We start from the raw sequence: 47,365 nt of genomic DNA on the forward strand, positions 1-47,365 counted from the left end.
AAATGCCTGTTCCACAAGAAAATTCACTCTTTGTGGAACAGGCCGAAAAGCCTGTTCATAAAAGACTTATTAACAATGATGCAACATCTCATATCTTATTCGACTACCTGAGATTCCACACGCCTGTATTTACCCGCCAAACGTTCTCGACGCTGGCGGCGGTTGTCAGCTTCAAATATGGCGATTAATTCATCCAGGTTTAGAGTCAAAGCGTCAAGCTGTTGGCAGACTTCACGCATCTTTTCAACGTGTCGCTTTCTGGTTTCAGCGTCGGGGATTCTAGGTTGTTGATTCATGGCAAATTCCAATCCATTTTGATTTCTCGGATAGTTGCTTCTGAGGCATCGACAGCCGCCTCTGTTTGTTCTATCGTTCTATACAGAAAGTTTAACGTATCCGCAGTCGCAGCGGGTTGAGATTCTGCTACCTGCTGCAAAAGCCTGTACAAACGATTGTAAGGGTTTCTCAACCTTTCCTTAACATTATCCAGGGATTCTAGTTCGGGGAGTGTCGCTTCTGTCTCGCCAAACTGCTGCATTAAAATGTATTCTGTAGCGGTTGTCTCGTTGAGGAGTTCCACTAGCCGCCGCTGCAATGTGAAAATTGTGTTCAGGATGTCATCAGGTAGCTTTGCCATTGTCCTTAATTTTTAGGGATAACAACTTAACACAATATATTAGAATGTTTACTTCCTCTCATTTTAGTTTTAATCGATAGCGATATCAGTCCAAATTTACTACCTTTAAATTTGCATTCCATGCTTCGCCAATAACGCACTTCCATAAGCAGCCGCAGTATGAATTGGCGTTACTACAGGCACTTTTAAATAACGCTTTCTAATCGCAGTCCAAACCGCATTTTTTGCACCGCCGCCAGCAGTATAAACTTTTGTCAAAGGAGTTGCACCCAATTCTTGCAATAATTGATATCCCCGCGCTTCAATCCGCGCTATGCTTTCTAGCAAACCGTGCAGAAATTCCACTGAATCAGTGGGACGCGGTTCGAGTCGGGGCGGCAAATTCGGGTCATTAATCGGAAAGCGATCGCCCTTTTTCAACAATGGGTAATAATCCAGCAAACTCTCTTGTTCTGGATCAATTTGTGTGCTATAATTATCCAACTCAACATCAGTAAAAAAGTGTCGCAGCACCGCACCTCCGGTATTAGAAGCACCTCCAACCAACCACAAATCGCCTGCCAGGGCGGGCACGGGGGCACCGCCCCTACAAAAGGGGGGGAAACGATGACTGTAAATCCCGTATCTAGAATCATCTACGCGGGTATGACTTAAGAGTTTGACTGCTAGTGTAGAACCGAGAGAAGTTACTGCTTCCCCTGGTAAATTGACACCGCTTGCTAAAAATGCTGCAATGCTATCGGTTGTACCAGCACAAATCATACAATCGCGGGGAAAACCGAAGCGATCGCCCACTTGAGCTCTCACTTCCCCCACAGGCGTACCCGGTGCGACAACTTGTGGCAATTCAGGAGTTGCAGCGCCCGCAATTCCCTCTATCAGCCAATTCGGATAGCACAAAGTATCAACATCGAAACCGAGTTTCAAAGCATTGTGATAGTCGCTAATGCCTAATTTCCCGTGCAGCAGAAAGGCCAGCCAGTCAGCTTGATGCAGGAAATAAAGCTTCTCAACCACAGGCAAGATGCCTGTGCCACAAAGGCTCAATTGTTTTGTGGGGAGTAGGGGTTGGGCTTCTAGCCCGCCCTCCTGCCACCACAGGAGTTTTGCCAGACTGGATGTAGCGCTCAATACTGTGTGGTTATCCGGCGCGATCGCCCGCAACCTCTCTGTCACCGCTGCACCGCGCGCATCATTGTATAAAATCGGCTCGCATACGGGTATACCGTTGGTATCGCACAGCATGACAGTGGAAGATGTGCCGTCAAGGGCGATCGCCCTTACCTGATTGCGGATTGTTGGGGGAATTTGCTCGATCGAATCCCACAGCGCATTTTGCCACACCGAGGGCAATTCAGGCTGTTGTTGCCCGTTGTTGGCAAAAGTATATTCAGTCTCACAATGTATTGTACCCTGGGAGTCTATGACAGTCGATCGCGCGCCCGTGGTGCCGAAATCTATTCCCAAATAAAGATTCATTTATAGCAGTTGACAGTTGTTGTAGGGTGTGTCAGCAAGAAACCGGGTTTCTGAGATTATCGTGCTTCGACATATTCACAAAGCGTAGTTGGTTCGGAAATCGGTAAACCTTCCTCTCGCAATCCTTCTAAGTGAAATTCGATCGCTTCTTTAATTTGCTGCTGTACTTCCGCAAGGGTTGCGCCTGTGGCTGCACATCCGGGTAAATCGGGCGCGTAAGCTGAATAGTTATTCGGTGTTTTTTCAATCACAATGGCATAACGCATTAGTTGATACCCACGGGTGGTCAGAAACCGGGTTTGATGGACGAAAATCTTTCGTTGTCACCCACAAATTAGGTAAAAAACCCGGTTTCTTTGGCTTTAGTGGGTAAGTCCTATTTTTGTAAAACTCACCGGCGTAGCAGGTAAAGAAATGACGAAAAGCCGATAAATTCGTAAAAAAAGGTTCGATAAAAAAACTTGACAAGGGGCTGAAATCGTTAGAGATTACAGCTTACAACTCTCGATGCGAGAGAAGAAATCCCCGCCACCGTCCAAAGCTTCCCAGAACGCCGACGAACCACCCCCGGCAGGTGGCCCACTGGTACTTGCTTATTAAAGGTCAGGTCATCGTAGTTCAACCATATGCCTCCTTTTCGCCAACCGACACGATCGCCCAGCTTTTTTTCAGTCTCCAAATCAACTTTACCGCCCACTTCTAACCAGATTTCTTTCTGAACGCTAAAGCCAAAACAACCCTGACTGTATTTTACCCACAAATGGTCGATCGTCCGCAAATCATCGCAAGGAAAATTCTCGATAGACTTCACATCTAACCAACCTTTATTCTCCCGTCCAGCAGCTTTCAGCATCACATTTTTTGTTTCCCCATCCGCCTCTTTCCACTTCTGGGCCGCCAATAAATCCTGCAGGCGAGTATAGTCAACACCCCGCGCTGATTTAAGCGAATCTGGTGGCGGTAGAGGTGTTTCAGGTGGTGGTTGAAATGGTGTTTTAGGGGGTAATTGAGGAGATCGATCGCCAATAGCTTGTAAAACTTCGGTAGCAGATTGATAGCGTTTTTTACTGGCAGGTTGTACCATTTTATCTAAAATCTGACTGAGTTCCGAACTAATCGAGTTTTTCAATTGTTTTTGCCACACCCACTCCATTTCACTTGTATCGAATAACTCCATTGGCTCAACCTGAGTTAATAAATTCAGACAAGTGACACCTAAACTATAAATATCACTCGCATAAATGGCTTTGCCCGCTGCTTGTTCCGGCGATGTATAACCAGAAGTTCCTATTACCGTTCCCGTTACAGATAAAACACTTTGTGTCGCATATTTCGCGGCTCCAAAGTCAACTAAAACCAGTTGCCCATCTTGCCTAAGAATAATATTTTCTGGCTTGATATCTCGGTGAATTACTTGGCGGGAATGAATGAACTCAAATACTGGCAATAAATTATTAAGCAAGTCGCGAATCTGCGTTTCGCTAAAATATCCTTTAGATTCTCGTGCTTCGGCTAAATTTTCACCGTCGATGAATTCTTGGACTAAATACTGCCGTCCATCTTGACTAAAATATGCTAATAATTCGGGAATTTGAGAATGTTTACCCAACTGTTCTAGGCGTACTGCTTCAAGCTCAAATAACTCAGCAGCTTTCTGGATACTAGAAGGGTCTTGAAATTGGGGGTAGAATTGTTTAATAACGCAGGGAGGTTTTGAGGGTTTATACTCGTCAATAGCTAGAAAAGTGCGCCCAAATCCCCCTTGTCCAATAATTTTTTGGGCTCCGTAGCGATCGCCCAATAGCAGTTTATTCCCACATTTTTGACAGAATTTTGTATAGCCAGACGGGTTTTGGAATAGGCAATCAGGGTTTAGACACTGGCTCATAAAATATGCTTAGAGATTACACATTAAAGCTCTCGATGCGATGCCAGCGGAGATGGTGTTAAATGTGAAAAAGCAGAGCCTGGTAAGGACATCCCATTGCCTTTCATCGTGTCAACTTAAGTCTGAAACCTTTGTATCTCTCGCTTTTATCCGAGGCCAGATCCCCCTAAATCCCCCTTAAGAAGGGGGACTTTGAGATCGCTTGTATCTCTCGCTTTTATCCGAGGCCAGATCCCCCTAAATCCCCCTTAAGAAGGGGGACTTTGATCGGACTCTTGTCCCCCCCTTCTTAAGGGGGGCTAGGGGGGATCTAGCCTCGACGATAAACAGCAGTCCATGACTACGTTTGACCTTAAGTTGAGACTAATAGGCACTGCCTAAGTCCCCACTCAAAACTCGTTAAACTTTTGTCCCGCACTCAGGACAAAAGTTATTCGTCGAAACATTCTTAGCGCCGCAACTCGGACAATAAACCAACTCCGCAGATTGCAACTTGCTACGATCGGGCAAACCAACCATTTGAGCGTTGCTCTTACCTGGAACTACCATCGGATAGCAGTTTTCATCCCTCGTCACCTTGACGTTCATCAGCACCGGGCCGTCGTGAGCGAGCATTTGAGCGATCGCATCTTTGAGTTCCTCCGGTTGCGAAACCAGCATCCCCTTCACGCCATAAGCTTCAGCCAGCATCACAAAATCCGGCATCCCCACAGTCATATTCGACGAGGAATAACGCTCCCCGTAGAACGCCTGCTGCCACTGCCGCACCATTCCCTGCCAGCCGTTATTTACAATAACAATCTTGACATTAATGCCGTATTGTGTTAGTGTTCCCAGCTCTTGAATATTCATTTGCACGCTAGCATCGCCAGCAATACAAATCACTTGCTCATCGGGTAGGGCCATTTTCGCCCCCATCGCCGCTGGCACCCCGAAACCCATCGTTCCCAAACCAGCGCTAGAAATCCAGCGGCGCGGCCCGTTGTTCAAGAATTGAGCCGACCACATTTGATGTTGACCGACATCTGTTGTGTAGTAAGCATCCGGCGCTTGAGTAGCCAACTCGGAAATCACCTCTTGCGGAGCCAAAATGTCTGGGTAATGAGGCACAACTAACGGATAGTCCTGTTTCCAGCGATCGATCCTGTGCAGCCATTCTGCAGTCTGTCCGGTCTTCCCCGAAACTCCAGTTTCCCGACAGCGGCGCAGCAAATCGAGCAAAACTTGGCGGACATCTCCGACAATTGGCACATCAGGGCCGCGATTTTTGCCTACTTCCGCCGGATCGATATCGATGTGAATCACCTTAGCGCGGGCGGCAAACTCGTCTAATTTGCCGGTCACGCGATCGTCAAACCTCGCCCCCACAGCAATCAGCAAATCGCACTCGGTAACGGCAAAATTAGCGTAAGCAGTGCCGTGCATCCCCAACATTTTCACAGACAAAGGATGGTTTTCGTCAAAGGAACCTTTGCCCATCAGCGTTGTCGTGACCGGCAATTGGAAAAGTTCGGCGAGTTCCTTAATTTCCTCGTGGGCCCCCGCCGCGATCGCCCCGCCGCCCACATAAAGCAAAGGACGCTTTGCTTCCTGCAGCAAATAGATTGCTTGATTAATTTGCCGGGGATTTCCCTTCACCGTGGGCCTGTAGCCCGGAATTCTCACCGATCCGGGTTCCACGGGCAGATAGTCAAATTCTTCTAAACCCACATCCTTGGGCACGTCAATCAACACCGGCCCCGGCCTTCCTGTACTCGCGATGTGGAAAGCTTCTGCCACAATTCGCGCCATATCTCTGGGATCGCGCACTACATAGGAATGCTTGACAATTGGCAGGGTAATCCCGTAAATATCTGTTTCCTGAAACGCATCAGTGCCGATCGCCGGACGGGGCACCTGACCGGTAATAATTACCATCGGGATCGAATCCATGTGGGCCGTCGCAATCCCCGTTACCAAATTAGTGGCGCCGGGCCCGGAAGTAGCGAAACACACCCCAACTTTTCCGGTAGCGCGGGCGTATCCGTCAGCCGCGTGAGCCGCGCCTTGCTCGTGCCGCACCAGAATATGTTTGATAGCGCCAGTTTCTTCAGCGCGGTAGAGTTCGTCGTAAAGCGGCAGAATTGCGCCGCCGGGATAACCAAAAATATGCTTGACGCCGTGGCGGATCAAGCTGTCAATCAGAGCAAATCCACCAGTTGCACGTCTGATGGTCACTTTAGTTTTTAGTTGCACAGAATTTCCTTCCTTAAACTAATTATAATTTACGATTAATGCTTTCATTTTACTTCTTTCTCAATATTGAAGCTTTAAAAGTTGCAGTGTTGATATTTTTCTCAACACTTGAGAATAAGACATCGGCTAGGGGCATGGAAGTTTTAGAACCCGAGAGGGGGACAGGGGAGATTCCGATCGCGGGAGAACCCCATAGGGCTGAGCTGGAAATACGCTACCGTCACGCATCTAACCCGCATTCCGCATCCTCAACAGTCACATCGACAGTTATAGCTGCTCAATCTTACTTCGTAACTCCCTGAGATCGAGATGTCGATCGATGTCCAATTTATTGGCAGCCCAATTAAAAAAATTTTTTAGAGAGATATATTGAGATTCTTGCTTTTGCATTTGTTTTTGAATATCTTTCCCGTGAAACCAGATTACATACTGTTTCTGCGACCAAAATTCTGATTGACTAAATTGCTGGTGATAACTAGCTAGGCTTGCTTCAAATCCATCTAGTGTAACTGTTTCGACAGCTTGTCTAAATTGGTTAATTAGTCCTATAGCTTCAGTTCGACAATCTACTAGCGCTAAAGACGGGGGAAGCTGACCGCTACCATCAGTCCAAGTTGTCTTGAGCTGCGTTCTCGTTGAACTTGAGACCAACAGCTCGCCTAAAGCCCAGCGTACAGCTTGGTAGTCTTGCAAGCTCTTTGCAGCATTTTCAATCCATTGTGCAATCCTATCGATACCTGGAGAGTCTTTATGTGCCCATTTTGTATTGGGATAGTTCTGTTTCTCGATATATTTTTCTCGCCAATAATCATGAATCAAGTCAGGATCTAGGAAATAGTTCTCAATGCAAGCTCGATGCGTTAACCAAACGGATTGACTGCCTAATTGAATCAGTCCTACCTCTTCTGAAGGCTTGGCATCGAAGTCTCGATCTCGGAAAACGAGATATTTTGGACTGCCAATTTCTTGACGGGAAAAATAACCCTGTGCAAATAAAGAAAAGCTAAATTTACTGCCACAGGGGACAATTGTAGGCCGCTCTGCTGGTAGTGTTTCTAAAACCCGCTGCAGCAGTTGGGTATCCAAACTTCTTTGCTTTCCTTCGCAGAAAATAATTTTGCTACTGACAACACTCACAATTACACCTCTAGCCTGATAATGTGTGCTTCAGGCACTAATTGCTCCACATAATCAGAGTGGGTTGTAATTATAAACTGATTATTATTGCCTAGCTTAGTCAAGGATCTAAGGAATGCCTGCTGCATTGGTGGGTGGAGGTGCAATTCAATTTCATCAATCAAGATGAGCGAATTATGAATGTTCCAATTGGCAAAATCCATGAGGATGGGAAAGACAGCTCGTTCGCCTCCAGACATCTCAGAAATTTCATACTGATTTCTGCCGTCGTAAAGATAAAACCAAGGTTCGCTCAGGATATCATCTATATTCTCGCGCGGGACGGGGCCTTCAAAGCTGCGTTCGGGAAAAACTGCTTTGTAAGCTCGTTCAATTTCAGCATACAAGTCTTTTTGTCCCGGTCGCAGTTGCTGAATTCTACCTGTTTCGACATCTTGATGAAACTGCCGCCATTTTGATAGCCGATCGCGCAAAATATCCTCAGTAATTTCTTGTCGGCTTTCGGGATCTTCTGTCGTTAGGCTGGTTGCAGTTCTTTGCTCGGTGTACCAAAGAACGCTGCCAACTCGCTGAAACGCCTGAAAGCCTTCAGAACGAAGCAGTCGTTTAGCGTATTCTCGTCCTTTAAATTGAAATAATACAGCAGCCGTATCCGCTACGACTAGCTCAGATGGCGATCGCCATCTGAGTTTCACACTATGTTTTTGTGCCGGAGGAACTCTTAAATTGTGTCCCATCCCTTGTAATTTTTGGTAAAACTCTGCAACTGCTTGAAGTTCTTGGGAGGAAAACTGTACCTGTAAAGTGACTTCAGGTTGAAATTTTCCCCAGTTGTTTCCTAGCAATTCATAGTTAAATCCTGCCCATTCTAAGTCAGGGATTTTTTGTAATCGTCCGGTAGCCGTACCTAATGTTGCTGCGATCGCTTGTAAAAGACTTGTTTTGCCAGAGCCGTTCATGCCAATTAGAACAATCAGATTTCGTGCCAACCCAGTTTCTGGATCGGTGAAATCAAATACCGGAGGAGTCCGAAATTTCTTGAAATACTTTAGCTCAACAGATTGAACTTTCATTTGGGAAGTCTCTAAAGATCGTTGACTGATGACCAATAACTGATGACTGATGACTGTTGACTAAATTCAGAGAACATCCTGCAAGACTTTGCGAGTATGTTTCCAAGCTGCCATGCCCATCACCGAGACCAAAAAGCCCAAACTCAGCAACACGATCCGCAAGCCCTTGTCATTCGAGCCGACGGCTTGGCTGACAGCATCAGTCAGCGGGCCAGTAATCGCTAAAGGCAGGCTCAGAGCAATATTAATCGCATTGTTTTCAAATCCAAAGACTTTGCCCCGCATAGATTCGGGAGTTTTTTCTTGAATCAGAGCTTGCATCGGGCCGTTAATTAAGGAAGCACCAAAACCGAACAGAGCGCTCAATCCGAATCCCACCCATAACTGTCGAGTAAAGGCAAACATTGCTAATACAAAACCCATCATCAAGAAACCAATTAAAGGCAGAGGTTTGTGGTGCATTCGATGACCCCAGTGTCCCAAAAAGGCTGCGCCGAAGACCATTCCAATTCCCGCAGCAGCGAGCAAAAAGCCAAATTGAGTTTCTTTGAGACCTATTTTGCCTGAAAGCGCGATCGCCAGCACCTGAAGCGCCGCAAACACGGAATACAAAATCGTCAACTGCACCATCGCGTTGCTGACAAGGTGATTGTGTTTCAAATACCGCAAACCTTCCTTAAGGTCTTGCCAAGGATGGACGTTTTTGCCACTGCTGCCGGCATGAGCTTCTTTGATCCGCATGGTATAGATCAAACCTGCTGATATCAGGTACAACCCGCCGAGCAAAAACTCTTGAGAAGCTGATCCGAAGCTGTGTTTTACCCAACTAAACAGCGGTTCGCCGATCGTCATCCCGACAATAATCCCGCCCATTGTGGACGAGGCGAACAGCGCATTTGCCGACATCAGTCCCTCTCGCCCTACGGTCAGGGGGACGGCTGCCGCTTCTGCGGGAGCAAAAAATTGCGTTACGGTAGAGACCAAAAACGTCATCGTCAACAAAACGACAAAAGCTTTGGGCAAAAACGGCAAAGCTACAATCAACGCGGCTCGAATCACGTTGCAGGCAATCAGCATTTGCTTTTTAGAAAAGCGGTCTACGACGATACCGGCTGCGGAACCAAAGACGATCGCCGGCACCGTGTAGGCGATCATCACCGCTGACAGCATAGAATTTTCCGAATGTTGCCAAGAAACAGGCCAGGGTCGGTAGTCGCCTGTTTTCAGCAGAATAATCAGCAATACGTAAAAGATTTTATCCGCCACTTGGGCCAATAACTGGCCCGTCCACAAGGCGAGGAAGGGGCGATTTCTCAGTAGGGCATCAAGCCCGCTGCGGTCAGGGGGAGGGCTGGCTGGGTGCATAGGAATAGTTTAACTGACCGCCTCTGGCAATTATAGTTTTCAGCAATACGTGCAAATCTCACATAGCAAAGCGGAAACTCGGAAAACTCCTGTCTCCTAGGTTCTTTTTCTGTTTTAGCAGATCGGCGGGGGACGGCTGCTGCAGTCTTCTTAACTCTACCGCGATCGGCCGGAGCCGAGATCCCGCGCCCCCGGCAAATCCGAGAATATTGTTAAAGGTTGGCGTGCATTTCATCGCGAGTACAAGATAGGGTAATATACTTGACAAAATACTTGCTGTTGGCCGTGATCTTAAAAGATGTCACGCCGCTTAAGTAATATAACGAAGGTACTAACTGTTAGGAGTGAGAAACTTGAAAAAGGTTGAAGCTATTATTCGCCCCTTTAAACTAGACGAAGTGAAAATCGCACTCGTCAATGCTGGTATTGTGGGGATGACTGTTTCTGAAGTTAGAGGTTTTGGCCGTCAGAAGGGCATGACAGAACGCTATCGCGGTTCTGAGTACACCGTTGAGTTCTTGCAAAAGCTCAAGGTCGAGATTGTTGTGGAAAACGATCAGGTTGACATGGTGGTTGATAAAATTATCGCGGCTTCCCGCACGGGCGAGATTGGCGACGGCAAGATTTTCATCTCTCCTGTAGAACAAATTATTCGGATTCGGACTGGGGAAAAGAACTTGGAGGCAATCTAAGATACTGGGGCATTGGGCATTGGGCATTGGGCATTGGGCATTGGTAATTGGTCATCGGTAACTAATCATTGCCAACGAAAAACCTCTTTCCTGTTTAGTTTGGATACCTAAGTGTCAATATCCAATGCCACAGTAACCCCATTTTTTAGCTTTTTTCCTCATTAGGGGTTGACAAGGTTGGCCATTTGTGGTATAAGAGCGTGGAAGGCTCGGCCGCGGTGAGAGTGCGATCGCTTGATATCCGGTGTCATTTCGGCAAAAGTCTGTTGCTGTGCAGGTACGTAGAAAATGGGGTCATATCCGAAACCTCCCGTACCGCGAGGAGTGTGGAGGATTTCGCCTCGGCAAATTCCTTCTACTTGCAAGGCAATTGTACCGTCGGGACGGGCGATCGCGATCGCGCAAACAAATTGTGCTTCCCGGTTTTGTTCGCTTCCCAATTCTTTGAGAAGTCGAGATATCCTGTCAGCATCGGTTTTCCCGTAGCGTGCCGAGTAAATCCCAGGTTGACCGTCGAGTGCATCTACCATTAAACCAGAATCATCGCCGATCGACCATTTGCCCGTTGCTTTTGCCACTTCAGAGGCCTTCAAGCAAGCATTAGCAATAAAAGTTTCGCCTGTTTCCTCGATTTCCAACTCTTCCGGTTTGATCTCCAATTCCCATCCCAAATCCTGAAGATAAACTTGCATTTCCTTGAGTTTACCCGGATTGCCCGTAGCTACAACTAGCAATTTGCGATCGGTCATTATTTCTCTTAAAACTTACGGCTCCATATTAACAAACATATTGGGGAAATGGTTGCAACAAAATTCCCAAAATCTTATCAACATCTTGAATATAGTATTCAATCGGATCGATATAAACAGTAGTTTCCTCCAAAATCAAGAATTTCCAGTTAGTACCCGTCGTCACCGCGCCGTAAATGCGATCGACCTCACTGTCTTGGTTTTGATTAAAACATTGAGCCGCTACCATTGCGGCTACGCATTGACCCAAACCGCCAATAATATCTTCCTTTTTTGCCTCAAAAATTGTTATAACCGGAGCACTGATGAACAATTGTTCTGAAGAACCGCTAATAATATAATCACAAAATCCTTGCAAACCTCTTTCTGGATCTACAGTAAAATCCTTACCGGAAAAAAGAGAAACTCGTTTGTTTGACAATCGCCGAACTTCTGCTAATATCGGGGCAATCAAAAATTCTGACCGCGCTTTTTCTGTGGAAATAAAAGTTGCTAGCGGTACATAATCAATCAGGATTGTTGTTAAAATTTCTGAGGGTGAAACTGGTTTTGTGTCTGCAAATAAATTGCAAGTTTCATCTAAGGTTAATCCAAAATCTTTTTTGACTCTCGCAAGGCTGAAATCGCTGTAAGCCATTTGCTTTTATCCTAAAATTAATCTCATCTAGGAATAGTATTTCATTGTGAGTAATATTTTTTTTACCGCAGAGGCCGCAGAGGCCGCAGAGAAAGAGAGATTTGAGATCGAGTCATCCGCGTTCATCTGCGTTTATCTGCGGTTGAAAAATCCGATTAATTATGCGCCCAATTTTTCGCCCAGTTTAAGTTTTGCATAACTTCTTTCAATGTCGCTGCTTCTGAATACAGCCGCAACACTGGTTCGGTTCCGCTAAACCGAATTAACAGCCAACTTCCGTCGGATAAACGGAATTTATATCCGTCAACTTTGTTGCAATCTACAACTGCTTTGCCGGCGATTTCTGTTAAGGGTTGATTTTGCAGCAGCGACAGCAAACGCGACCTTTCTTCCATGTTGGCTAGGTGTAAGTCGATTCTGTCATAAGCTGAGGTAAAGCTTGTTTCTTGTTGCAGTCGGCTGTAAATTTCGCTTAAGTCTTCCCCGGATTTGACCACGGCTTCTAATAAGTACAGCGCTGACAGTAAAGCATCTCGTTCGGGGATGTGTGTACCGTAGCCAATTCCTCCCGATTCTTCGCCGCCGACTAAGACTTGGGTGGTTAACATTCGATCGGCTATATACTTGTAACCGATCGGCGTTTCAAATAACTGCAAGTCGTACAGCTTGGCAATTTTGGGAATTATGTCTGAACCGCTGACTGTTTTGATGACTTCCCCGGTCAACCCGCGCCGTTTTGCTAAATGTTCGATTAAGATGGGAACTAGGATTTGTGAACTGAGGAAGTTGCCGCTAGAGTCAACGGCTGCAATTCGATCGCTATCTCCGTCAAATACAAATCCGATGGACAAACCAGAGCTTTTTCGCTGGTGAGTACGCATCACCCGAAATAACTGCGACAGGTAGCGCGGCAAAGGTTCCGGTGCACCGCCGCCAAACAGCGGATCTCGATCGCTGTTGACTTCGTGCACTGTTTCTTCTAAAATTTGAGCTAGTCCTCCGGCGGCGGCACCGTGCATTACATCTACAAATACTGTAATTTTACCGCTGGCGATCGCTTCTTTAATCGCCTCAATATCTACCATTTCCCGCAAGGTTTTGCAGTAAGCTGGCCAAGGATTGAAATTATCCAATTTGCCGGGAGTTGCTGAAATTGCCGCCGGATTTTCGAGTTTTGCTTCTATCTGTTGAGTAACTTCGGGGGAAACTGAACCGCCAAATCCGCCCTTGACTTTTAACCCTAAATATGCACCGGGATTATGGCTGGCGGTCAGGACGATCGCACCCAAAGCATTTAATTGTTTGGCAGCTAAACTGAAAGCTGGAGTGGGGGCGTAGGATTCGCTCAGCAGCACGTCAAATCCTGCGTTTTGGACGGCAACAGCCGCTGTGAAGGCAAATTCTTCAGCCAGAAATCGGCGGTCGTAACCGACAATTACGGTACCGCTGCTGCCATCGCTGCCGCCGGTTTGTGCAAGAACTTGTGCCGCTAGGGGGGCGACTAACGCTACGCGATCGAAGGTAAAATCGTCAGCAATGATGCCGCGCCAGCCATCTGTACCGAATTTGATAGGATTCATAGTCACAAGTCATGAGTCACCCGTCTATTTTATGGGTTTATCAGTCGATCGTCATCCGATTTTAGATTTTAGATTTTAGATTTTAGATTTTGGAATTGCTTCCACAGCCTTTACTCTGGCTATTGACCGAAAGCATCCAGGATACCCGCCACGTGATTCATTCCGAAAGCAGACTCAGGACCGGTGAAATAAAAAACCTGTATCCGATGAAACTTGCCGAACGTATTTATCTCGCGCAAGTCAATGCTTCAATTCTCAAATCTTTAATCTAAAATCTAAAATCTAAAATCTAAAATCGATTGACTGTTGACAGTTGGCTGCTGACTGTTGGCTGTCGTTAGCCTTGCTTGATAGATTATGTTGGGCGGCGTGAAACGGAAGGTTCGTCTCTCAACCCAACCTACTAATTACTGTTAACTGCCAAATGCCAAATGCCAACTGTCAACTGTCAACTGACTAAAAGAATGCCGGTTGGTGGCGGATCAAATTCAGGAATTCTTCGCGAGTTTTCTGTTCCTCTTGAAACACGCCCAACATGGCACTCGTAACCGTCCAAGCACCGGGTTTTTGCACACCCCGCATCGTCATGCACATATGACTGGCTTCCATGACTACAGCTACTCCCTTCGGTTCCAATATTGTCTGAACTGCTTCGGCAATTTGGCGCGTCAAACGTTCTTGCACCTGCAATCGGCGGCTGTACATCTCGGCAATTCGGGCTAATTTGCTCAATCCCACTACTTTTTGGTTGGGAATGTAAGCAATGTGAACTCGGCCCATAAACGGCAGCATATGGTGTTCGCACATACTGAATACGCTGATGTCTCGCACCAGTACCATTTCGTTGTGACCTTCGTCAAAGATAGCGCCGTTGAGGAGTTCTTCGAGGGATTGACTGTAACCACTGGTGAGAAACCGCATTGCTTCTGCTACCCGTTTTGGGGTTTTGAGCAATCCTTCGCGTTCGGGGTCTTCTCCTACTCCCAGCAGCATTGTCCGAACGGCCTCCATCATTTCTTCCAGGCCTACTTCTGAAGCTATGGGCACGCTGGATTCTTGGCCGTGGGAGGAATTGCGATCGGGTCGAGTGGGGATGCGCGGGGAGTTGTTCTCTGCGGTTTGTAACAGTTTCATGCTGTCAGTCGAGATTGAAATCGAGCCATTGGAATCGGCGGAAGATGCAATTGTCATAACAAGTTGGTGTGAGGGTGAATCGATTTTCGATTTTTGATTGGGGGATATAGCTAGAGATTCAAAGATTGTTGAATTCGAGAAAAATCCAGCAGTCTAAAATCTCAAGTTCACAAAACTCCTGCGTTGGACATGAGCGTGATTTCTTCAATTACTGCACTTGCTGGCAACTGAACTGCGTGCAGAATTGATTGGGCGACGATTTCTGGGGTTAACATGGCGGTGCGATCGAAGTCGGCGTCCACGGTGTCTGTGTCCCACATGGGAGTATTGACAGAACCCGGACAGATTGCTGTTACGCGAATTCCGTGAACCCGTTCTTCGGCGGCTAAGGTTTTAGACAATGCCATGAGACCGAATTTACTGACGCAATAGGCCCCCCAGTTGGGGAAGGTTTGGCTGCCGGCGATCGAGGAAACGTTGATGATGATTCCCGATCGGCGATCGCGCATGGAGGGCAAAACTCCTAGAATGCACTGCCAAACGCTAGTCAGATTGAGGTCTAGAACGTTCTGCCAGTCGGCTAGGGACGTTTCCGTCAAGGAGCCGGTGTAGCCCATCCCAGCGCTGTTGACCAGGATATCTACGGAACCCAATTGAGCTGCGATCGCGCTGATGCTGCTTTGCACTTGCTCAATTTTTGCCAAGTCTAAGGGATAAGCTTCTGCTTTCACTCCGACTTCTCGGGCTGCTGCGGCAACGGCTTCTAAGTTTTCTGACTCTCGGCTAACTAAGGCCAGATTTATGCCCTCGGCGGCGAACGCTAGAGCCGTCGCTTTGCCAATACCGCTGCTGGCTCCGGTAATCAGAGCCTGCTTTGTTGTGGGATGGTTCATTCAGTGTCCTAATACTTTCGCTCGGCAACTCCCTACAGCGTTGCAGCCTTCTGAGGCAAATTAGACAACTGTCTGCTGCGGGTGATAACAGTTAATTATGAGATGAACATTAAGAACTGTTAAGCCGGTGTCACCTGAGAAATTATAACACTGCTGACAGATCCGCAGAATAATGAGCTGTGAGTTATGAGTTTAAAGTTAAGAATTTTTAACTCATAACTGATCACTCTGAATCGATCGGCTCAAGCCGAAATTTCAGTGAATACACCTATGTGGCGAAACTTTTGATACCGCAGCTCGCGTCGCTGCTGACCGGTAAGCTGTGTTAGTTCTGCTAAGTTTTCTAACAAAGCTTGTTTGAGTATGGACGCAGCTTTGAGGGGATTCGAGTGAGCGCCGCCGATCGGCTCTGGTACTATTTGATCGAGAATGCCGAGGTTTTTCAAATCCCAGGAAGTGATTTTGAGAGCTTCTGCGGCCAAGTTAGCTTTACCAGAGTCTTTCCAGAGAATGGCCGCGCAAGCTTCGGGGGTGGCGACGGTGTAGACGGAATGTTCCAGCATCAACAGTCGCTCGCCGACACCGATACCCAATGCGCCGCCGGAACCACCTTCGCCAATGACGGTGCAAATAATGGGAACGTCGAGGCGAAACATTTCTCGGAGGTTACAGGCGATCGCCTCTCCCTGTCCGAGCTGTTCTGCTTCTAAGCCCGCCCAAGCCCCCGGAGTGTCGATAAATGTGAAAATTGGCATTCCGAAGCGATCGGCGTGTTCCATCAACCGCAGGGCTTTGCGGTAGCCGCCGGGAGCAGCCATGCCGAAGTTGCGGGCGATATTGTCTTTTGTGTCGCGCCCTTTTTGATGGCCGATGATGACTGTGGGACGCCCGTCTATGCGGGCAATTCCGCCGACGAGGGCCGGGTCGTCTCCGCCGCGCCGATCGCCGTGAAGCTCGATCCACTCGTCGCTAATTGCCTGAATGTAATCGAGGGTGCTGGGGCGGCGCGGGTGACGGGCGAGTTGCAGCCGCTGCATGGGGGACAAGCTGCTGAAAATTTCTTGTCGCAGTTGGGCTGAGCGAGCTTCTAGTTTGCGAATTTCGTCGGTGACATCGACGCTGTTTTCTGCGGCGAGTTCGCGAATCTGGTGAATTCGGGTTTCGAGTTCGGCCAGGGGCTTTTCAAAATCTAAGAGTAAGGGTTTACGGTCTGGGTTTGGCACGCGGATAATTTCTATAAGGTTTTGTCAGGTTTTGTCGATCGACTCTTTCGAGATCCTACCGTGTCAGGGTATGCTGTAAAATAGGGGAAATTTGGAAGTTTTGAATTATGAATTTTGCTTGGCTTCATACCGCGCTGGAAAACCAGGAGCTGGAGCTTCCTTTCAATTTTAAATATAATAGGTTAATCCGCATCCCTTCCGTCTGAATTCCCCCAACAGTGAACAGTCAACAGCCAACAGCCAACAATCAACTGTCAACTGTCAACTGTCAACTGTCAACATCAAACTGACATTAATAAAGGTCGGAAACCGTGTTTGACAGAAATAAGACCGATTTGCTCCATCTTCTCCACAGTAATTTGGTTCCGTCCCCAAGAAAAATTGGTATACAATTTTTCAAATTCCAGCAGCATTGATTCGGCAAAACAGGCAAACAACTGTCTGCCCGGTACATCCATATTGACAATCTTCATAATTTTCCACTCAATATCGAGGGAATGCTCCACAATGCCGCCATTGAGTACGTAAATTTCGGGATGCTGAACCTGAGTTGCCAGATTTTTCGGATAGCCACCGTCAATCAATAAACATGGTTGCTTCAATGTCTTAGGGTCAATTTCTACTCCCTTTGGCATACTGGCTACCCAGACTACAATATCGGCTTGGGGGAGGGCTTCTTCCAAGTCCATAATTTTGCCTCGGCCCAATTCCGATTGCAAATCTTGTAATCGTTCTTTGTCGCGGGCAATGAGCAACAATTCTGCTACATTTGTTTTAACATTGAGCCAGCGACACACAGCACTGCCAATATCGCCAGTAGCACCACAAACGGCTACAGTGGCTTTTGAAAGTTCAATCCCCAATTTAGGGGCTGCTTCTTCTACTTGGCGACACAGGATGTAAGCCGTGTGAGTGTTACCAGTGGTGAAGCGTTCAAACTCCAACTTGAGATTGCGAATTTGCTTAATTTGCTGCAAGTTGAAAGTCTCAAAAATGATCGAAGAAAAGCCGCCTAAAGCAGTGATGTTAATCCCGTTTTTTTGAGCGTGTGCCATCGCATTAAGGATTTTGCGAGTGGCTGCTTTAATCCGGCGAGTGGCTAGCATTTCTGGCAGAAAACAGGACTCCACATAGCGCCCTTCTATTTTTTGTCCAGTGATGCTTGTTACCGTGATCTGATCAACTATTTGAGGCGGTGCGCTGCACCAAAAATCGAGACCTTGATCGGCATATTCTGGATAGCCCAGCTCGTTAGCTACTGATTGGGCGTGTTCTAAGCTGGTTAAGTGACCGATTAGACCAAACATTAAGTTGTCAAATGAAGGAAGATGGAAGGTGGAAGATGGAAGATGGAAGATGGAAGATGGAAGATGGGAAGATTAAAAATTTATATTTTAAAATGAGTTATCCCATTTTTAATTTTTAATTTTTAATTTTTTTCCCATTCCTTATTTCCCAATTAACTAGGCTGCGAGGCCTTGTGCTGACATCCGCATGATATCGCGGTTGTTAAAGCCAATGTTACCTAGAGCTTCGCCGTAGGCAATCATAAAGTCTTCGATTAAAGCGTCTTTTTCCATTCCCAAGACGCGGGCATCGTCTGCGACAGCGTTTAGCAGCTTCCAGATGATGGGGAGGTTTTGGCGGTTGGCGGCTTCTAGTTCCGCTTTGGATTCCTCAAAGTGAGCTTGCAGCCAGACTTCCCCAAAGTTGAGGTGGCTGTATTCTTCTTTGACGACGCCTTCGGTGATTTTGCGAGCAAAGTCATCGGCGACGGGGATGTAGATGTTGTAAGCTGCGATCGCAAAACACTCGATAATTAGCGATTGAATCAACAAGCAAGTTACAATCTGACCTTGGGCCGCTGCCGTCTGGAAGTTTTTGTGCAATTCCGAAAAGAACTGCTTGGCAAATGCCATGTCGGGCGTGACTTTAAGATTCCGGCCACAAGCTTGGAAGCCTTTCATGTGGCGGTTCTCCATCTTGGACAAGCCAATTAACTCTGCTTTTTTGTCAGCCAACAGTTCGGCCAGTGTCAGGTAATTGTCGTGAGCTTCTTGTTCGCCTTCAATCACAATGGCGTTGATGCGGCTGTAAGCATCTTTGTAAGTTTCGGTTTGAAAGTCAATTGTTGGGCTGGCCTCAAGCTGGGGCATAGATATCTAGTCTCCTTATATAAGCTTGCGGGATGTTTGGAAACCCCTTTAAAATGGGGGGTCAGTGACAGTACACTTTACCTATTTTGAACGCACCCCATCTAAATCACAGATTATAGCTGAGGATTCTTTCGACAAAGAACTTTTCTTTGACTATCCGGGAAAAACTGGCGTCCTCAGCGTGTTGGTCGGACTTTTGCCCTCGAACACTCCAGAAAGACTATCGCTAGAATGCTATCTATTTACTAATTACTGGAATTAGTCGTTAGTCGATCTTTTGCCCGGAAATAGATGATAGAAATACGGTCTATGTCTCCACCTTTAAAGGTTTTACAGTACCAAATCTATCTCTAACATTATATCCTAACCACAACTTCCTCGCTGGGTACTCCTTCTTTCCCTCTACCACATATTATGTTGTATGGGAATCCTCTGGGAGGCGATCGGGTTGGAGAACCTCACAGGCTTATTATTTTAGGTTAATTCACAAATTTATGGGTAAATCCTTTGACAGGTCTCAAGCGCTGGAACTGCTGAGTTTTATTTGCTTGCTGGCGGGTGCTGCGCTGGTGCTGCTGCCGCTGGCTGCTGTATTTTTGGTTTCTTTATCACCCTCTGGTGTGGGTGTCAAGGCCACAGGCTTGACTTTTGCGAACTATCAGGAGGCTTGGCGACGGGGCAATTTTTTGTTGGCATTCCTTAATTCTACTCTAGTGGCGATCGCAGTGACGGGTTTTCAGGTTGTGACTTCTGCTTTGGCCGGTTATGCTTTGGCCAGACTGAAGTTTCGGGGGCGACAGGCCCTAGTTTTGGGGGTTTTGGCGACGCTGGTAATTCCGTTTCAGCTTTTGGTGATTCCGATTTTCTTGGTTTTGAAGTGGGGCCATCTGCTGAATACTTACGGGGCGCTGATTTTGCCGACGGCTGCTAACGGTTTTGGGATTTTTCTGCTGCGGCAGTATTTTATGACTGTTCCGGTGGAGTTGGAGGAGGCGGCAATGCTGGATGGGGCTAACCGCTGGCAGGTTTTGTGGCAGGTGATGTTACCTTTGGCCCGCCCTGCTTTGGTGACGCTGTTTTTGTTTACGTTTATCGGGGAGTGGAACGATTTGTTTAAGCCGCTGGTGTTTACGACGCGGCCGGAGTTGCGAACTGTGCAGTTAGCTTTGGCTGAGTTTCAGGAACAGTTTACTAGCAGTTGGCAGTTGTTGATGGCGGCGGTGGTAATTGGCACAGTGCCGGTGGTGTTGCTGTTTTTGGCCGGTCAGCGGCAGTTTATTCGGGGGATTGCGGCGACGGGGATTAAGAATTGAGTTAGAAATGCTTGGCAATTAAGTTTGTAGTCATTTGTTGAACCATTCTCAAGAACAGGCTTTCCGGCCTGTTCCACAAGAACATTTAGTATTTGTGGAACAGGCCGGAAAGCCTGTTGCTGATATTGGTGCAAGATGCGAGTTTGTCGTCACTCGGCGATTGAAATCGCTACTATACAAACGAAGTTCACTCCAAGCGGACTAAGAGATAAAGGGGATATCAAAGCTGTATTATGTGAATCTATGCAAAAGCTCGGTTTGTTTTTATTTGTTCTATCTTTTCTGCCGTGGTTGGCAATCTTTTTTGTTGTGCCATTCCTGCCGCTGGACATTCCTCAAAAAACTACTTTATCGGTCGTTCTGGCTGTTGGTGCAGAAGTTTGTTTTTGGATTAGCGTAGTGCTGTTGGGGAAAGAAATAGTTACCAAATATCGGCGTTATTTGCATCCCTGATATCTTTGGAAAAAACTTAGAAATTTTAACCGCAGATGAACAGGGTTCGACGCAGATAATGAGCCTGGATGTTGGCTTTTATCTGCGGTCAAGGTTGAGCTATTCGCTGAAAATTTGCAAGCGAATAGAGCGTTCTCCGTCTCCGAAATCCACTTCAATCTTTTCTCCCGAAAGACTGTCCAAGCATCCCAAAAGCAACCGCAAATTGGGGGTGCTTGCTCCTGTATCTACGTACAATCTATCTGCTAAACTGCCTAAACGCTTCCAAATTGTGTAGAGTTTGACTACTGTTTGTTCTAGCTGTGCGGCTTGTTTTACAACGTCGGCGGTGGTTCCCAAACAGCCTACTCGCAAAGATTCTTCTAAGGCCATTTCCATGTCTAAGTGAGACTGATTGAGAGCTTGCACTTGGGCGGCGGCGTCGAGATATTTTGATAAGTTCTTGGCGTCGGAAGTTAGCTGTTTTACAGTATCTACGTCGGGATTTTCTGCTACTTCTTTTTGAATTTCGCTTTGGTGAGATGGGGAGAGTTTCTCCATTTCTTTGACTAAAGGAGCGAGGTAGCGGGAAGGTAGAGAACCTGTAGATGCTTTTTCTTTGACTTCTTCTGGCAATAAATCTGAGTTCATTGCCATCCATTCGTCGGATAGTTGTTTGACTTCGCGGCGGGTGATGCGATCGCCATTGGCTGCTGCATCTGTTACCATTTGCTGGACTTCGGGAGATGCTTTGGCGGTTTCTACAAAGGCTCTTTTGCTGAAGTTTCTAATGGAATCTGGGTCTAAATCTCCTTGCTGGATCAGAGTATCGGCACTATTAGCTAATTCTATCAAAGAATAGGCTTGACTTTTGCCAATTTCTCTTTCTTTGAGCCAGTTCAAAAAGCCTGTACCCCGTCCTTCGCCGCCTTTTTTTTCTCTGTCTCGGACTGTTCGGAGAATGCGTCCCCGCCAAATGTCGGTTTGCAAGTCGAAGCGATCGCACACTTTCCAGGCATTGTCAACTTGATTTTCAAAGTCAAACTCTGGTATTTGTTCGTCTTCGGGGTCAGGCAATTGGAAATTGATATCGGTAAAGCCGTTGAGGGCTTCTGCAAGTTCTGCGGGATTTAGGGGGACTTCAGCCATTAGGAAAAATTTGTGTAGTGCAACAGCCGGTTTAATTGGGAACTTGCACGGGTTGACAGTTGAGACGCTATATGTAGCGGTAAGGTAGGCAAGATTTACCTACTAATAGAGTTTTTGTGCAAGTCATATCATTATTGCACGATGAGGTGCGATCGGCAAAAAGATACCCAAAATGGCTCCGGGCACGCCCCTGATGGGACTTGAGGGGAGTGGTGGCTGTGCGGGGATTGAATTAAAGTGAATTAGGATATTATAGGATGGGATTACCTACTGTACTCGATCGCCAAGTTTGGGAATATGCTTGTCAGCCTGACTATAATTTAAGTAGCTGAAAACTCAAGTTAATTTATGCCAGCTAAAGATTTTTTTCACAATACTGTTAAAACATCTCTCGAAAAAGATGGGTGGAGCATCACTGACGAAAATCTATTCATTGAAGTTGAGGATGTTGATTTTTACATAGACTTAACTGCAGAAAAAATCCTCGTCGCTGAAAAAACTGGTAAAAAGATTGCAGTAGAGGTAAAATCTTTTCTAGGAGCCTCAGACGTGACAGAGTTTCACAGTGCACTCGGTCAATGTCTCAACTACCGTTCAGCATTGAGATTGACCGAACCAGAGCGGACTTTGTATTTGGCTGTTCCTGAAGATGTTTACAATGAATTTTTTAGTCGTAGGTTTATTCAAAGAGTGATAGTAGAACATCAACTAAAATTATTAATTTTCAACCCAACTCAAGAGGAGATTGTGCAATGGAGGGATTGAATTACAGTGAAGTGGTACAAAGGATTCTTAAACACCACGTAGAAAATCGCTTAAATAGTAAGACAGAAGTGCATTTGATATTTGATACGGAACGATCTCGCTATCAATTATTGCATATCGGTTGGGAAGATTTGAGCCGAGTATTCGGTTGTATCATCTACGTGGAAATTAAAGATGGTAAAATTTGGATCGAACGGGATGGCACGGAAATCGGAGTTGCTAATGAATTGGTTGAAGCTGGAATTCCAAAGCAAGATATAGTTTTGGCTTTTAAAGCCCCATATAGACGGAAATTTACGGAGTTTGCTGTTGGTTGATGCTATAAGTGCGATCGGCTAACAGAGAATATAAGGGGCGATCGCGTTTTGCTTTCTCATCAGAAATCAATAGTTTCAGTTACTATTATGTTGATTGTACGAGAGCTAAGTGCTGCTTATTGTACTCTATTGCTTTGTTATAGTCTCCTAAAGCAGAGAAAGCTTTACATAAATTAAGTAACGTTCGCTCTTGAGCCGAGCGTTGTCCGATTTCCCGTACAATAGTTAAACTGTGTTGGTAATAGTTGATGGATTGAGGATATTTTCCTAGCGAATAGTAAGCAACTCCCAGATTTAACAGTGCGGTTCCCTCACCGTTGCGATCGCCGATTTCTCTTGCAATGGTTAAACTTTGTTGGAGGTAGTGGATGGCTGGGGAATAATCTCCTAACGAAAGGTAAGTATTTCCCAGATTTGTCAGTGCCTTCCCCTCACAGTTACGATCGCCGATTTCTCTTGCAATGGTTAAACTTTGTTGGAGATAGTGGATGGCTTGGGAATAATCTCCTAACAGACCGTAAGCAATTCCTAGATTTCCCAGGATAATTCCCTCACCGTTGCGATCGCAAATTTCCTGGATAATGGTTAAACTCTGCTGGAGATAGTCGATGGCTTGGGGATAATCTCCTAGCGAACGGTGAGCATTGCCCAAATTTCCCAGTGCGTTTCCCTCACCGCTGCGATTTCCGAGCTCCCGTGCTATGGTTAAATGCTGCTGGTGAAAGTCGATGGCTTGAGGATAATTTCCTAGCGAATCGTAAGCAACTCCCAGATTTCCCAATGCGCGTCCCTCACCGTTGCGATCGCCGATTTCCCGTGCAATAGTTAAACTCTGTTGGTGATAGTCAATTGCTTGCAGATAATTTCCTAGCGAATTGTAAGCATTACCCAGATTTCCCAGTGCGATTTCCTCCCCTTCGCGATTTCCCATCTCCCGTGCAATGGTTAAACTCTGTTGATGATAGTCAATTGCTGCGAGATATTTTCCTAGCCCATCGCAAGCATTACCCAAATTGCCCAGTGCGTTTCCCTCACCTTTGCGATCTGCAATTTCCTGGAAAATAGTTAAACCCTGTTGGTAATAGTCGATAGCTTGGAGATAATTTCCTAGCGAATTATAAGCATTGCCTAGATTTACTAGCGCGTTTCCCTCCCCTTCGCGATTTCCAATCTCCCGTGCAATGGTTAAACTCTGTTGATGATAGTCAATTGCTGCGAGATACTTTCCTAGCGAACGGTAAGAGCCTCCCAGATTGCCCAGTGCGCGGCCCTCACCTTTACGATCTGCAATTTTCCGAAAAATGGTTAAACCATGTTGGTAATAGTCAATAGCTTGGGTATAATTTCCTAGCGCATCGTAAGCATTGCCCAGATTTGCGAGAAAAACAGCATCCAGATTAGAGCTTAATTTGCCCACAATTTGCTTATAAAGCTCAATCAATTCCTTGTAGTAGCCCCACAGTGATAATTGATGGTGCAATTCCTCTTTGGTAGGTGTATCTAGTCGAATTGATATAATTTTGCTATTTCGCATCCAATCTTCTACCTTACCCAGATGATGAAAGGCTTCCAAATACCCCCGCACCTTCTCCAAATTAGTAGCATCTGACTTCGGTTTGTAATCCGTGATCCAGTTTACAACTGCTCTGTACTGAAGCCTCTGCTCCCGAGTAAGAAAATCGGCACGGAGATTATGAGGATTGATTCCTAACTTTTTCAAAACCAACTCACCAGATGGTGTTACATTATTTGTCATTGTGAATTTATATTTTTAACTTATGGTAGTATTAATCGATGGTCTATCGCCACACTGCGAATTAAATTATGTTGTCCCACCAGCCGATTATCCTCATCGTCAATTCCGCCATATTCAACTAAATACCGCTCGCGCAAAGTTTGCATTGCAGCTTTTTGCCGCTCCTCACTGTAACCCTCGTCTTCTAAATTAATCACCCACCACTTTTCTTTGACTTCGCATCGATAAATTGAAGCCATACAAAACAAAACATAAGCATCATAAACGTCATTTTTGAGCCTTTCAAATGTCTTCTCAATCCGTTCTTTGATCTTCCTTCGCAAGACCTTCGTGTATGAGGCTAACTGCCACCTATCCTCATCTCCTTGAACTATTCCTTCGTTACGCGCTTCATCAATAGCCTCTTTTACCTCTTCAATATAACGACTGTTATCTTTCCAATAAGCCCTGACTTTCCCTCCATAAGAACCCTTAATTTCTCCAGCAATTGTCCGCAAGGCTAAAGGATGTCCATCATAAACTTCCCCAATTACTCGCAGGGGACTATGCGGTAATTCCAAATCGCCATCTAGTTCAGCTTTTTGAAATAACGCTACCTGTTCGGGGATTTCTAATCCTTTCAAAAGTTGGCAAGACCAGAGATTTCTGTAGCGTTCGCACTCTGCTTCAAACTTAGTTGGCCAATCCTGAGATGTAAGAATGAACCGACTTTGACAAGATGATTCTGCCAACAAACTCACAAAAAACTTACCCCACCACTCATCGGCAAAATCACCCCAGCCCTCTTCTTCATTTCCTGTCAATAGGTACTCAAGAGAATCTATGAGAATTAAATACCGATTTTCCCGCAAGCGTTTGACTAACCGCCGTAACAATTGCTCTGGTTTACGCTCCTCCTTTGGGACAGTTTCTCCCCACTTTTCCAGCCATTCCAGCGCCACACTGGCAAAATCTGAAGCTTTTTTATCATCTTCAAAATTATCCCTGAGTTCCGTCCAATCTCCTCGCAATTCCTCTACTAACTTTTCAGCCAAAGCAGTTTTACCGATACCTGTAATGCCAACCAATAGCAAGACACGACAGGAAGAAGTGACGCGATCGCTCAACTGTTGAATCAGACTTTCTCGCCCAACCCACGCATCGTCATAGACGCTAAAGTCCATATATGATGCAGTTTGCATAGTTGGGGTGTTATCAACAATTTCTTCCCAGTTTTCTATGCCAACTGCTTGACAAATGGCAACAAATACATCTTGCTGAATAGGTATTTTACGTCTAAATCGCTTCAAGGTTGCTTCTGAAGTTTTCGCCGCGCTATACCAAGCAACTGCTGTTGCTTGCCAGCCTTTCTTTCTTCTTTCGCGATCGACAATTTCTAGTCCTTCTTTCGATGCTTTTAGAGAAACAGCCATGCTTCAATAAATTTAATTTAACAGAATAATCTAAATTATTACCTATCTAAAATGAAGCATTCCGCACAAATATTCGATTCATACCTGATAATTTCAGGATTTTTACCAGCTTTACTCAAAACATGGCTTTTGGGCGGTTCATTTTTGGCTCAGTTCGATCGGCAGCGACAGATATGAGCCAAAACTAGAACGCTCAAACCTTTGTACATCAGAGATTCTAGAGATGTGAGAGCAAATTGGCGCCAATTGAACTTCTCCAGCAATCACACATATCGGAGTAGTCAAAAGATGGAATCTCAAAATCAACAACCTATCACCCACAGTGAGCAACCTGCAACAACGCCTGGGCGAGTTGAAACACCGCAATTTTCGCAATATTGGGTAACACTACCTGAATTAATTTTGGCTGTTGCTACTCTAACTGGTGCAAGCGCTACTCTGACCCGTGCAATGACTGAGTTAGTTCGAGTCTTACGAGGGAAAGACAAGAAGAAATAATACAGGACTTACGCACTGCGACCAAAGAAACCGGGTTTTTGCGAGAAGACACGTTACAGCGCGCAGATTTGGTAAAAACCCGGTTTCTGACCACCCGTGCGTAAATCCTAAGCTACTCACTCAGAATGACAGCGCAGCTTACCGTCCAGATTTTCTCGGCGGTGTACCGTTAGCCCGCGAACGACGGATCAGCACGCTCATCACCTGCTTCGGATTAGCTGCACGTTGTACGGGGCTCCAATCGCCGACTTGGGCAAATCCTAGTCGGTACAAAGTGAGTATGGTTTCCCTGACACCCTTGGGCGAACCGACAACGGTTAACAGCACCACTTCCTGTTCGCATACTGCTGCTGAGTCGTCATTTGGGCGATCCTCTTCGAGGGCTTCGCTAACGGATTTGTTGTCGTCAGGCACGAATTCCTGTGACATAATATGTTCTCCTGGTTTTGGGTTTTCTAGGAAAACCCAAAAACCCAGCCGCCCCGCAGTTCAACACATAGCAGGGCGGCTACAGAGGATGTTAAGATACTCCGTTAGCCTCCAGACTGCTGGTATCAGTTTGGCGGTTAGCTGTCCATTGCTGCTACCAACAGCTTTGGGCAGTGCAACTAGATTTTTGGGCGACGCGGGCTGCCTCCTCTACAAGCAAGCAACCTCTCACTTCCAAGCGTAGCCGCAGATGGGGGCCGCCGTCAATCGATTTTAGATTTTAGATTTTAGATTTTAGATTTGGGATTTGGGATTTGGGATTGAAGAATTGAGCCCCGGACTAATCTGGGGACTTTGGGGGTTTTGATGCGGGATTGGCGGGTTTTGGGCGATCGCACCAATGAGACTCACAAAACGATCGCCTTTTCAACTTACCAACTACAACGGCGATACTTTATCGCGTTCAATCTCCTCGTGGGGAGTTGTTTTGCCGTTCAAAATTGTGCCATCATCGGGCAGATTTTCTAATCGATCGCGCTTCCGAAAGCGATCGCGAGCCGAGACAACCACCACATACAGAACCGGCACCATAAACAAACTCAAGACAGTAGAAACAACCATCCCCCCCGCGATCGCATTCCCTAGCGATCTACGACTTGCCGCCCCCGCACCTTCCGGGTTAATTAGGGGAGCAATCCCCAAAATAAAGGATAAAGAAGTCATCAAAATCGGCCGTAAACGCTCTTGAGAAGCCTCAACTGCTGCCTTAGCAATTGAATATCCCTGCTCCCGTAACTGGTTAGCAAACTCCACAATTAAAATCGCATTTTTACTTGCCAATCCAATCAACATCACCAAACCAATCTGGCAATAAACATCATTCGCCAAACCCCGCAACGACTGAGCTAAAAGTGCACCCAAAATCGCCAGAGGCACCGATAGCAAAATAATGAAAGGATCGACATAATTTTCATACTGCGCCGCCAACACCAAGAACACAAAAATCAGCCCCAAACCGAAAATTATCGGTGCTTGACCGCCGGACTCAATTTCTTCTAAAGAACTCCCCGACCATTCATAGCCAAAACCCGACGGCAAAACTTGAGCCGCCACATTTTCCATTGATTTTATCGCCTGTCCAGAACTCGATCCCGGAGCCGGAGAGCCACTAATTTCAATTGACCTATATAAATTGTAGTGGTTAACAGTTTGCGCTCCCACCACCGGAGTGATCTTCACCAAATTGCTCAAAGAAATCATTTCATTCTTTCCAGATCGGACATACAATTTACTAATATCTTCAGGGTTATCACGAAACTGTTTATCCGCCTGAACATACACCCGATAATTGCGCTGCTGGAGATTAAAATCATTCACATACTGAGAACCCAGAGCCGTTTGTAACGTACTGAAAACATCATTAATGGGAATATCTAGAGCCTTAGCTCGATTGCGGTCAACTTCCACAAGTAACTGAGGCGTATTCGCAGCAAACGTACTAAATACCGCCTGCAATCCGGGCGTCTGATTCGCCTGCTTTAAAATCCCGCCCATAGTCTGAACTAGAGAATCTAAACCGCTGTTACCTTTGCGGTCTTGCAATTGAAATTGGAAGCCTCCAAATTGACCTAAACCTTGAATAGCCGGCGGATTCACAGGGAAAATTCTCGCTTCTGGAATCGCGAAAAATTTACCCCGCAATTTACCAATAATCGCTTGTACGGTTTGATCTTCACCTTCCCTTTCTTTCCAGGGTTTAAGGGTAGTAAATATAATCCCCTGATTGGAACTATTACCACTAAAACCAAAGCCACCTACAGAAAAAGTTCCCACAACTTCAGGAACTTTGAGGATTTCTTGTTCAACTCCGTCCATCACCTGCTGGGTGTATTGCAGCGAAACACCTTGAGGCCCTTGAATAATTGTCAGAAAATAACCCTGGTCTTCCTCTGGGATAAATGCTGTCGGTACTGCTAAATAAAGCCAAGCGGTGAATCCCAGAGAAGCAATAAACAACAGGGTAACAATGGTTTTAAATCGTGTTAAGAATATTAAGGAATCTCTATATTTCTTTTGCGTCCAATCCAGAAAAATATTAATGCGGTTAAACACCCAACCCAACGGGCCGCCAAACTTCTTACCTGGGCGCAGTAATATAGCGGCAAGTGAGGGAGTAAGAGTAACTGCCATAAAGGTAGAAAGCAGTACGGAAAAAGCAATTGTTAGGGCAAATTGTTTATAGAGTGCTCCCGTTGTCCCAGGGAAAAATGCCACTGGTACGAACACGGCCATCAATACTAAGGAAGTGGCAATTACAGCACTAAAAAGTTCCCGCATTGACTCGGAAGCTGCTTGGCGGGCATTCATACCTTGGCGGACTAGACGGTCAATATTTTCGACTACGATGATAGCGTCATCAACCACTAAACCTGTTGCTAAGGTAAGACCAAATAGAGACAAACTGTTAATCGTAAAGCCGAAAGCTTTGATAAAAGCAAATGTCCCAATCAAGGAAATGGGTATTGTGAGGGTGGGAATAATCGTAGTGCGCCAATCTTGCAGGAAAACAAAAATAACTATCACCACTAGCAAGACTGCTTCAAACAGAGTTTTGACTACTTCTGCCATTGACTCTTGGACAAATTGAGTCGTATCTAGTGCGGTTCTATGTATCACCCCCGGAGGGAAGTTTTTAGCTAATTTTTCCATTTCTGCTTTGACGGCCTGGGCAACATTTAGAGCATTACTTCCGGGTAATTGGTAAATCCCTAAACCCACCGCGTCATTCCCTCGAAATCGCAGAAAAGAGTTATAATTTTCTGCTCCTAATTCTGCTCTACCGACATCTTTTAACTTAACTAAAGTTCCATTTGCTTCGCTTTTAATAACTATGTCGTCAAATTCTGTGGGGCTTTTGAGACGACTTTCTGCACTCAAATCAATCTGATACATTTGCCCCTCTGGGGCGGGTTCTTGACCAATTCTTCCTACACCAACTTGCAAGTTTTGTTCATTAATTGCTCTTGTTATATCTTGCATTGTTAGATTACGAGCAGCTAATTTATTGGGGTCTATCCACAGGCGCATAGCATAGCGTCTTTCCCCAAAAATTCGCACGTCGCCCACGCCTTTTACTCTCTTTAAAGTATCTGCTAAATAGAGGTCGGCGTAGTTGCTTAAAAATATGGTATCGTATTCTTTATTTTCGGTAAATAATCCTATAGCCAGCAGCAGGCTGTTAGATTGTTTTGTAACTGTAACTCCTGTGCGTTGTACGACATCTGGCAGTTGTGGTTGAGCAACTGCAACTCGATTTTGCACATCGACGGCGGCGATATCTTTGTCGCGGGAAGTATCAAAGGTGGCTGTAATGGTGCTAGTTCCACTGTTAGTGCTACTGGAAGTTAGATATTTCAGTCCTTCAATGCCGTTAATTTGCCTTTCTAGGATGTTTGTTACCGCATTTTCGACAACTTCAGCATTCGCACCGCTATAGTTGGCTGTGACGTTGATTTGGGTAGGGCTGATGTCGGGGAAGCGCTCGATAGGCAGGCTGGGAATGCTGATTGCGCCTACCAAAACAATAATTAAGGCGCAGACGCTAGCAAAGACAGGTCGTTTAATAAAGAAATCTGCAAACATTATTTGGGTAATGGGTAGTTGTTAGTTGATTATTCCTAATTCCTAATTGCTAATTGCACTTGATATCATGTCCGAGCGATTAAGCATAATATCCCGGTCGGGGCGGGTTTTTGAGATTGTCAATTATTAGCAGGTATTGTTGGTGAACCCGCCCCTACAAAAATCACGGTTGCTCGACCGGACATGATATGAGTCAAAAATTTAAATTGCCCCCTTGTTAAGAGCTGAGCAATCAAGTAGTTTCACATAAAGTACGTAGTTGCGCTTTAGCGCTCTTAAGAGGTGAATTAAGAGCGCCCAAGCGCAACAACATACCTTATTTTTTGCCCCCTACTGGTAAATTTTTCCCTGCTCCTTCCCCTTCCTCTTGAGCCATAATGGGAGCGCCGTCTGTCAGGTTAAGGATGCCTGCCGTAACAATTTTTTCGCCGGCTTGCAAACCTTCGATAACTTGATAATTATTCCCCTCAATGGTTCCCAATTTCACGGACTTTTGCCGCGCTACTAAAGGTGGCATTCCAGGTTTTGGCTGTTGTGGCTTTTGAGCTGTGAAGACAAAAGTTTCTCCACCTAAGCGAGTGACTGCTGTTACTGGAACTAAAATTCCGGGGCTCTGTTTCCAGATGACTTTAGCTTTTACAAACTGGAGATTAAGCAGTTCGCCGCTGGGGTTGGGAAAGGTGGCTTTAGCTAAAATTGTTTGGGAATTGGCACTGACGTTGGGGGAGATAAAACTGATTTGACCTTGGGCGATCGCCTTACCTTGAGCATCGAGCATTTGTACTGGCAGCCCTAAGCGTAATTGAGGCTGCCGTTCCAAAGGAATTGATAACCGCAAGTCTAGCAATTGGTTCTCTGTCAGGGTGGCAATGGCATCACCTTTTTGCAAGAAATCACCTACTTTCACTGGTATGTCGCCGATGACTCCTGCGAAGGGCGCGATGACCGCAGTTTCTTGTAGTTGTACTTCAAAGCCGCGCACTTGAGCGGCGGCCTCGGCAACTTGCGCTTCAGCTTGATCGAGTTGTTCTTGGCGCGTACCATTTGCTAACTGCGCTAATCTGCTCTTGGCTTGTGCGACTTCTGCTTCGGCTTTGGCTATTTCCTCTGGGCGCGAACCCTTTTGCAATTGCTGCAAAGCTTGCCGCTGCTGTTGCAAGGCTGCTGTCCGGCGATCGATCTCGGCTTGTCTGTTTTTTTGTCGCTGCTGGAACCGCCTTTGAGCTTCTCGGAGATTGGCTTTGGCGCTGCCTTCTTTTTGGGTGTATTGCTCAAGGGTGTTGGCGGATTCTGCGCCTTCTTTTGCCAATGCCTGATATCTGGCAAGTTGCTGGCTGGCTAACTTTGCTTCGGCTGTGCTTGCTTCTATTTGCGCTCTTGCTTGGGCGATTTCTTCTAAGAGGCTACCTGTTTCGGCATCGGCGAGGTCGGCTTCAGCTTGGCTAACGCGGGCTTGGGCTTGACCAATTTCTTCGGGCCGAGAGCCCGATCGCAGTTGGGCGAGGTTGGCTTGGGCTTGGGCGACTTGGGCTTGAGCTTGGGCGATTTCTTCGGGCCTGGCTCCTGCTTGCAATTCGGCTAAGTGGGATTGAGCGCGGATCAGGTTGGCTTGGGATTGCCTCAAGTCAGCTTGGGCGCTGTCGCTTTTCATGCGGGCGATGGCTTGCCCTTTATTTATGAAGTCCCCGGATTTGACAAAAATCTCCGTGACTAGCCCTTCTACTTCGGGTTTGATTTGTACCGAACGCTTGGCTTCTAAGCTGCTAACAAATTCGGAAGCATCTTCGACTGAGCTGGTTTTTACGGCGGCGAGCTTGACTGGTATGGCTGGGGGTTGGGCTGCTGCTGCCGGTTGCTGTGCGCGATTCTGACCCGATTGCCACGAGTACCAGCCGAAACCTGCTGCGCCTGTGGCGATCGCGATCGCGGCAATTAGAGGCCAGCGCGATCGGGGTTTAGCAACAGGCTGGGGGTGATCATCGGCAACGGGGGGAAAATCCTCTGGTCGATCGCTGTCGGCATCGGTTGGGTGCAGTTCCGGTGTGGGAGGTTTTTGCTCTTCAGCTTCAACGACGGATTCTGGGGATTTAGAATAACTCATTGGCAGCACCACTTAGATTTTTTTTAACTTCTGACTGAGACTTGGGCGAAATCTTTGATTTTCCGGCGTTCCCCTCAAACATGGGGGAATAAGGACAAGCGATTTTAAACAGGATGGAATCGGGAAAGTCCCTTTTTAATGAGGTTGGGGTATGTGAAGCGCTTTAGTTTCATCACATTTAGCCAAGTCTGGGGGTGATTCTTTGTAGGAAAGCTTCTTGTTATTTCTCAAAAGTTACGATGACAGGCAAGATTGCACATCCTTCTTATGACTCACCTGAGTGGGTGAGTTGGAAGGATTTTCCCTTGGCTTCAGCGGATTCAGCGAAGGTTAGGGAGTCACGCACTCCGGCGATCGCACTTTTTTCCTTGGCTAGTTGCTCGGTTAACCACTCTATCTCTGACGCCAGCACTGACTTGCAGCGATCGCGAGAGGCGAATTGATAGTCATCGGTTAGTGGATATTCGCTCTTGAGGCTTTCGATGTAGTCTTGCCTGGTGTAACAGGCTCGCAAGCGGTGTTCCAATAGCTTCAGCCGTTCTGTCGGTTCTAAGTCGCCAAAAAAGAAAAACTTGATTTGGAACCGGGAACCACTGTTAACCCAGCTTTCTTGAGGGTGTTCGAGCATTTTTTGCCGCCAGAGTTCGCGCCCTTTGTCGGTAATTCCGTAGATTTTGCGCGGACAGCCCGCATCTCCGGCTTCTTCGGCTATTACCGAAATCTCCCCTCGCTCTTCCAAGCGCTTCAGCAGCGGGTAAATCGCTCCGTAGTTGACGCTGATGCAACTGCTCATAAACAGCTCCAGTTTTTGCTTTAGCCGGTAGCCGTGCAGAGGTTGCAACTGTAGCAGTCCAAGTGCGGATAATTCAAGCATTTATATCAAGTTGATATTATAGTCTGGATTATATCACTATATCGAACTCAAGGGCGATCGGGTAAATAGCTCGCTTCCCAACAAAATTAAATTTGATACATAAGTTATAATATTTGTCAATACCCTTAATATATATTATTTGAGGATCTAGAAAGGGCGATCGCTTTATATTATAGAATCCATTTGAGAAATAAGAAGAGTGCTAATTTACCTCGATTTCGGTCAGATGCTGCCTGGTCTTTGATGTCTCGGAATTGCTTTAATAGACTCTGCTCAATAGCTGCGATTTTTGCCGCATATCTCTTCTGATTAAGATCACCAGAACTTTTCTTGGCATGGGTTGATTGAATTTTAAAACCCTGAGAAATTTTAGTATTCCTTGATATTTTTTCTAGCAGCTAAGCTAACTGTTTTTTCCTAGCTCATAGTCAGAAATTATTTGTCCAATATAAATCATCCTAAATCCAGATGTTTTTACGGCCAGTCATCCTACTCACAATTACTTTTTAAGTACAAAGTATACCAGATTAGATGCTCTGAACCTGACACAGGTAGAGTCATTGCTCTTTATCTTACGACCCGAAATTAACGTCCTGTAATCACTTGAAATAGCCACCCAAAAAGCATCACGCTCAAGAAAATTACACCTCCGACAATTAACATTAAACCCAACAGCAAAGCCGCGACAAATAACCAATTGGCTTTTTTTCCCGGTTCGGGGGAACCTAAATGAGCATCTAGCAATTCTATATTTTTGACATTAGCTTTCCAAGTAACATCAAGCAAGTCTCCTGCTACGGGTACAGTACCAGCAACTGTATCAAATACGATGTTAGTGGCCATTTTGACTAAAGTCTCTTGTGGTACTCCCATTTGAGCGGATTTGAAGACAACATATCCTGCAAAAATTGAACTGATTAAATCGCCACCGCCCGGTATAAGTCCCAGTATCGGATCGAGTCCGATGCGGTATTTTGTGCCGGGAATCGGAATTGCATTGTCGAGTAAATGGCTGATGCGGCGGAGTCGGCGCAAGGATGCAACATGAGATGGGCTGGGAGTATTTGGGGAGGAATTTTGTATAGGAGAACGTGACATTTAATTGCTCTCGATTGCGATATTACTGCTAGTTTATGATATTTGTTGAAGCATATTCTAGTTTTGTCTCTATGCCTCAAGCAAGATTTTTAGCCGAAACAGCAGAAGCCCCACACTGAATTTAGAGGGGGATTTATCGAGGCGTAGCCGAGTACCCCCAATAAATCAGTGTGGGATGAATGCGCGACTGACGTAGGTACGTAGTCAGTCAGTAAATGTAAGGGACAGTCGATCAATCCACGCCTCTACCATCTGGGTGATAGTTTTCTCTCTGGCCTCCGCGACTGTTCTCAGTTTATTGAGACGCTTCTCAGATAACCGGATGTGCAAATTCTTGTCTTTCATGTCGTGTTGTCAATGCGAACACAATCATGTTAACATAACTTTCAAGGAGGGTAGATATGAGAACAGCTTATCAGTACAAGTTACGTCCAACAAAACAACAGGTCATTGAGCTAGACAGATGGCTATCCATGCTATGCTCTCAGTACAATTATCTGTTGGCTGATAGATTTAATTGGTACGAACAAAACCGTTCTCCCGTTAACGCCTGCCCTCTCGTTTGCTACCTACCTGAACTGCGAGACAATCCTGATTATTACTCACAAAAGAAAACGTTGCCTCAACTCAAGAAAACACATCCTTGGTATAGCGAGATATATTCGCAAGTCCTTCAAGATGTAGTTAAGCGAGTTAAGATAACATTTGACCGTTTCTTGAAAGGTGACAGCAACGGAAAACGTAGCGGGAAACCTCGTTTTAAGGCTCGGAACCGTTATCGCACTTTTACTTATCCACAGGTGAAAGAGGGTTGCTTACAGGGCAACTCGATCAACTTGCCAATGTTTGGGAAAGTTAAAGTTGTATTGCATCGCCCTATCCCTGATGGATTCAAAATTAAAACCGCATCTGTCACCAAGAAAGCTGATGGTTACTACCTTACGCTCTCCCTGGAAGACAAGACAGTTCCAGAGATTAAACCAGACTTTAATCCTCGTTCGATAACAGGTATTGATGTAGGACTGAAGGAGTTTTTGACAACCTCTGAGGGCGAAACAGTCGTTATTCCCCAGTATTACCGTAAAGAGCAAAAACGCTTACGGGTAATTCAAAAGCGAGTTTCACGTGGCAAGAAAGGCAGCAAGCGAAGGCAGAAATCGGTCAAGCAACTAGGGAAGTGTCACAAAAAAGTAGCTGACAAACGCAAAGATTTTCACTTCAAGACAGCTAATTGGCTGTTGTCAAAATATGACGTAATCGCGCACGAGGATTTAAACGTCAAAGGGCTAGTTCGTACAAGATTAGCTAAATCTGTGTTGGACGCTGGGTGGTCAAGCTTTCTGTCAATACTTGCAAATAAAGCCTCAAATGCTGGTTTGTTGGTTGTCCCAGTAAGCGCCCATAATACTTCACAAGATTGCTCTAATTGCGGAGAGAAAGTACCAAAAAAGCTGCATATTCGCTGGCATGATTGCCATCATTGTGGGTGTAGTCTTGACCGCGATCATAATGCGGCACTTGTCATCAAAAATAGAGCGGTGGGGCAACCCGTTCTTAAAGCTCAGTTAATGTCCTATGCAATAGCAGGAGTCGCCCAGAAGCCTACACCAATGGTGACAGCTTGTGTTGGTGTAGGAGTTGTCACTAATTTTAGTCGATCGACTTTGGTTTGTTTTTGAAAGAACAGAAACCCGGTTTCTGTTCAAAACCGGGTTTCTTCCGTCTAGCTGGGGGCTTTTAAATTAGCCTTTTATTTGTTGCCTTCTGTGAAGTCGGCGTCAATCACGTCGTCGCCGCCACCAGTGGGGCCGCCGTCTCCATAGCCACCAGGGCCACCAGGGCCGCCAGGGCCGTCAGTTGGGCCGCCTGCTTGCTGGTACAGGTTGCTGCTGACAGCGTAGAATGCTTGCTGCAACTCTGTTGTCAAGGTTTTGATCCGATCGTCATCTTCAGTAGCGATCGCATCGCGCAAGTCTTTGATCAAGCCTTCAACCTTAGTCTTGTCAGCAGCGGGAACTTTATCACCCAATTCTGCCAACTGCTTCTCAATTTGATAGGCTAAAGAATCGCCTTGGTTTTTGCGATCGATCCTTTCGCGACGTTCCTTGTCAGCAGCCGCATTCGATTCGGCTTCCTTCACCATGCGCTCGACTTCATTGCTGGGCAAAGTAGAAGCACCAGTAATGCTAATCGATTGCTCCTTACCAGTACCTTTATCCTTAGCAGCTACATTCAAAATACCGTTAGCATCGATATCGAAAGTAACTTCAATTTGAGGTACGCCACGGGGGGCTGGTGGAACTCCATCTAAGCGGAATGTTCCCAAATCCTTGTTATCATTTGCCATTTCCCGTTCGCCTTGCAAAACGTGAATTTCCACGTTTGTTTGGCCGTCTACAGCAGTCGAAAAAGTTTCCGACTTCTTGGTAGGAATAGTGGTGTTGCGGGGAATGATTTTGGTCATCACGCCACCCAAGGTTTCGACGCCCAGAGACAGCGGAGTAACGTCGAGCAACAAGATGTCTTTGACTTCGCCGGAGAGTACGCCGGCTTGAATTGCTGCACCGACTGCGACCACTTCATCCGGGTTTACCGTTTGGTTGGGGTCTTTGCCAAGGAGTTTTTTGACCAGTTCTTGCACCGCAGGAATCCGCGTAGAACCACCAACTAAGACGACTTCATTAATTGCAGATTTGTCTAATTTGGCGTCGCGGATCGCATTTTCTACGGGGATGCGAGAGCGATCGATCAAATCCGAGCACAGTTCTTCAAACTTGCCCCGCGTCAAAGTCGTGTCCAAGTGTTTTGGCCCGTCTTGAGTCGCGGTAATAAACGGCAGGTTGATTTCTGCTTGGGTAACGCTCGAAAGCTCAATCTTGGCTTTTTCTGCTGCTTCCGTCAGGCGTTGCAGTGCTTGTTTGTCTTTGCGAAGGTCAATGCCTTCGGCTCTTTGGAATTCGTTAGCGATGTAATCAACAATTTTTTTGTCGAAGTCGTCACCGCCGAGGTGAGTGTCTCCAGAAGTTGCTAACACTTCAAACACGCCGTCGCCTACTTCGAGAATAGATACGTCGAAAGTACCGCCACCTAAGTCAAATACGAGGATGGTTTCGTTGCTCTTTTTATCTAACCCGTAAGCTAAAGCTGCTGCTGTAGGTTCGTTAATAATCCGCAGCACTTCTATACCGGCAATTTTTCCCGCGTCTTTCGTAGCTTGGCGCTGGGAGTCGTTAAAGTAAGCGGGAACAGTAATTACCGCTTGGGTAACAGTTTCGCCGAGGTATTTGCTGGCGTCTTCTACCAGTTTGCGGAGAACTTGTGCAGAAATTTCTTCTGGAGCAAATTGCTTGCCACGGGCGGGACAGTCTAGTTTGAGGCTGTTGCCAACTTTGAGGACTTTGTAGGAAACTTCAGTGGTTTCGTGGGTTACTTCATCAACCCGACGCCCGATAAACCGTTTTACTGAGTAAAAGGTGTTTTCGGCGTTCATCACGGCTTGACGCTTGGCGATTTGTCCGACAAGTTGATCCCCATTTTTAGCATATGCTACTACAGAAGGTGTGGTGCGACCCCCCTCGGCGTTGGCTATGACGGTGGGTTTGCCGCCTTCCATAACTGCGACGCAGGAGTTTGTCGTACCTAAGTCAATTCCAACTACTTTTCCCATAGGGGTGTTCCGGCTCCAATCTCTACAAAATTTTGGTGTTTTATCTGTGCGATAGTCTGGTTATTCAGGACTGCCATTTTACCTCGCGGTTTACGGGTAGTGAGTCCTGCTTTAATACAGTCTTCGATAGGGTGCTTATCTCTATACTGCGGGCGGTTAGACCAAGCGATGAAGGCGTGTTTACCGAACCTTTTGGGGGACGGTTGCATCCGTGAGGCTTGCACCGCTACAGTTGTTGACTGCTTTTCTTTACTCTTCCCAATGTACGGTGTGTGATGGATTCGGGTATTGTGGCAAACCGTATACGTTGTGTTGTATTTGCCGTCTTTGTTGTATAAATTTTGTTTGGTTGGTAGGGGCGATCGGTTTTTTGGCTTCCAATCAGGTTTAATATCAATTCTGAAAAGGGACAGGGCATTGCCCTGTCCCTACTCGTTTACTTCCAGGCTGTGCCTCGGAAGGAATATATTGTTGAGGCAGAGCCTGAAGTCCGCCTCTTGGGAATCTCGGAAAATTCAAGAATTTTCCAGCTTTTAATTGCTATTTTTTACCGATCAGCAGAGCTGCAGGAAAGTAACTCAGAGCTTCACCAATTGCCAACGTACCGTTACTTTCTACCGCCTGATTTGTAATTGCATCTTTCCAAACCGACGGCATTTGTTCGGATAATTTCAAATTAGTATCTTTCCAGATTTGTTTGCCGATCGGCATTTCTTCCGGTTTGACAATTCCCGTCAAAAACCGGGGAGCAATGACAATAACGGTAGTCTCTCCAAAGCTTCTGGCAAAGGCAACAACATTATCTTTAAACGTGCCAACTGCTTGCAGGGGCACATAGTCGCCTGATTGAAAAACTTGCAAGTATTTTTTTCTCGCGTCTAGCGCTCTTGCCGTCAAAAACAACTTAATTCTAGCGTCTTCTCGCGTCGCAATCAAATCTTCAACCAGTTGCAAAATATCCGTCTGAGCTTGCTCTTTTATTTCCCGCAAAACCTCGATTCTGCGCTCATAATCAACGGGACGGCGGTTATCGGGATCGACGTGGCTTAAATCCCAAAATTCCGTCCCTTGATAAATGTCGGGAACGCCCGGAGCCGTGATTTTCAGCAGCGTTTGAGATAAAGAATTGAAAATTCCGTAATTAGCTACCTTTTTACAGAAAGGTGTAAATTTGTTGAGAAACTGATTTTGTTCCGAAGGTTCGAGAACGCTATCGACAAAGGTCATAAAACCAGCTTCGTAGTCGTTATCCGGTCTCAGCCAAGCCGTATAAACTTTTGCTTCGCGGACAGCTTTAATGACATAATCTTTCAGGCGATCGACATAATCAGTGTTTTCAATTCCCTCAAAGGGAAAACTGCCTAGCAGAGTTTGGTACAGGAAGTATTCGTCATTAGTATCTGGAACCATTCGATTCACAAAGTTGACTTTCTTAGAAGAGTTTACCTCTCTCCAAGACCTGACTTGCTGTTCCCATTCATCGGGAATTTCTGACAAAACGTTTATTCTGGCTCGCACATCTTCGCCGCGTTTGGTATCGTGGGTAGCTGTAGCATTCATTTTGTGCGGCCAAGCTACTTGCTGCTTTTGGTTGAACTCGTGAAAATCTACCAGCGACACGCCGAACTGACTGGGATTTCCTCCCACTTCGTTGAGGGATAAAAGCCGATAGTAGACGTATAAAAGGGTGTCTTCAACGCCTTTTGCCATTAATGGGCCTGTCAACTGCTGGAGTTTCATTACAAAGTGCCGGCGCTGCTCTTTTTGTTCTGGTGTTAGAGTTTCTTCTTCTTCGAGTAACAGCACCGTTTCGATAAATTTAAGTTCCTTGAGGAGTCGGGGTACTTGTTGTTTGGCATGGGCGATCGCATATTTTACGTAAGTGCGATCGGACTCTCTCAAACCGTCTTGATTGATGTAAGTTCGGTAGACTGGAAAAATTGTCAAAACAGCCGCCAATGCTTTTTCCAAACCGGGACGAGTAAAGTCATTTCCCTGTCTCGATTGACCAGAGATATTCTTCAAAAGTTGAGCTAGATTGTCTACGTCTCCCGCCAAGTTTTTCTCAACAATCAGCCCTTTTTTATCTAAAAACAACTGTTCGTAGGGAACGTTCAAGCGAGTAAATCTCTGATATATTTCGGTAAATTGCTGTTCGCGATCGCACCGACAAAAAACGCCGTTTACGTAATTCAAAAAGTCGTAGCCGCTAGTTCCCTCAATCGGCCAATATGACGGCAAATCTTCTTCGTGTTCCAGAATCTTTTCAACAGTGATGTAAGTGTCTGGGGTTTTCTCCCGGAGCCGTTTCAAATATTCTGTGGGATCGTACAGTCCGTCGATGTGGTCGATTCTCAATCCGGTAAACTTTTCCTCATCAACCATGTCGAATATCAGAGCATGGTTTTTGTGAAAAACTTTAATCTCTTCAACTTTTACCGAAATAAGTTCGTTGACCGTAAAAAACCTTCGGTAGTTAATTTCTTCGGCCCCCACTTTCCAGAAAGCCAGACGGTAAAACTGCTCGGAAAGCAATTCGTCTAGCAAATTAAAGCTTTCGGGATTTCCCTTTTCTCCGTTAAAAACTTTGATATTTTCATCTATGAATTCCTGTACAAGGGGATTTTGATTGTAGAGTTCCCACAGCAGTCCTTTGACAAAAGCTATCTGATCGTATCTGGTTTTACCTTTAGTTTCTGAAGGGGTATTTTTAATCAAATAAAGAATTCCTAAAAACTTGATAAAATCTGGATGGCGTCTGCCTAATTCTCTGGCTAACTGCCCCAAATTCTGACTGATAAATTTAGCATAAGATTCAATTCTTACTGGCAATTGTAAGCTATAATAATTGATACTCAGCCCAATTTCGCTGTATTTGAGTTGAATCTCGCCATTTTCCAGACACTCTCCATAAAAATTGCCCAGCAGCGGAGCCAGCACTCGACCCCTGAGATGTTCGTAAGCGTGATTCCATTCAATATCAAAGTAATCAAAATAGTCGGAATCTGGCCCGTGTTCCAATACGTCTAACAGCAGCAAATTTTGAGTGTCGTAAGCCATGTGGTTCGGAACAATATCTTGCAGCCATCCCATGTTCCGTTTCTTGATTTCGTATGTGAGGGCTTCAAAATTTTCTGATGTTCCCAAATCGGGATTTATCTGATTTGAGTCAACGACATCGTATCCGTGAGAGCTGCCTTTTCTGGCTTTAAATATTGGTGAAGCGTAAAGGTCGGTAATTCCTAAATCTTCCAGATAGCTAAGGATTTGTTTGGCGGCTTCAAAGTTAAAACCTCCATGAAATTGAATCCGATAAGTAGTTGTGGGAATTCTCATTATGTTAATTTTACTCCAGGTTTTTTAGGGTTTTCTTTTTTAATATATGAGGCAGAGCCTCCTCTACTGCATTCCCCGGCGGAGGCTGGGAACGACAGAGGCTCTGCCTCCCGTTTCTTCTGGGACTACATTCCGCAACATAGCCTGAGAACGAGAGAGGTTCTGCCTCCTGTTTCTTGTTCCTAGGCTCTGCCTGGGAACGCCTGTATTTGAGGCTCTGCTTCCCGTTTTAATTATTCTAATTCGTAAAGTGCGAAACTCTGCGGTTTAACGGTCAATTTTTGCTCGGAAGTTATCTTTTCAGGCAAGCTAGAACCTGAACCCATCCATTTTTCATCAGCAGAGTCTAAAATTTTGTGACCGTTGCCTTGGGGAAGTGCAGCCGTAAAAGCTACCTCTTGCCTGTTGAAGTTTAGAATGCAGAATATCTGGCTGTCATCTGTCCAACGACGTAGAAATAAGATTTTTTCCGCTTCAATGCTGGACACTTCTAGACTGTTTTTGTCGAGTTTTTTAAGGGCTGGTATTGTCCGCCGTAGGTGAATCAAATGTTGGTGCCATTCCCAAAGGATTTTGTGTTTGCCTTGGGTTTGTTTTTCCCAGTTTAACTTACACTTATCGAAAGTCTCAGGACTCTGAGGGTCTTGAAACTCGCCTCGGCCTTCAAAGGCTTTAAATTCTTGTTGTTTGTCTTTGCGGATAGCTTCAATTAAGTTTTCGTCCGAGTGGGAAACGAAGTAAAAAAACGGTGCTTCTTCTCCGTATTCTTCTCCCATAAAAAAGAAGGGAATGTAGGGAGAAATTAAGACAGTGCCTGCTGCAAGTTTCAATCCTTCAAAGTCAACTATTTTGGATAGTCGGTCTCCCAAAATGCGGTTGCCGATTTGGTCGTGGGTTTGGGCAAACACCAGAAATTTATGACCCGGTTCATCCTTAACAGAATTGCCGTGTTTCCGCTTTCTGTGGGGGGCGTACTGACCGGAGTAAACAAAGCTTTCTTTGAAGGCTTTTTCTAAGTGTTCGCACTTGCCGTAATCTTGGTAGTATCGGTCGTCTTCTCCGGTGAGCAAAGCGTGCAGTGCGTGGTGGAAATCATCGCACCATTGGGCGTCTAGTCCGAAGCCACCGAGTTCTTTGGGACGTATAGTGCGGACATCATTTAAGTCACTTTCGGCTATTAAGTAAAGTTGCCGTCCTAGTTCTTGGGAAATATCGGCTGTGGCATCGGATAGTTCTTGTAAAAAAGGTCTTGCACCTACTTCAAATATTGCTTGAATGGCATCTAATCTCAGGGCATCGATGTGATAGTCTCGAAACCAGTAGAGGGCGTTTTCAAGAAAGTAGTTACGCACGCCGTCGCTGTAGGCGTCGTCGAAGTTGAGGGGGTCTCCCCAAATCGAGCCGTATTTTGAGGTAAAGTAGGGGCCGAAGTCCCTGAGATAATTTCCTTCGGGGCCGAGGTGGTTGTAAACTACATCGAGAATTACTGAAATGCCCTGTTCGTGGCAGGCGTTGACAAGTGTTTTGAAGCCTTCGGGGCCGCCGTAGGAGTTTTGAACGGCGTAGGGATATACGCCGTCATATCCCCAGTTTCGCTCGCCCGGAAATTGGGCTACTGGCATTATTTCGATGGCGTTGATTCCCAATTCTTTAAGTTGTTTTAGCTGGGGAATTATTGCTTCAAAGGTTCCGGCTTGGGTGAACGTGCCGACGTGCAGTTCGTAAATAATCATTTCGGCTAGCGGCACGCCTTGCCAATTTGTGTCAGTCCAAGTAAAAATATTTTCATCTATTACTTGCGACGGAGCGTGTACGCCTTGGGGTTGATATTTTGAGGCTGGGTCTGGTCGGTCGGTTTTTCCTTCGATTTGGTAGGTGTAAAGGGTTCCTGGTTCGATGTCTGTAGCTGTGGTTTGCCAATAACCTTCTGCGGATTGTTGCAGGGGTATCAGGCGTTTTTTTGGGGAAACAATTTGGACGGCGATTTGTTTGAGGGTGGGCGCCCAAACGGTAAATTCACATTGGTTATTGCCGAGGTAATTTGCTCCTATCTTCACTTTGAGCTGTTCTCCTTATAAAATAGGTTGGTAGTTCGATCGCCCGACGCGCTATCAAATGCTTGCCCTTAACGTTCAGCGCCTGTTTAGACGGTAATATTACTTAATATAACAAACAACTAACTTTAGACAGAGGCATCAAAGGGGAAAATTGGGTAAGCGGCAAAATTAGCGGTTGGTGAGGTCGAAATTAGAGCAGGAATCGGCACGGGGCCGATCGCCAAATTAACGGCCTGCAAGCGTTAATATTTCTGGTTGATATCATGTCGAAAATCTACCTAAAGGTAGGTCAAAAATCAGCGCGAGTGTGGACTTTATGGTTATGGCTTTTGGACGGGAAATCTGCTGCAATCTCGACTCAGCGGAGTCTCGCGAGTGGTTGGTCACAAACGGGATCGGCGGTTACGCTAGCGGGACGATCGCAAATCTCCTCACCCGCCGCTATCACGGCTTGCTGATAGCCGCCCTCAAACCCCCGCTGGGACGCACTTTGATGCTCGCCAAGCTGGACGAGACGGCTGTGTATCACGATCGCGCCTATCCGCTTTATACAAACCGCTGGGCCGACGCGACGATGGAACCCCACGGCTACAAATACATCGAAAGCTTTCACCTAGAAGGCACGACGCCTGTTTGGAGGTTTGCTCTCGCCGACGCTATCCTGGAAAAGCGGATTTGGATGCAGCAAGGTGCTAACACAACATATATTCAATACCGCTTGCACCGCGCCTCACAACCGATCGCCCTCGCTGTCAAAGCCCTAGTAAACTATCGCGACTACCACCACACAACGAGCGTCGGCGACTGGCAGATGAGCCTACAAACCTTGGAACGCGGGGTTTGCGTGACTGCATTTCCCAAGTCTGTACCCCTGTACCTGCTGACGGATGCCGAACCAGACGCGAATTTTCGAGTTTCTACGCCTTTATACAATTGGCATTACGGATTTGACCTAGCAGCCGAAAAGCGGCGCGGATTGGACTACTGCGAGGATCACTTGCACGCGGCGACTTTTCACATGACGATCGCACCGGGAAGTTCTCTCACATTGATAGCCAGCACCGAGAAAAATACCGAACTCAACGGCGGTACTGCTTTAGAAGTGCGTCGCACTTATGACCAACAACTGCTGCAAAACTGGTCAAAAGTGAGCGAATCTCCCGACTGGATCAATACCTTAGTGCTCGCCGCCGACCAATTTATCGTCAGCCGCCCGCTACCGGAGGAACCCGAAGGCAAAACGATCATCGCCGGATACCCCTGGTTCAGCGACTGGGGGCGCGACACGACGATCGCCCTACCCGGTCTCACAATCTGTACCGGGCGATGGGAAATTGCGCGATCGATTTTGCGGACATTTGCGCGGTATGTCGATCGGGGGATGCTGCCGAACCGCTTCCCGGATGCGGGCGGCGCACCGGAATACAACACGGCAGACGCCACTCTGTGGTACTTTGAGGCAATTCGCACTTATATCGATGCCACGGGGGACGACGAACTTTTGAGCGAACTCTGGCCGGTGTTATGTGAGATTGTTGACTGGCACTTGCAGGGTACTCGGTATAATATCCGCGTCGATCCCGATGACGGTTTAATCTACGCGGGCGAAACCGGCGTGCAACTGACTTGGATGGACGCGAAAATCGGCGATTGGGTGGTGACGCCTCGGATTGGTAAGCCGATCGAACTCAGCGCGCTTTGGTACAATGCTATACAAGCTATGGCAAGTTTTGCTCGAAAATTGGGCAAGCCTCACAATGAATACCAGCAATTGGGCGATCGAACAGCCGCCGGATTCCCTCGCTTCTGGAACGCCTCAACCGGTTACTGTTACGACGTTCTGGACGGCTCCGACGGACACGATACCTCCCTGCGGCCCAACCAAATATTCGCCGTATCCCTGCCCCTAGACTCGATTCCTCCTCACTCCGCCAACTCCTTGTCAGCGGGGATGCGCCAGGAAACCCGCTATACACCGTTACTGACGCCCATCCAGCAGCGCGGCGTGGTGGACGGCTGCGCCCAACAGCTTCTGACTTCTGTCGGCCTCCGCAGCCTCTCGCCGCAGCACCCGCAGTATTGCGGGGCATACGGAGGCGACCAATTGCAGCGGGACAGCGCCTACCACCAGGGCACAGCTTGGGGCTGGCTGATTGGCCCGTTTGTCTTGGCGCACTTGCACGTATACAAAAACCCAGCACAAGCGAGGGAATTCCTCGAACCGATGGCACATCATATAAGGGCCGGCGGAGTTGGCAGTCTGGGCGAAATTTTTGAGGGCGACGCCCCCCACTCGCCGCGGGGCTGCACGGCTCAAGCTTGGACTGTGGCTGAGGTGCTGCGGGCTTGGTTGGCAATTAATACTGTGGGTGTTTAAATGGGGAATGTTATCTTTGGTGGAAAAAGAGATTTATGGCATTATTATTAGCGGGCGATATTGGCGGAACTAAGACAATTTTGCGCTTAGTGGAAAGGACTGTTAACGGTGAAATGAACGCTCTTTACGAGTTCCGCTATCCCAGCGGGGAGTTTCCAGATTTAGTGCCGATGGTGCAGCAGTTTTTGACGGAAGCTACTATGAAATTGGATTTTGCGCCATTGCCTGAAAAAGCTTGTTTTGCGATCGCAGGCCCGGTGGTTAACAACACTGCAAAACTGACTAATTTGCCTTGGGTGCTGGATGCGAAGCGTCTGGAACAAGAATTAGGAATATCCCGCGTCAGTTTAATTAATGATTTTGTTGCGGTTGGCTACGGTGTGTGGGGTTTGGATGCTAAAGATTTGCACATTTTGCAAGTCGGAAAACCCCGCCAACACGATCCAATTGCTGTTATTGGTGCGGGGACTGGTTTGGGAAATTGTTTTGGAATTCCCGAGGCAAATGGCATCAGGGTTTTTTCTTCGGAAGGGGGACACGGGGATTTTGCTCCTCGTTCGGAGTTGGAGTTTGAATTGCTGAAATATTTGTTAGCAAAACACGACATTCAAAGAATATCGATCGAGCGTGTGGTTTCGGGACAAGGGATTGTTTCAATTTACCAGTTTTTGCGGGACAGAAAGTTTGCTCCTGAATCGCCGGAGGTAGGGGAAGTTATCAAAAAATGGGAGTCAGAAATCGGGAAAACTGAAAAGACTGTCGATCCGGGGGCGACAATTGCACAGGCGGCCCTCAAAAAGTGCGATCGGCTTTCGGAACAAACAATGCAAATGTTTGTAGAAGCCTACGGTGCAGTGGCGGGAAATCTGGCTGTGACACTGTTACCTTACGGCGGTTTGTACGTAGCCGGCGGCATTGCTGCTAAGATTTTGCCGCTGATGCTAGAAGGGGGTTTTATGCGAGCTTTTACGCACAAAGGCCGGATGGATTCGCTGTTAGAAATGATGCCTGTTCGTCTTGTTTTGAATCCCAATGTAGGGTTAATTGGTGCGGCTGTTTGTGCGGCCGGTCTTTAGGAGATTGCAAATATTTGGGGCGGGCAAGATACCCACCCCACAAGAATTTTTGTGGCACAGGCATCTTGCCTGTGCAAAGAGTTTGGGCGGGCAAGATGCCCACCCCACAAGAATCCTTGTGGCACAGGCATCTTGCCTGTGAAATCCTTGTGGCACAGGCATCTTGCCTGTGAAATCCTTGTGGCACA

Annotated in this window: 40 protein-coding genes; 12 read left to right on the forward strand and 28 right to left on the reverse strand. The window is 46.5% G+C overall.

Translation table 11 applies throughout. The annotated features are described in order from the left end of the window. Positions 1–95: 95 nt before the first annotated feature. The 9 genes from QUB35_RS01505 to QUB35_RS01545 form a co-directional block, all read right to left on the reverse strand. Complete coding sequence (locus tag QUB35_RS01505; RefSeq protein ID WP_015174854.1) at positions 96–296, reverse strand: hypothetical protein; 201 nt, start codon at positions 294–296, stop codon at positions 96–98. Continuing rightward, positions 293–637, reverse strand: a complete 345-nt coding sequence (locus QUB35_RS01510; RefSeq protein ID WP_333138694.1) for a hypothetical protein — start codon at positions 635–637, stop codon at positions 293–295. Before QUB35_RS01510 ends, QUB35_RS01505 begins: the two co-directional genes overlap by 4 nt. Positions 638–742: 105 nt before the next feature. Continuing rightward, entirely contained in the window at positions 743–2,116 is a 1,374-nt protein-coding gene (locus tag QUB35_RS01515; protein ID WP_333138696.1) for an FGGY-family carbohydrate kinase, read from the reverse strand. A gap of 56 nt (positions 2,117–2,172) precedes the next feature. Beyond that, the gene (locus tag QUB35_RS01520) at positions 2,173–2,382 is read right to left on the reverse strand and encodes a type II toxin-antitoxin system HicB family antitoxin (protein ID WP_333138697.1); all 210 of its coding nucleotides are present in this window, start codon (positions 2,380–2,382) and stop codon (positions 2,173–2,175) included. A 215-nt stretch (positions 2,383–2,597) separates the two neighbouring features. After that, the gene (locus QUB35_RS01525; protein WP_333138699.1) at positions 2,598–4,004 is read right to left on the reverse strand and encodes a serine/threonine-protein kinase; all 1,407 of its coding nucleotides are present in this window, start codon (positions 4,002–4,004) and stop codon (positions 2,598–2,600) included. A gap of 399 nt (positions 4,005–4,403) precedes the next feature. Then, entirely contained in the window at positions 4,404–6,239 is a 1,836-nt protein-coding gene (gene ilvB / locus QUB35_RS01530; RefSeq protein WP_333138701.1) for a biosynthetic-type acetolactate synthase large subunit, read from the reverse strand. A 267-nt stretch (positions 6,240–6,506) separates the two neighbouring features. Continuing rightward, the gene (locus QUB35_RS01535; protein ID WP_333138703.1) at positions 6,507–7,376 is read right to left on the reverse strand and encodes a hypothetical protein; all 870 of its coding nucleotides are present in this window, start codon (positions 7,374–7,376) and stop codon (positions 6,507–6,509) included. Positions 7,377–7,378: 2 nt separating this feature from the next. Further along, positions 7,379–8,449 (reverse strand): ATP-binding protein, encoded by a 1,071-nt coding sequence (locus QUB35_RS01540; RefSeq protein WP_333138705.1) that lies wholly within the window; start codon positions 8,447–8,449, stop codon positions 7,379–7,381. 66 nt (positions 8,450–8,515) lie between these two features. Continuing rightward, entirely contained in the window at positions 8,516–9,814 is a 1,299-nt protein-coding gene (locus tag QUB35_RS01545; RefSeq protein WP_333138707.1) for an MFS transporter, read from the reverse strand. A gap of 353 nt (positions 9,815–10,167) precedes the next feature. Between QUB35_RS01545 and QUB35_RS01550 the strand changes: the two genes are divergently transcribed. After that, positions 10,168–10,506: a P-II family nitrogen regulator gene (locus tag QUB35_RS01550; RefSeq protein WP_006633346.1), complete on the forward strand. Its 339-nt coding sequence runs from the start codon at positions 10,168–10,170 to the stop codon at positions 10,504–10,506. Positions 10,507–10,667: 161 nt separating this feature from the next. Here QUB35_RS01550 and rdgB read toward each other — a convergent pair whose 3' ends face one another. From rdgB to QUB35_RS01590, 8 genes are all read right to left on the reverse strand, one after another. After that, positions 10,668–11,255, reverse strand: a complete 588-nt coding sequence (gene rdgB, locus QUB35_RS01555) for an RdgB/HAM1 family non-canonical purine NTP pyrophosphatase (RefSeq protein ID WP_333138709.1) — start codon at positions 11,253–11,255, stop codon at positions 10,668–10,670. A gap of 28 nt (positions 11,256–11,283) precedes the next feature. After that, on the reverse strand, positions 11,284–11,892 hold the full coding sequence (locus tag QUB35_RS01560; RefSeq protein WP_333138711.1) for a hypothetical protein: 609 nt from the start codon (positions 11,890–11,892) through the stop codon (positions 11,284–11,286). A 155-nt stretch (positions 11,893–12,047) separates the two neighbouring features. Then, positions 12,048–13,472, reverse strand: a complete 1,425-nt coding sequence (locus tag QUB35_RS01565) for a phosphoglucomutase/phosphomannomutase family protein (RefSeq protein ID WP_333138713.1) — start codon at positions 13,470–13,472, stop codon at positions 12,048–12,050. A 456-nt stretch (positions 13,473–13,928) separates the two neighbouring features. After that, a complete protein-coding gene (gene folE, locus QUB35_RS01570; RefSeq protein WP_333138715.1) occupies positions 13,929–14,663 on the reverse strand; it encodes a GTP cyclohydrolase I FolE in 735 nt (244 codons plus the stop codon). A 110-nt stretch (positions 14,664–14,773) separates the two neighbouring features. Further along, the gene (locus tag QUB35_RS01575) at positions 14,774–15,499 is read right to left on the reverse strand and encodes an SDR family oxidoreductase (protein ID WP_333138718.1); all 726 of its coding nucleotides are present in this window, start codon (positions 15,497–15,499) and stop codon (positions 14,774–14,776) included. Positions 15,500–15,741: 242 nt separating this feature from the next. Further along, positions 15,742–16,722 (reverse strand): acetyl-CoA carboxylase carboxyl transferase subunit alpha, encoded by a 981-nt coding sequence (gene accA / locus QUB35_RS01580; protein ID WP_333138720.1) that lies wholly within the window; start codon positions 16,720–16,722, stop codon positions 15,742–15,744. 281 nt (positions 16,723–17,003) lie between these two features. Then, positions 17,004–18,029, reverse strand: a complete 1,026-nt coding sequence (locus tag QUB35_RS01585; protein ID WP_333138722.1) for a long-chain acyl-[acyl-carrier-protein] reductase — start codon at positions 18,027–18,029, stop codon at positions 17,004–17,006. Between the two features lie 156 nt (positions 18,030–18,185). Continuing rightward, complete coding sequence (locus QUB35_RS01590) at positions 18,186–18,878, reverse strand: aldehyde oxygenase (deformylating) (RefSeq protein WP_333045307.1); 693 nt, start codon at positions 18,876–18,878, stop codon at positions 18,186–18,188. 64 nt (positions 18,879–18,942) lie between these two features. Here QUB35_RS01590 and QUB35_RS01595 point away from each other — a divergent pair, with 64 nt between their 5' ends. The 3 genes from QUB35_RS01595 (at position 18,943) to QUB35_RS01605 (ending at position 20,644) form a co-directional block, all read left to right on the forward strand. After that, a complete protein-coding gene (locus QUB35_RS01595; protein ID WP_333138724.1) occupies positions 18,943–19,140 on the forward strand; it encodes a hypothetical protein in 198 nt (65 codons plus the stop codon). Between the two features lie 232 nt (positions 19,141–19,372). After that, entirely contained in the window at positions 19,373–20,191 is an 819-nt protein-coding gene (locus QUB35_RS01600; RefSeq protein WP_333138726.1) for a carbohydrate ABC transporter permease, read from the forward strand. A gap of 243 nt (positions 20,192–20,434) precedes the next feature. Further along, entirely contained in the window at positions 20,435–20,644 is a 210-nt protein-coding gene (locus QUB35_RS01605) for a transporter suffix domain-containing protein (RefSeq protein WP_333138729.1), read from the forward strand. Between the two features lie 99 nt (positions 20,645–20,743). Here the strand turns inward: QUB35_RS01605 and QUB35_RS01610 are convergent, their stop codons facing one another. Then, on the reverse strand, positions 20,744–21,772 hold the full coding sequence (locus QUB35_RS01610) for a hypothetical protein (RefSeq protein ID WP_333138731.1): 1,029 nt from the start codon (positions 21,770–21,772) through the stop codon (positions 20,744–20,746). 348 nt (positions 21,773–22,120) lie between these two features. Between QUB35_RS01610 and QUB35_RS01615 the strand changes: the two genes are divergently transcribed. Continuing rightward, entirely contained in the window at positions 22,121–22,537 is a 417-nt protein-coding gene (locus QUB35_RS01615; protein ID WP_333138733.1) for a XisH family protein, read from the forward strand. After that, positions 22,525–22,854 carry a XisI protein gene (locus tag QUB35_RS01620; protein WP_333138735.1) on the forward strand — a complete coding sequence of 110 codons (330 nt, stop codon included), beginning with the start codon at positions 22,525–22,527 and terminating at the stop codon, positions 22,852–22,854. The genes QUB35_RS01615 and QUB35_RS01620 overlap by 13 nt, the downstream gene beginning before the upstream one ends. 85 nt (positions 22,855–22,939) lie before the next feature. Here QUB35_RS01620 and QUB35_RS01625 read toward each other — a convergent pair whose 3' ends face one another. Both QUB35_RS01625 and QUB35_RS01630 read right to left on the reverse strand, forming a co-directional pair. Next, the gene (locus tag QUB35_RS01625; RefSeq protein ID WP_333138737.1) at positions 22,940–24,610 is read right to left on the reverse strand and encodes a tetratricopeptide repeat protein; all 1,671 of its coding nucleotides are present in this window, start codon (positions 24,608–24,610) and stop codon (positions 22,940–22,942) included. 20 nt (positions 24,611–24,630) lie between these two features. After that, positions 24,631–26,022 carry an ATP-binding protein gene (locus QUB35_RS01630; protein WP_333138739.1) on the reverse strand — a complete coding sequence of 464 codons (1,392 nt, stop codon included), beginning with the start codon at positions 26,020–26,022 and terminating at the stop codon, positions 24,631–24,633. Positions 26,023–26,073: 51 nt separating this feature from the next. Here QUB35_RS01630 and QUB35_RS01635 point away from each other — a divergent pair, with 51 nt between their 5' ends. Next, positions 26,074–26,199, forward strand: a complete 126-nt coding sequence (locus QUB35_RS01635; RefSeq protein ID WP_333138741.1) for a hypothetical protein — start codon at positions 26,074–26,076, stop codon at positions 26,197–26,199. 111 nt (positions 26,200–26,310) lie between these two features. Continuing rightward, positions 26,311–26,520, forward strand: a complete 210-nt coding sequence (locus QUB35_RS01640) for a hypothetical protein (protein WP_333138743.1) — start codon at positions 26,311–26,313, stop codon at positions 26,518–26,520. Positions 26,521–26,658: 138 nt separating this feature from the next. Here the strand turns inward: QUB35_RS01640 and QUB35_RS01645 are convergent, their stop codons facing one another. After that, complete coding sequence (locus tag QUB35_RS01645; protein ID WP_333138746.1) at positions 26,659–26,949, reverse strand: hypothetical protein; 291 nt, start codon at positions 26,947–26,949, stop codon at positions 26,659–26,661. Positions 26,950–27,037: 88 nt separating this feature from the next. Here QUB35_RS01645 and QUB35_RS01650 point away from each other — a divergent pair, with 88 nt between their 5' ends. Beyond that, positions 27,038–27,193: a hypothetical protein gene (locus tag QUB35_RS01650; RefSeq protein ID WP_333109569.1), complete on the forward strand. Its 156-nt coding sequence runs from the start codon at positions 27,038–27,040 to the stop codon at positions 27,191–27,193. A 194-nt stretch (positions 27,194–27,387) separates the two neighbouring features. Here QUB35_RS01650 and QUB35_RS01655 read toward each other — a convergent pair whose 3' ends face one another. The 4 genes from QUB35_RS01655 to QUB35_RS01670 all read right to left on the reverse strand — a co-directional run bounded on the left by QUB35_RS01655 (position 27,388) and on the right by QUB35_RS01670 (position 34,664). Beyond that, entirely contained in the window at positions 27,388–30,591 is a 3,204-nt protein-coding gene (locus QUB35_RS01655; protein ID WP_333138748.1) for an efflux RND transporter permease subunit, read from the reverse strand. A gap of 316 nt (positions 30,592–30,907) precedes the next feature. Beyond that, positions 30,908–32,692 carry an efflux RND transporter periplasmic adaptor subunit gene (locus QUB35_RS01660; protein ID WP_333138750.1) on the reverse strand — a complete coding sequence of 595 codons (1,785 nt, stop codon included), beginning with the start codon at positions 32,690–32,692 and terminating at the stop codon, positions 30,908–30,910. 265 nt (positions 32,693–32,957) lie between these two features. Further along, a complete protein-coding gene (locus QUB35_RS01665; protein ID WP_333138752.1) occupies positions 32,958–33,566 on the reverse strand; it encodes a PadR family transcriptional regulator in 609 nt (202 codons plus the stop codon). A gap of 585 nt (positions 33,567–34,151) precedes the next feature. Beyond that, complete coding sequence (locus tag QUB35_RS01670) at positions 34,152–34,664, reverse strand: DUF4112 domain-containing protein (RefSeq protein WP_333138754.1); 513 nt, start codon at positions 34,662–34,664, stop codon at positions 34,152–34,154. 401 nt (positions 34,665–35,065) lie between these two features. On the opposite strand from QUB35_RS01670, the gene QUB35_RS01675 reads away from it, so the two are divergent. Next, positions 35,066–36,343 carry a transposase gene (locus tag QUB35_RS01675; RefSeq protein WP_333138756.1) on the forward strand — a complete coding sequence of 426 codons (1,278 nt, stop codon included), beginning with the start codon at positions 35,066–35,068 and terminating at the stop codon, positions 36,341–36,343. A gap of 71 nt (positions 36,344–36,414) precedes the next feature. Here QUB35_RS01675 and dnaK read toward each other — a convergent pair whose 3' ends face one another. The 3 genes from dnaK to treZ all read right to left on the reverse strand — a co-directional run bounded on the left by dnaK (position 36,415) and on the right by treZ (position 43,724). Beyond that, the gene (dnaK, locus tag QUB35_RS01680; RefSeq protein ID WP_333138758.1) at positions 36,415–38,331 is read right to left on the reverse strand and encodes a molecular chaperone DnaK; all 1,917 of its coding nucleotides are present in this window, start codon (positions 38,329–38,331) and stop codon (positions 36,415–36,417) included. Positions 38,332–38,871: 540 nt separating this feature from the next. Then, positions 38,872–41,667, reverse strand: coding sequence for a malto-oligosyltrehalose synthase (gene treY, locus QUB35_RS01685; protein ID WP_333138760.1), 2,796 nt, complete (start codon positions 41,665–41,667; stop codon positions 38,872–38,874). A 233-nt stretch (positions 41,668–41,900) separates the two neighbouring features. Continuing rightward, positions 41,901–43,724, reverse strand: coding sequence for a malto-oligosyltrehalose trehalohydrolase (treZ, locus tag QUB35_RS01690; RefSeq protein WP_333138762.1), 1,824 nt, complete (start codon positions 43,722–43,724; stop codon positions 41,901–41,903). A gap of 316 nt (positions 43,725–44,040) precedes the next feature. On the opposite strand from treZ, the gene QUB35_RS01695 reads away from it, so the two are divergent. Together QUB35_RS01695 and QUB35_RS01700 are read left to right on the forward strand one after the other, a co-directional pair. Beyond that, the gene (locus QUB35_RS01695) at positions 44,041–46,101 is read left to right on the forward strand and encodes an amylo-alpha-1,6-glucosidase (RefSeq protein WP_333138764.1); all 2,061 of its coding nucleotides are present in this window, start codon (positions 44,041–44,043) and stop codon (positions 46,099–46,101) included. A gap of 35 nt (positions 46,102–46,136) precedes the next feature. Then, complete coding sequence (locus QUB35_RS01700) at positions 46,137–47,177, forward strand: glucokinase (protein ID WP_333138766.1); 1,041 nt, start codon at positions 46,137–46,139, stop codon at positions 47,175–47,177. Positions 47,178–47,365 lie beyond the last annotated feature (188 nt).

The sequence above is a fragment of the Microcoleus sp. B13-B6 genome (assembly GCF_036705405.1).
GTDB lineage: Bacteria > Cyanobacteriota > Cyanobacteriia > Cyanobacteriales > Microcoleaceae > Microcoleus.

Bases quoted from the DNA above. Each gene is read 5' to 3' on its own strand.
- QUB35_RS01505 (WP_015174854.1), bottom strand. From the start codon at position 296: ATGAATCAACAACCTAGAATCCCCGACGCTGAAACCAGAAAGCGACAC.
- QUB35_RS01510 (WP_333138694.1), bottom strand. From the start codon at position 637: ATGGCAAAGCTACCTGATGACATCCTGAACACAATTTTCACATTGCAG.
- QUB35_RS01515 (WP_333138696.1), bottom strand. From the start codon at position 2,116: ATGAATCTTTATTTGGGAATAGATTTCGGCACCACGGGCGCGCGATCG.
- QUB35_RS01520 (WP_333138697.1), bottom strand. From the start codon at position 2,382: ATGCGTTATGCCATTGTGATTGAAAAAACACCGAATAACTATTCAGCT.
- QUB35_RS01525 (WP_333138699.1), bottom strand. From the start codon at position 4,004: ATGAGCCAGTGTCTAAACCCTGATTGCCTATTCCAAAACCCGTCTGGC.
- QUB35_RS01540 (WP_333138705.1), bottom strand. From the start codon at position 8,449: ATGAAAGTTCAATCTGTTGAGCTAAAGTATTTCAAGAAATTTCGGACT.
- QUB35_RS01545 (WP_333138707.1), bottom strand. From the start codon at position 9,814: ATGCACCCAGCCAGCCCTCCCCCTGACCGCAGCGGGCTTGATGCCCTA.
- rdgB (WP_333138709.1), bottom strand. From the start codon at position 11,255: ATGACCGATCGCAAATTGCTAGTTGTAGCTACGGGCAATCCGGGTAAA.
- QUB35_RS01560 (WP_333138711.1), bottom strand. From the start codon at position 11,892: ATGGCTTACAGCGATTTCAGCCTTGCGAGAGTCAAAAAAGATTTTGGA.
- QUB35_RS01565 (WP_333138713.1), bottom strand. From the start codon at position 13,472: ATGAATCCTATCAAATTCGGTACAGATGGCTGGCGCGGCATCATTGCT.
- folE (WP_333138715.1), bottom strand. From the start codon at position 14,663: ATGACAATTGCATCTTCCGCCGATTCCAATGGCTCGATTTCAATCTCG.
- QUB35_RS01575 (WP_333138718.1), bottom strand. From the start codon at position 15,499: ATGAACCATCCCACAACAAAGCAGGCTCTGATTACCGGAGCCAGCAGC.
- QUB35_RS01585 (WP_333138722.1), bottom strand. From the start codon at position 18,029: ATGTTTGGTCTAATCGGTCACTTAACCAGCTTAGAACACGCCCAATCA.
- QUB35_RS01590 (WP_333045307.1), bottom strand. From the start codon at position 18,878: ATGCCCCAGCTTGAGGCCAGCCCAACAATTGACTTTCAAACCGAAACT.
- QUB35_RS01600 (WP_333138726.1), top strand. From the start codon at position 19,373: ATGGGTAAATCCTTTGACAGGTCTCAAGCGCTGGAACTGCTGAGTTTT.
- QUB35_RS01605 (WP_333138729.1), top strand. From the start codon at position 20,435: ATGCAAAAGCTCGGTTTGTTTTTATTTGTTCTATCTTTTCTGCCGTGG.
- QUB35_RS01610 (WP_333138731.1), bottom strand. From the start codon at position 21,772: ATGGCTGAAGTCCCCCTAAATCCCGCAGAACTTGCAGAAGCCCTCAAC.
- QUB35_RS01615 (WP_333138733.1), top strand. From the start codon at position 22,121: ATGCCAGCTAAAGATTTTTTTCACAATACTGTTAAAACATCTCTCGAA.
- QUB35_RS01620 (WP_333138735.1), top strand. From the start codon at position 22,525: ATGGAGGGATTGAATTACAGTGAAGTGGTACAAAGGATTCTTAAACAC.
- QUB35_RS01625 (WP_333138737.1), bottom strand. From the start codon at position 24,610: ATGACAAATAATGTAACACCATCTGGTGAGTTGGTTTTGAAAAAGTTA.
- QUB35_RS01630 (WP_333138739.1), bottom strand. From the start codon at position 26,022: ATGGCTGTTTCTCTAAAAGCATCGAAAGAAGGACTAGAAATTGTCGAT.
- QUB35_RS01635 (WP_333138741.1), top strand. From the start codon at position 26,074: ATGAAGCATTCCGCACAAATATTCGATTCATACCTGATAATTTCAGGA.
- QUB35_RS01640 (WP_333138743.1), top strand. From the start codon at position 26,311: ATGGAATCTCAAAATCAACAACCTATCACCCACAGTGAGCAACCTGCA.
- QUB35_RS01645 (WP_333138746.1), bottom strand. From the start codon at position 26,949: ATGTCACAGGAATTCGTGCCTGACGACAACAAATCCGTTAGCGAAGCC.
- QUB35_RS01650 (WP_333109569.1), top strand. From the start codon at position 27,038: ATGTTAAGATACTCCGTTAGCCTCCAGACTGCTGGTATCAGTTTGGCG.
- QUB35_RS01655 (WP_333138748.1), bottom strand. From the start codon at position 30,591: ATGTTTGCAGATTTCTTTATTAAACGACCTGTCTTTGCTAGCGTCTGC.
- QUB35_RS01660 (WP_333138750.1), bottom strand. From the start codon at position 32,692: ATGAGTTATTCTAAATCCCCAGAATCCGTCGTTGAAGCTGAAGAGCAA.
- QUB35_RS01665 (WP_333138752.1), bottom strand. From the start codon at position 33,566: ATGCTTGAATTATCCGCACTTGGACTGCTACAGTTGCAACCTCTGCAC.
- QUB35_RS01670 (WP_333138754.1), bottom strand. From the start codon at position 34,664: ATGTCACGTTCTCCTATACAAAATTCCTCCCCAAATACTCCCAGCCCA.
- QUB35_RS01675 (WP_333138756.1), top strand. From the start codon at position 35,066: ATGAGAACAGCTTATCAGTACAAGTTACGTCCAACAAAACAACAGGTC.
- dnaK (WP_333138758.1), bottom strand. From the start codon at position 38,331: ATGGGAAAAGTAGTTGGAATTGACTTAGGTACGACAAACTCCTGCGTC.
- treY (WP_333138760.1), bottom strand. From the start codon at position 41,667: ATGAGAATTCCCACAACTACTTATCGGATTCAATTTCATGGAGGTTTT.
- QUB35_RS01695 (WP_333138764.1), top strand. From the start codon at position 44,041: ATGGTTATGGCTTTTGGACGGGAAATCTGCTGCAATCTCGACTCAGCG.
- QUB35_RS01700 (WP_333138766.1), top strand. From the start codon at position 46,137: ATGGCATTATTATTAGCGGGCGATATTGGCGGAACTAAGACAATTTTG.